Origin of the sequence: Streptomyces fulvoviolaceus, from assembly GCF_000718165.1 — a bacterium.
Classification (GTDB): Bacteria; Actinomycetota; Actinomycetes; order Streptomycetales; family Streptomycetaceae; genus Streptomyces; species Streptomyces fulvoviolaceus.
Genome location: NZ_JOEY01000013.1, coordinates 1 through 57,671 on the forward strand (window position 1 = coordinate 1; position 57,671 = coordinate 57,671).

Annotated in this window: 47 protein-coding genes, 2 tRNA genes and 1 pseudogene (1 of these 50 running past the window's edge); 40 read left to right on the forward strand and 10 right to left on the reverse strand. The window is 69.2% G+C overall.

The features are described 5' to 3' along the window. Positions 1–180: 180 nt before the first annotated feature. Positions 181–1,056, forward strand: a complete 876-nt coding sequence (locus tag IG08_RS54210; protein ID WP_052424708.1) for a hypothetical protein — start codon at positions 181–183, stop codon at positions 1,054–1,056. Between the two features lie 72 nt (positions 1,057–1,128). Here IG08_RS54210 and IG08_RS0115395 read toward each other — a convergent pair whose 3' ends face one another. Further along, the gene (locus IG08_RS0115395) at positions 1,129–2,598 is read right to left on the reverse strand and encodes an amino acid permease (RefSeq protein ID WP_043454360.1); all 1,470 of its coding nucleotides are present in this window, start codon (positions 2,596–2,598) and stop codon (positions 1,129–1,131) included. A gap of 206 nt (positions 2,599–2,804) precedes the next feature. On the opposite strand from IG08_RS0115395, the gene IG08_RS0115400 reads away from it, so the two are divergent. Further along, the gene (locus IG08_RS0115400) at positions 2,805–3,290 is read left to right on the forward strand and encodes a ribose-5-phosphate isomerase (protein ID WP_030601492.1); all 486 of its coding nucleotides are present in this window, start codon (positions 2,805–2,807) and stop codon (positions 3,288–3,290) included. 200 nt (positions 3,291–3,490) lie between these two features. After that, positions 3,491–4,300: an Fpg/Nei family DNA glycosylase gene (locus IG08_RS0115405; protein WP_030601494.1), complete on the forward strand. Its 810-nt coding sequence runs from the start codon at positions 3,491–3,493 to the stop codon at positions 4,298–4,300. A gap of 185 nt (positions 4,301–4,485) precedes the next feature. On the opposite strand, the gene IG08_RS0115410 is transcribed toward IG08_RS0115405, so the two are convergent. Then, positions 4,486–5,715: a GNAT family N-acetyltransferase gene (locus tag IG08_RS0115410; protein ID WP_030601497.1), complete on the reverse strand. Its 1,230-nt coding sequence runs from the start codon at positions 5,713–5,715 to the stop codon at positions 4,486–4,488. Positions 5,716–5,889: 174 nt separating this feature from the next. Between IG08_RS0115410 and IG08_RS0115415 the strand changes: the two genes are divergently transcribed. From IG08_RS0115415 to IG08_RS0115430, 4 genes are all read left to right on the forward strand, one after another. Further along, positions 5,890–7,071 carry a PP2C family protein-serine/threonine phosphatase gene (locus IG08_RS0115415; protein ID WP_030601499.1) on the forward strand — a complete coding sequence of 394 codons (1,182 nt, stop codon included), beginning with the start codon at positions 5,890–5,892 and terminating at the stop codon, positions 7,069–7,071. Positions 7,072–7,301: 230 nt separating this feature from the next. After that, positions 7,302–8,057, forward strand: coding sequence for an ABC transporter ATP-binding protein (locus tag IG08_RS0115420; protein ID WP_030601500.1), 756 nt, complete (start codon positions 7,302–7,304; stop codon positions 8,055–8,057). Further along, complete coding sequence (locus tag IG08_RS0115425; protein ID WP_030601502.1) at positions 8,057–10,483, forward strand: FtsX-like permease family protein; 2,427 nt, start codon at positions 8,057–8,059, stop codon at positions 10,481–10,483. The genes IG08_RS0115420 and IG08_RS0115425 overlap by 1 nt, the downstream gene beginning before the upstream one ends. Continuing rightward, positions 10,480–10,944: an HD domain-containing protein gene (locus IG08_RS0115430; RefSeq protein ID WP_030601504.1), complete on the forward strand. Its 465-nt coding sequence runs from the start codon at positions 10,480–10,482 to the stop codon at positions 10,942–10,944. The genes IG08_RS0115425 and IG08_RS0115430 overlap by 4 nt, the downstream gene beginning before the upstream one ends. 133 nt (positions 10,945–11,077) lie before the next feature. Here the strand turns inward: IG08_RS0115430 and IG08_RS0115435 are convergent, their stop codons facing one another. Further along, a complete protein-coding gene (locus IG08_RS0115435) occupies positions 11,078–12,154 on the reverse strand; it encodes an acyltransferase family protein (RefSeq protein WP_234342887.1) in 1,077 nt (358 codons plus the stop codon). 456 nt (positions 12,155–12,610) lie between these two features. Between IG08_RS0115435 and IG08_RS0115440 the strand changes: the two genes are divergently transcribed. Next, a complete protein-coding gene (locus IG08_RS0115440; protein WP_030601507.1) occupies positions 12,611–12,805 on the forward strand; it encodes a hypothetical protein in 195 nt (64 codons plus the stop codon). A 59-nt stretch (positions 12,806–12,864) separates the two neighbouring features. Here IG08_RS0115440 and IG08_RS0115445 read toward each other — a convergent pair. Beyond that, positions 12,865–12,938 (reverse strand) — tRNA-Gly (locus IG08_RS0115445). A 165-nt stretch (positions 12,939–13,103) separates the two neighbouring features. Here IG08_RS0115445 and IG08_RS0115450 point away from each other — a divergent pair. The 5 genes from IG08_RS0115450 (at position 13,104) to clpX (ending at position 17,956) form a co-directional block, all read left to right on the forward strand. Next, positions 13,104–13,180, forward strand: a tRNA-Pro gene (locus IG08_RS0115450). Between the two features lie 195 nt (positions 13,181–13,375). Next, positions 13,376–14,764, forward strand: coding sequence for a trigger factor (gene tig / locus IG08_RS0115455; protein WP_030601510.1), 1,389 nt, complete (start codon positions 13,376–13,378; stop codon positions 14,762–14,764). 384 nt (positions 14,765–15,148) lie between these two features. Then, entirely contained in the window at positions 15,149–15,754 is a 606-nt protein-coding gene (locus IG08_RS0115460) for an ATP-dependent Clp protease proteolytic subunit (RefSeq protein ID WP_030601513.1), read from the forward strand. Positions 15,755–15,804: 50 nt separating this feature from the next. Continuing rightward, on the forward strand, positions 15,805–16,485 hold the full coding sequence (locus IG08_RS0115465; protein WP_030601516.1) for an ATP-dependent Clp protease proteolytic subunit: 681 nt from the start codon (positions 15,805–15,807) through the stop codon (positions 16,483–16,485). A 184-nt stretch (positions 16,486–16,669) separates the two neighbouring features. Further along, positions 16,670–17,956, forward strand: a complete 1,287-nt coding sequence (gene clpX / locus IG08_RS0115470) for an ATP-dependent Clp protease ATP-binding subunit ClpX (RefSeq protein ID WP_030601519.1) — start codon at positions 16,670–16,672, stop codon at positions 17,954–17,956. A gap of 88 nt (positions 17,957–18,044) precedes the next feature. Here clpX and IG08_RS0115475 read toward each other — a convergent pair whose 3' ends face one another. Beyond that, entirely contained in the window at positions 18,045–19,043 is a 999-nt protein-coding gene (locus IG08_RS0115475) for a hypothetical protein (protein ID WP_030601520.1), read from the reverse strand. A 136-nt stretch (positions 19,044–19,179) separates the two neighbouring features. Between IG08_RS0115475 and IG08_RS0115480 the strand changes: the two genes are divergently transcribed. The 15 genes from IG08_RS0115480 (at position 19,180) to IG08_RS0115550 (ending at position 37,277) form a co-directional block, all read left to right on the forward strand. Next, on the forward strand, positions 19,180–21,804 hold the full coding sequence (locus tag IG08_RS0115480; RefSeq protein ID WP_030601523.1) for a valine--tRNA ligase: 2,625 nt from the start codon (positions 19,180–19,182) through the stop codon (positions 21,802–21,804). A 170-nt stretch (positions 21,805–21,974) separates the two neighbouring features. Beyond that, positions 21,975–23,459 (forward strand): bifunctional tetrahydrofolate synthase/dihydrofolate synthase, encoded by a 1,485-nt coding sequence (gene folC / locus IG08_RS0115485; RefSeq protein ID WP_030601526.1) that lies wholly within the window; start codon positions 21,975–21,977, stop codon positions 23,457–23,459. 6 nt (positions 23,460–23,465) lie between these two features. Then, positions 23,466–23,822 carry a DUF4233 domain-containing protein gene (locus IG08_RS0115490; RefSeq protein ID WP_030601530.1) on the forward strand — a complete coding sequence of 119 codons (357 nt, stop codon included), beginning with the start codon at positions 23,466–23,468 and terminating at the stop codon, positions 23,820–23,822. 147 nt (positions 23,823–23,969) lie between these two features. Beyond that, on the forward strand, positions 23,970–24,383 hold the full coding sequence (ndk, locus tag IG08_RS0115495; protein ID WP_030601533.1) for a nucleoside-diphosphate kinase: 414 nt from the start codon (positions 23,970–23,972) through the stop codon (positions 24,381–24,383). A gap of 278 nt (positions 24,384–24,661) precedes the next feature. Next, a complete protein-coding gene (locus IG08_RS0115500; protein WP_030601536.1) occupies positions 24,662–25,681 on the forward strand; it encodes a rod shape-determining protein in 1,020 nt (339 codons plus the stop codon). A 120-nt stretch (positions 25,682–25,801) separates the two neighbouring features. Continuing rightward, on the forward strand, positions 25,802–26,749 hold the full coding sequence (gene mreC / locus IG08_RS0115505) for a rod shape-determining protein MreC (protein ID WP_030601539.1): 948 nt from the start codon (positions 25,802–25,804) through the stop codon (positions 26,747–26,749). Positions 26,750–26,761: 12 nt separating this feature from the next. After that, positions 26,762–27,439, forward strand: coding sequence for a rod shape-determining protein MreD (gene mreD / locus IG08_RS0115510; protein WP_030601542.1), 678 nt, complete (start codon positions 26,762–26,764; stop codon positions 27,437–27,439). An 80-nt stretch (positions 27,440–27,519) separates the two neighbouring features. Then, positions 27,520–29,766 (forward strand): penicillin-binding protein 2, encoded by a 2,247-nt coding sequence (gene mrdA, locus IG08_RS0115515; protein WP_030601544.1) that lies wholly within the window; start codon positions 27,520–27,522, stop codon positions 29,764–29,766. Continuing rightward, the gene (gene rodA, locus IG08_RS0115520) at positions 29,763–30,962 is read left to right on the forward strand and encodes a rod shape-determining protein RodA (RefSeq protein WP_030601546.1); all 1,200 of its coding nucleotides are present in this window, start codon (positions 29,763–29,765) and stop codon (positions 30,960–30,962) included. The genes mrdA and rodA overlap by 4 nt, the downstream gene beginning before the upstream one ends. 81 nt (positions 30,963–31,043) lie before the next feature. Beyond that, on the forward strand, positions 31,044–32,543 hold the full coding sequence (locus IG08_RS0115525; RefSeq protein WP_030601549.1) for a CYTH and CHAD domain-containing protein: 1,500 nt from the start codon (positions 31,044–31,046) through the stop codon (positions 32,541–32,543). Positions 32,544–32,623: 80 nt separating this feature from the next. Beyond that, positions 32,624–34,591, forward strand: a complete 1,968-nt coding sequence (locus tag IG08_RS0115530; protein WP_030601552.1) for a TIGR03960 family B12-binding radical SAM protein — start codon at positions 32,624–32,626, stop codon at positions 34,589–34,591. 1 nt (position 34,592) lies between these two features. Next, positions 34,593–34,778 carry an ABC transporter permease gene (locus IG08_RS0115535; protein WP_030601555.1) on the forward strand — a complete coding sequence of 62 codons (186 nt, stop codon included), beginning with the start codon at positions 34,593–34,595 and terminating at the stop codon, positions 34,776–34,778. Between the two features lie 284 nt (positions 34,779–35,062). Further along, on the forward strand, positions 35,063–35,479 hold the full coding sequence (locus tag IG08_RS0115540; protein ID WP_030601558.1) for a hypothetical protein: 417 nt from the start codon (positions 35,063–35,065) through the stop codon (positions 35,477–35,479). 452 nt (positions 35,480–35,931) lie between these two features. Next, a complete protein-coding gene (locus tag IG08_RS0115545) occupies positions 35,932–36,492 on the forward strand; it encodes a hypothetical protein (protein ID WP_030601560.1) in 561 nt (186 codons plus the stop codon). Beyond that, positions 36,489–37,277 carry a hypothetical protein gene (locus tag IG08_RS0115550; RefSeq protein WP_030601563.1) on the forward strand — a complete coding sequence of 263 codons (789 nt, stop codon included), beginning with the start codon at positions 36,489–36,491 and terminating at the stop codon, positions 37,275–37,277. The genes IG08_RS0115545 and IG08_RS0115550 overlap by 4 nt, the downstream gene beginning before the upstream one ends. A gap of 175 nt (positions 37,278–37,452) precedes the next feature. On the opposite strand, the gene IG08_RS59015 is transcribed toward IG08_RS0115550, so the two are convergent. Continuing rightward, the gene (locus tag IG08_RS59015) at positions 37,453–38,208 is read right to left on the reverse strand and encodes an HNH endonuclease (protein WP_106980943.1); all 756 of its coding nucleotides are present in this window, start codon (positions 38,206–38,208) and stop codon (positions 37,453–37,455) included. Between the two features lie 173 nt (positions 38,209–38,381). Here IG08_RS59015 and IG08_RS54215 point away from each other — a divergent pair. From IG08_RS54215 to IG08_RS0115575, 4 genes and pseudogenes are all read left to right on the forward strand, one after another. Then, positions 38,382–38,828 (forward strand): annotated as a pseudogene (locus IG08_RS54215) (replication initiator). A 513-nt stretch (positions 38,829–39,341) separates the two neighbouring features. Further along, positions 39,342–39,524 (forward strand): hypothetical protein, encoded by a 183-nt coding sequence (locus IG08_RS0115565; protein ID WP_030601571.1) that lies wholly within the window; start codon positions 39,342–39,344, stop codon positions 39,522–39,524. Positions 39,525–39,797: 273 nt separating this feature from the next. Beyond that, positions 39,798–40,637: a hypothetical protein gene (locus IG08_RS0115570; protein WP_158812237.1), complete on the forward strand. Its 840-nt coding sequence runs from the start codon at positions 39,798–39,800 to the stop codon at positions 40,635–40,637. 218 nt (positions 40,638–40,855) lie between these two features. Further along, entirely contained in the window at positions 40,856–41,974 is a 1,119-nt protein-coding gene (locus IG08_RS0115575; RefSeq protein WP_106980947.1) for an IS630 family transposase, read from the forward strand. On the opposite strand, the gene IG08_RS0115580 is transcribed toward IG08_RS0115575, so the two are convergent. Further along, a complete protein-coding gene (locus IG08_RS0115580) occupies positions 41,971–43,590 on the reverse strand; it encodes a recombinase family protein (RefSeq protein WP_052424710.1) in 1,620 nt (539 codons plus the stop codon). The two genes, IG08_RS0115575 and IG08_RS0115580, sit on opposite strands and share 4 nt — an antisense overlap. 218 nt (positions 43,591–43,808) lie before the next feature. Between IG08_RS0115580 and IG08_RS0115585 the strand changes: the two genes are divergently transcribed. Further along, positions 43,809–44,351 carry a YcxB family protein gene (locus IG08_RS0115585; RefSeq protein WP_030601583.1) on the forward strand — a complete coding sequence of 181 codons (543 nt, stop codon included), beginning with the start codon at positions 43,809–43,811 and terminating at the stop codon, positions 44,349–44,351. A gap of 51 nt (positions 44,352–44,402) precedes the next feature. Here IG08_RS0115585 and IG08_RS0115590 read toward each other — a convergent pair whose 3' ends face one another. From IG08_RS0115590 to IG08_RS0115600, 3 genes are read right to left on the reverse strand one after another with little or no spacing between them, the layout of a single operon-like run. Further along, a complete protein-coding gene (locus IG08_RS0115590) occupies positions 44,403–44,987 on the reverse strand; it encodes a TerD family protein (RefSeq protein WP_030601587.1) in 585 nt (194 codons plus the stop codon). After that, positions 44,984–46,378: a M20 family metallopeptidase gene (locus tag IG08_RS0115595; RefSeq protein ID WP_030601591.1), complete on the reverse strand. Its 1,395-nt coding sequence runs from the start codon at positions 46,376–46,378 to the stop codon at positions 44,984–44,986. The genes IG08_RS0115590 and IG08_RS0115595 overlap by 4 nt, the downstream gene beginning before the upstream one ends. Next, positions 46,375–47,409 (reverse strand): Lrp/AsnC family transcriptional regulator, encoded by a 1,035-nt coding sequence (locus IG08_RS0115600; RefSeq protein WP_030601594.1) that lies wholly within the window; start codon positions 47,407–47,409, stop codon positions 46,375–46,377. Before IG08_RS0115600 ends, IG08_RS0115595 begins: the two co-directional genes overlap by 4 nt. A 113-nt stretch (positions 47,410–47,522) precedes the next feature. On the opposite strand from IG08_RS0115600, the gene IG08_RS0115605 reads away from it, so the two are divergent. From IG08_RS0115605 to IG08_RS0115635, 7 genes are all read left to right on the forward strand, one after another. Then, positions 47,523–49,061 carry an AbgT family transporter gene (locus IG08_RS0115605; protein ID WP_030601597.1) on the forward strand — a complete coding sequence of 513 codons (1,539 nt, stop codon included), beginning with the start codon at positions 47,523–47,525 and terminating at the stop codon, positions 49,059–49,061. Between the two features lie 65 nt (positions 49,062–49,126). Continuing rightward, a complete protein-coding gene (locus tag IG08_RS0115610) occupies positions 49,127–50,233 on the forward strand; it encodes a M20 family metallopeptidase (protein WP_052424717.1) in 1,107 nt (368 codons plus the stop codon). Between the two features lie 42 nt (positions 50,234–50,275). Beyond that, positions 50,276–50,803 (forward strand): GNAT family N-acetyltransferase, encoded by a 528-nt coding sequence (locus IG08_RS0115615; RefSeq protein ID WP_030601603.1) that lies wholly within the window; start codon positions 50,276–50,278, stop codon positions 50,801–50,803. A gap of 15 nt (positions 50,804–50,818) precedes the next feature. Next, positions 50,819–52,048, forward strand: coding sequence for a phage tail tape measure protein (locus IG08_RS0115620; RefSeq protein WP_030601606.1), 1,230 nt, complete (start codon positions 50,819–50,821; stop codon positions 52,046–52,048). Between the two features lie 48 nt (positions 52,049–52,096). Beyond that, positions 52,097–52,861, forward strand: a complete 765-nt coding sequence (locus tag IG08_RS0115625; protein WP_030601610.1) for a TIGR03936 family radical SAM-associated protein — start codon at positions 52,097–52,099, stop codon at positions 52,859–52,861. 263 nt (positions 52,862–53,124) lie between these two features. Beyond that, a complete protein-coding gene (locus tag IG08_RS0115630) occupies positions 53,125–56,973 on the forward strand; it encodes an Rne/Rng family ribonuclease (protein ID WP_030601612.1) in 3,849 nt (1,282 codons plus the stop codon). 170 nt (positions 56,974–57,143) lie between these two features. Then, on the forward strand, positions 57,144–57,671 hold the start of the coding sequence (locus tag IG08_RS0115635) for a glucose-1-phosphate thymidylyltransferase (protein ID WP_030601614.1). It continues 540 nt past the right edge of the window; only the first 528 of its 1,068 coding nucleotides appear in the window; its start codon is at positions 57,144–57,146; its stop codon lies beyond the right edge, outside the window.

Here is a 57,671-nt window from a genome sequence, read left to right on the forward strand (position 1 = left end):
AGCAGAAGACGGCATACGAGATAGGAGTCCGTCTCGTGGGCTCGGAGATGTGTATAAGAGACAGCCCCCTCACCGCCCCACCACTCGGAACCCTTCACCCCCCAACCCCCCAGCGCCTCCACCGAGGTCGTCTCCGAGGAGCGGTCGGAGGTCCGTTCCGAGACCCCGTCCGGAAACTCCGTGGGATCCGCTCCCGGGGCAGCCGCCCCTGCGGCAAGCAGTCCCACGGCCACCGCCCTCACCCGGGACGCCCCCACACGTGCCGCGTCCCAGGAGCCCGCCGCCACCCACCGGTCCGGGTCCGGATCCGGTGTCTCCCTGGTCCGGTCGGAGGCGGTCACCGAGCGCCGCCCCGGCCCCGTCCTCGGCCCCCATCCGCTCCGGGTGCCGCCGGGCGAGCTGCCCGGCCCCGCCGTCCCGGCGACTCCCCGACGCGGCCGACGCCGTACGGGCCTGATCGCCGCCACCGCCGTGGTCGCCGCCGGTGCCGTCGTCGCGATCGTCCTCACGACGATGTCCGGTCCGCCGGGCGACGACAAGGCGGGCTCCTCCCCGTCCGCCTCGTCGTCGCAGGGCGGGTCGGTCACCCCGAGCCCGTCGCCCACCGTCGAGGGCACGTCGAGGCCACGCACCCTCCCGCCGGGCGCGCACGAGGAAGCGGGCGGGTTCGGCTGGGCGACGCCCACGGGCTGGCGGCGGGACGTGAAGACGGGGGCGGAGGTGCACTACACGTCCCCCGACGGCAAACAGGAACTCGCGGCCAAGTCCTCCCTCGCCCGCGGCGACCTGATGGAGACCTGGAAGACCTCCGAGCAGAACGCCCACCAGGGCCGGGACTACCGCAAGATCCGGCTGGAGGAGACGGAGTTCCGCGGCAACCCCGCGGTCGTCTGGGAGTACACCTTCACGCTCGAGGGCGTCCCCTGGCACGCCCGGCTGCTGGGCTTCAACGCGAACGGGAAATCGTACCAGATCAACACGTGGTACCAGCCGGACATCGAGACGCAGGCCCTCAAGACCTACGACAAGGTCAGGGACAGCTTCACGGTGCTGTGAGCGGCAACAGAGCCGAAGGGGCCCCGCGGTGCACACCGCGGGGCCCCTCACGACGCTCGAAGGCGAGCGGGATCAGCTGGAGACCTTGCCCACCTGGTCGCCGGTCCCGGCGGCCTCGACGACGGACACCTTCTTGCCCTTGACGACGCTCTCCTTCACGAAGGCGACGACGATCACGACGGCCGCGACCAGCAGCGACAGCAGCACGGTCTCGCGCCCGTCGTGCTCGGTGTCGGTCAGCATGTAGCCGAGCACGAAGACGATCAGCGCGGCCGTCGCCCAGGTCAGATACGGGTACAGCCACATCTTCACCACGAGCTTCTCCGGCGCCTCGGCCTGGATGATCTTCCGCATCCGCAGCTGCGAGAAGCAGATGACCAGCCAGACGAACAGGGCGACCGCACCGGAGGAGTTGACGAGGAAGAGGAAGACCGAGTCCGGGAACTTGTAGTTGAAGAAGACGGCGACGAAGCCGAAGACGACCGAGGCGACGATCGCGGCCAGCGGCACACCACGACTCGTCGTCCGCGCGAAGGCCTTGGGCGCGTCCCCGCGCTGACCGAGAGAGAAGGCCATGCGGGAGGCCGTGTAGAGGCCGGAGTTGAGACAGGACAGCACGGACGTCAGCACGATGAAGTTCATGATCTGGCCGGCGTGCGCGATCCCGAGGGAGTCGAGGGCGGCGACGTAGGAGCCGTCGTCCTGGATGGACTGGGAGTCCCAGGGCAGCAGGGTGACGACGACGAAGATGGACCCGAGGTAGAAGACGCCGACACGCCAGATGATGCTGTTGGTCGACTTCGTGACGGCCCGCTGCGGGTCCTCCGACTCACCGGCGGCCAGGGTCGCGATCTCGCTGCCCATGAAGGAGAAGACGACGAGCAGGACACCGGTGAGGATGGCGCCGGGCCCGTTGGGCAGGAAGCCGCCGTGGTCGGTGAGGTTGGAGAGCCCCGCCTGGTCGGCGTCGACACCGGGCAGTACGCCGAACACGGCGAGCCCGCCGATGACGACGAACGCGCCGATCGCGACGACCTTGATCCCGGCGAACCAGAACTCGAACTCGCCGTAGGAGGCGACGGAGACCAGGTTGGTGGCGGTGAGCACGACCATCACGATGAGGGCCCACCCCCACTGCGGTACCTCGGGTATCCACCCTTCGAGGATCTTGGCTCCGGCGGTCGCCTCCACGGCGAGCACGACGACCCAGAAGAACCAGTACAGCCAGCCGATGGAGAACCCGGCCCAGCGCCCGAGCGCCCGGTCGGCGTGCGCGGAGAAGGATCCGGTGGTCGGATTGGCCACCGACATCTCGCCGAGCATCCGCATCACCAGCACCACGAGCGTGCCGACGAGGGCGTACGACAGGAGGATGCCGGGTCCCGCGGTGGCGATACCGGAGCTGGAGCCGACGAAGAGTCCGGCCCCGATGACACCGCCGATGGCGATCATCGAGAGGTGACGGTTCTTGAGTCCTGCGTGGAGACCGGTGTCGCCGGGGTCTGGGGATCTGGTCTCGGTCAGGGTCGGCTGCGAAGTCATGGGGGGAGTTCCTTTGCGCCGGGTGAGCGGGTCCGCCGTACGAGCGGCGTACGGATCGGTCCAGTGAATCTGAGGCAAAGGAATTCTTGAACCTTTGATTCCAGATCGTTACTTGAGGTTTTCCTGAGGTTTCGCGGTATTGCCGACTCATTTCCGGATCGGGCCCCCGCGCCGCCGCCCCGAAACAGTCGTGTCACACTCATCCCATGCGCGTGTATCTCGGCTCCGACCATGCGGGCTTCGAACTCAAGAACCACCTCGTCGACTGGCTCAGGGCGGCCGGCCACGACCCCGTGGACTGCGGTCCGCACATCTACGACGCCCAGGACGACTACCCCCCGTTCTGCCTCCGCGCCGCCGAGCGCACGGCGGCCGACCCCGACGCCCTCGGCATCGTGATCGGCGGCTCCGGCAACGGTGAGCAGATCGCGGCGAACAAGGTGAAGGGCGTGCGGGCGGCGCTGGCCTGGAGCGAGGAGACCGCGTCGCTCGGCCGGCAGCACAACGACGCCAACGTCATCGCCGTGGGCGCACGGATGCACAGCGAGGACGAGGCGACCAAGTTCGTCGAGACGTTCCTGGCGACGCCGTTCTCGGGCGACGAGCGCCACATCCGCCGCATCGAGATGCTGGCGGGCTACGAGACGACGGGCGACCTGCCGCCGATTCCGGCGCACCACCCGCAGCAGTGAAGTTCAGCCCCTCCGGCAAATCCAGCCCCTCCGGCAAACTCAGCCTCTCCGTCAAATTCAGCCCCTCCGGCGTTTGAGGAGCGGGGGTCCAGGGGGCGGAGCCCCCTGGGAGCGGGGTCGAAGGGGCGGCAGCCCCTGGGGATGGGAATGGGTAAGGGCGGCGGGGGCGACAAAGCCCCCACACACGAACAGGAGCACCCGTGCCTGAGGGGCACACGATCCACCGGCTGGCGCTGGACTACGCCGACCGCTTCTCCGGCACGACCCCCCGCGTCACCAGCCCCCAGGGCAAGTTCTCCGACGCCGCCGAACTCCTGACCGGCACCGAACTCATCCACACCGAGGCCCACGGCAAGCACCTGTTCCTGGGTTTCGCCGCGGAGACCTGGATCCACATCCACCTCGGCCTTTTCGGCAAGGTCAATTTCGGGCCGACCCCCGCACCCCCGCCCACGGACACGGTCCGCCTGCGCCTCGCGAACGACACCGCGTACGTGGACCTCCGCGGCCCGACGACCTGCTCGCTCATCACCCCCACCGAGAAGCACGCGATACACGACCGTCTCGGCCCCGACCCCCTCCGTGAGGACGCCGACCCGCGGACGGCGTACCAGCGGATCTCCCGCAGCCGTACGACGATCGCCGCCCTGCTCATGGACCAGAAGGTCATCGCGGGCGTCGGCAACGTCTACCGCGCCGAGGTCCTCTTCCGGCACGGCATCGACCCGTACCGGACGGGCAAGGGCATCACCCCACGGCAGTGGGACGCGATCTGGACGGACCTCGTGGACCTCATGCGCGAGGGCGTCAGGAACAACCGCATCGACACCGTCCGCCCCGAACACACCCCGGAGGCGATGGGCCGCCCGCCCCGCGTCGACGACCACGGCGGCGAGGTCTACGTCTACCGCAGGGCCAACCTGGCCTGCCACATCTGTGGCGGCGAGATCCGCACCGCCGACCTCGCCGCCCGCAACCTCTTCTGGTGTCCGACCTGCCAGAAGCCCTGAGCGGGCGCCAAGCGCTCCGCTGGGAGTGCCACGATGTGCCGTCGATCGTCCGCGCCGTCGTGGCCGGTCGCGCCCACGCGGCGGAGCCGCACACGGACCGCGCCCCTTCAGGTCGCTGCCGAACCGCACACGGACCGCGCCCCTTCAGGTCGCTGCCGAACCGCAGTGGACTCCGCCCGACCCGCTCAGAACCCGTGCGGCAGCCAAGGCGCGACGGCCGACCCGAACCCCACGGCCGCCTCGGCCAACGCCCCCTGCCGAACCTCCCGCACCAACCCGGCCGCCCCCAGTGCCGCCAGGCTCACCCCACCCAGGTACGCCGCCCCCAACTCCCGTACGGACAGGGCGAGATCGGCCGCGTCCGTCGTACGGTCGCAGGACGCCCCCTTCGCGTCCCCGGTCAGCCGCCAACGCCCCGCGTTCCAGGGGCAGAAGGCGTCCTCGACCTCGAACACGACGTCCACCGGCGCCTGATAGGTCCGCGCTTCCAGCGCACCCCCGACATCCACCAGCCGCAGGTGCAACGAGTCCCGCACCAGCAGCGAGCATCGCCGTACGTCCGACACCAGATGAAGCCACGGCTCGTCCAGCGGCCGCCGCCGCGCGTCGATCCTCGACGTGAGGTCGAGGTCGAACAGGAACCGCCACAGCGCGGCGTGCGCGGGCGCGTCCAGTGCCTCCAGGTCCGAGACCACCACCGTGCCCTTGGGGCCGGCGGCCTCCCAGTCCCCCTTGATCCGGAAGCGCACGAACCCGACGACCTCGCCGTCCCGCTCCGCCAGCACGCACTGCAGCGGCGAGGCGCCGTCCCGTTCGCTCTCCGGATCGAGCAGCCACAGCTGCTCCCAGCCGGGGATCCGGGCGACCATGCCCGGCCGCCGCGGCACCAGCTGTGCGTACACCGCCTCGCACGCGTCGAGCGCGTCGGCGGGCTTCGCGTAGCGCAGCCGTACGGCGTCGGTGCCGGGCGGCACGGTCAGTCGTACGCGCGTCGTGTCGATCTCGGCGTTGACGTGGTGGGTCGCGGCGCCGTACCCGAAGCGGCCGTAGATCACGGGCTCGGAGGCCGTGAGCACGGCCAGCGGCTCGCCCCAGGAGCGCACGTCGTCCAGCTGGCGCCGCATCATCCCGGTCAGCAGCCCGCGCCGCCGGTGCGTCGCGGCCACGCTGACCATGGTGACGCCCGCGGCGGGCACCGCGGCCCCGCCGGGCACGGTCAGCCGGAAGCTGAAGGCTCCGGCCGTCCCGACGCACCGGTCGCCGTCCCAGGCGCCGATGGAACGGTCCCGCTCGGTGAGCTCGCGCCACAGCGCCCGCTCCTCGGCCGACTCCGGAGCCCCGCCGAAGGCGCGGATCAGGTTGTCGTACCACTCGTCCCAGTTGTCCTGCCGCAGCACCCGCAGGGCGGTCACCATGTCAGAGGCCATGAACCATGCCTACCAGGGCATTGCGGGACGAGCGAGGGAATTTCGTCTTGGCGGCGGCGCAACGGCTTTCTGTGAAGTTCACTGTGAAGTTGAACCTCGGACGGGGGACAAGTGGGACCTCCCGTGCCAAGCAGCTGGTCCGATGGATAGGGTCCCGAACTAATGGCAGCAGGACGAGAGCGGCGCGCGGAAGCCGAGACGTTCACGGCCCGGTTGAAGATGCAGTGGCACCGGGTCCGCGTCGGCCTGCGCAGAAGCGCCGTCGACTACTTCCGTGGCGACGGCTCGGACTGGGTCGCGCTGGCCGGTCTGTTCGTGACCGTTCCGGTGATCGCGGCCATGACACTGGTCAACTCGGTGTGGATCTCACCGGCCGCGCTGGTCCTCCCGATCGTCGCCGGCGGCCTGGTCCTGCGCCCGGCGAGCCTGCTCGGCCTGTACGCGGCCGCGGCCACGGCGCTGATCGTGGAGTCGGTCGAGCTGGGGCCGTACACGGAGGGCCCGTCCCGGGTCACCCCGGGCGTGGTGCTCGTGGTCGCCGCCTGCGGTTTCGTCGGCCTGCTCATCGCCCAGTTCCGCAGCCGGGTCGGTGTGCCCTGGCGGCGCGGTGGCACGATGCTCTTCGACCTGCGCGAGCGCATCCGCGTCCAGAGCAAGCTGCCGCAGCTGCCGCAGGGCTGGCACCGGGAGATGGCGCTGCGGCCCGCGGGCGGCCAGTCGTTCTCCGGTGACTTCGTTGTCGCGGCCCGGACGAACGGCGGGCGCACGATGGAGGTCGTGCTCACGGACGTGTCGGGCAAGGGCATGGACGCGGGGTCGCGGGCGCTGCTGCTGTCGGGCGCGTTCGGCGGCCTGCTGGGCTCGCTGCCCCCGCACGCGTTCCTGACCGCCGCCAACGGCTATCTGCTCCGCCAGGACTGGGACGAGGGCTTCGCGACCTCGATCCACCTGGTCCTGGACCTGGACTCCGGGGACTACGAACTCTTCTCCGCGGGCCACCCGCCGGGCCTGCAGCTCAGTGCGGGCAGCGGCCGCTGGGAGGAGAAGGCAGCCGAGGGCCCGCTTCTCGGTGTGTACGACGGCGCCCAGTTCGACCCCGTGAAGGGATCGCTCCGCCCCGGCGACGTGTTGATGCTGTTCACAGACGGTCTGGTGGAGACCTCCGACCGCGACATAGTCGAAGGCATCGACCGCCTCACCGGCGAGGCCGACCGCTATGTCGCCGGCGGCTTCCACGGCGCCGCCTGGCACCTCATCGAGGCGGTCGCGAAGGACGTCAACGACGACAGGGCCCTGCTGCTGATCTGCCGGGAAGGACCGACGGCCCAGGCGATGCCCCGCTGACAGCCGCCACAGCTGCGGGCAGTCGTGCCGCTGGAGCGGCTCCCGACCCACAGTGAGCGGCACCCCGCCGGCGCGGGCGAGCGACACCCACCCCCGCCCAGACCGCCGCACCTGCCAAGCGACGGTGGTGGGGTTTTCCCCAGCCCGGATCCGCCAGCCGCCCTCATCGCCCACGCCCACCCCCGCTCCGTACGTTCGAGAGGACGACAAACGGACCGAAGGGACGAGCCATGCCGGCCGACTGGGCTGTAGAACTGCACGGAGTCACCCGGCGCTACGGCCGCGGCGGCTCGGCCGTCCACGCCCTGCGCGGCATCGACCTGACCCTCGCACCCGGCACCTTCACGGCGGTGATGGGCCCCTCCGGCTCCGGCAAGTCCACCTTCCTCCAGTGCGCGGCAGGCCTCGACCGCCCCACCGCCGGCAAGGTCCGCCTCGGCGGCACGGAGATCACCGGCATGCGCGAGAACAAGCTCACGGCGCTGCGCCGCACCCGCCTGGGCTTCGTCTTCCAGGCGTTCAACCTCCTGCCCTCCCTCACGGTCGAGCAGAACGTCGTCCTCCCGATGCGCCTGGCCGGCCACCGCCCCGACCGCCGCCGCGCCGCCGAGGCGCTCGCCGAGGTCGGCCTGACCGACAAGGCCCGCCGCCGCCCCGGCCAGCTCTCCGGCGGCCAGCAGCAGCGCGTCGCGATCGCCCGCGCCCTGGTCACCCGCCCCGACGTCGTCTTCGCGGACGAGCCGACCGGAGCCCTGGACACCACGACGGCCGCCGAGATCCTCGCCCTGCTCCGCCAGGCCGTCGACACCCAGGGCGCCACGGTCGTCATGGTCACCCACGACCCGTCGGCCGCCGCCTGGGCCGACCGCGTCCTGTTCCTGGCCGACGGCGAACTCGTCGACCACCTGGACCGCGCCCCCGCCGAGCGGATCGCCGCCCGCATGACCGCCCTCACGGCGCGGCCCTCCGTAGGAGCGGCAGCCTGATGTTCCTCCCCAACGGCCTCGCCCGGGCCGCCGTCCGTTTCCGTCCCGCCTCCTTCGTGGGCACGTTCGTCGCGCTCGCGATGGCCGCGCTCATCGTCGCGGCCTGCGGCATCCTCCTGGAGACGGGCCTACGGGCCACCGTCCCGCCCGACCGCTACGCCGCTGCCCCCGTCGTGGTCGCCGCCGACCAGAAGGCCCACTACGGCCACGGAGACGGCGCGGACAGCGAACCGGTCCCCGACCGCGCCCGCCTCGACGCCTCCCTGGTCACGAAGGCGGCCTCGGCCCCCGGCGCCCGCACCGCCGTCGCCGACATCACCTTCCCGGCGAAGGGCCCCCGCGGCCCCCTCACCGCCCACAACTGGTCTTCCACGGCCTTCACCGGCGACCCCCTCACCACCGGCCGCGCCCCCGGCCCCGGCGAAGTGGCCCTCGCCCAAGGCGCCGTCGGCGACCAGGTCACCCTGACCACTCCCGACGGCACGCGCGCGTACCGCGTCTCCGGCACCACCTCGGCACCGGACACCGTCTGGTTCACCGACCCCGAAGCCCTACGGCTCTCCGGTCATCCCGGCCGCATCGACGCCGTGGCCGTACTCCCCGAGCCCGGAGTCGCGACCGACACTCTCGCCGCCCAGGTCACCCACGTGGTCGGCAGGCAGGCCGAGGTCCACACCGGCGACGCCCGAGGAGCCGTGGAAGATCCCACCCTCGACGAGGCCAAGGAGGTCCTGACCGGCATCGGCGGGTCCTTCGGCGGTATCGCGGCCATGGTCGCCGTCTTCACCGCGGCCGGCACCGTCGCCCTCGCCGTCGGCCAACGCGCCCGCGAGTTCGCCCTGTTGCGTGCCGTCGGCGCCACCCCGCGGCAGATCCGCCGCACGATCGCCACCGAGACGCTCCTGATCGCCCCGCTCGCGGGCGCGATGGGCTGCCTGCCCGGCATCGCCCTGGCCGGCTGGTGGTTCGGGCAGCTGAGGGACAAGGGGGCGGTCCCGGAGAGCGTCGACCTGTCCGTCTCCTGGATCCCCCTCGTCTCCGCGGCCGGAGCCGTCCTGGTCACCGCCCTGCTCGCCGGCTACATGGCCGCCCACCGCAGCTCGCGCATCAAGCCGGGGCAGGCGCTCAGCGAGGCCTCCGTGGAGCGGCTGCGCTTCGGCTGGATCCGGACCCCGCTCGGCATCGCCGCCGCGGCCGGCGGCTTCGTCTGCGCGGCCCTGGCCGCCTCCCAGACCGGCGAGGACGCGGCCAACATCGCGCTCGGCGTCGTCATGCTGTTCATGCTGGCCGTGGCCCTGCTCGGCCCGCTGGTCGCCCGCCTGTGCGCCGCACTCTTCGGACTGCCGCTGCGGGGCGCCGGCGCCCCGGCCCTGCTCGCCGCCGCCAACTCCCGTACGAACGCCCGCCGTCTGGCCTCCGCGATCACCCCGATCGTCCTCGCCATGGCCTTCTCGTCCGTCCTGGTCTTCATGCACACCAGCGAGGACCGCGTCACCGAGAAGCAGCAGCACGCGGGCATCCTCGCCGACCACATCGTCACCGCCGACCCGGGCCTGGCCCCGGACGCCGTACGACGAGCCGAGCGCACCCCCGAAGTCACCGCCGCCGTCGGCCTGTTGAAGGCCGGGATCCTCGTGCCCGCCTCGGGCGGCGGGCTGCAGTCGGCCTCCGCGCAGGGCGTCACGGGTTCCGCCCGCGACCTGGCCGCCGTACAGGACCTGGACGTCGAGCAGGGCCGGCTGTCCCTGAAGCCGGGTGAGATCGCCGTGGACGCCTCCCTCGCCGACAACGCGCACCGGAAGCTCGGCGACCGCCTCCCGCTGCGCCTGCCCGACGGCACCAGGGCGGAACCGCGGATCGTGGCGACGTACGGTCGCGGCCTGGGCCTGTCCCAGGTGACGATGGCCCGCGCCGACCTCGCGCCCCACGTCACCTCGGCCTTCGACACGGAGGTGTGGACGAAGGGCGGGACGAAGACCTCCTTGGCACCCCTCGGCACCGTTCTCGACCGCGCCGACCACACCGCGGCCCAGTCCGTCGACCGCGAGCTCAACGCCTGGGCGAACACCGTGATGGCCGCCGTCCTCGGCGGGTTCGCGGCCGTCGCCGCCGTCAACACGCTGGTCATGACCGTTCTCGGCCGCCGCCGCGAGCTCGGCACGCTCCGCCTCATCGGCTCCACCCGCCGCCAGGTGCTGCGCATGGTCCGCTGGGAGGCACTCCTGGTCGCCCTCGCGGGCATCGTCCTCGGTACGGCGATCGCCCTGGCCACGCTCGTCCCGATGACGAAGGGGCTGACGGGGGAGGGGCCCTACATTCCGCCGCTGGTCTACTGCGCCTTCGCCGGCGCGATCGTCGTGCTCGGCCTGACGGCGGTCACCCTTCCGGCACGGGCGGCGCTCAAGGGCGACACACTGGACGAGTGACGCACACCTCTCAGCTGACCCTGGCCGAAGTAGAGGCCACCGCCCGAGCCGCCCACGCCGGCCAGACCGACAAGGCGGGACGGCCGTACGCCGAACACCTCCAGACGGTCGCGGAGGGCGTACGCGCGCGTGGCGGCGACGACGAACAGATCGCGGCGGCCTGGCTGCACGACGCCGTCGAGGACGACGCCCTCTCCGAGCGGTGGCTGGAGGAGGCCGCGCTGAGCCGCCGTACGAAGGACATCGTGCGCGCGGTCACCAAGCGGGCCGACGAGCCACCCAAGGCGTACGCCGGGCGCATCCTCGCCACCCCGGGCGCGCTGCTGGTGAAGGAGGCGGACCTGGCGCACAACGCCGACCCGGCGCGCCTCGCGGTCCTCGACGAGTTCACCCGCAGACGACTGACCGAGAAGTACGCACGGATGCGCGCGCTTCTCGGTCTCGTGGCCGATGAGGTCTGAGCGGTAGAGGCGAATCCGGTGCGGTACAGCGCCCCGTAGGGGCGCGGGGCTGTGTCAACATGCGGCTCCGCCGCGCGGGCGCGACCAGCCCCCACCGGCCCGCAGGTCAGTCACCGCGCACCCAGCGGAGCGCCTACGCGTTGACCTTCTCGCGCTGCTGGCTCGGCACCTTCGCGCCCTGCTCGCGCCCGCGGGCCACCTCCACGGCATCCGGCTTGAAGGCCCAGTTCATGTCCGGCTCCATCGCGAACCGGAAGGCGCGTCGCACCGGCGCGGTGCACAGCAGGGTGACGGCGACGGCCGCGAGGACGCTCACGAAGATCTCGCCGGTCGGCCGGTGCAGCCAGGCGTGGTCGAACCAGCCCGCGAAGCCGGCGCCCTTGATCAGGAAGCCGTGCAGCAGATAGCCGTACAGCGTGCCCGCGCCGAGGGTCGTGAACCACATCTGCCGGCCCGGCACCCAGGCGAAGAAGCAGGCGGTCAGCAGCAGCGAGCAGCCGAACATCGCCAGCACCATGACCGGCCCGGACCACCAGGGCGCGCCCAACTCCTGCGCGGCGTCCCGGTGGTAGAACCACTCCGTGTTCATGCGCGGCACCGCCCACCAGCCGACGGCCAGCGCGGCCGCGAACACCGGCACCGCCGCGATCCGCATCGAGCGCCGGCGCACCAGCCGGAAGTGCTCGGGCTTCATGCACAGGCCGAGCACGAAGTACGGCAGGAACTGGAGCACCCGCTGCAGGTCCAGGTCGTCGCCGATGTTCGGCGTCACGGACGCGAGCATGGCGATGCCGAGCGCGAGCGGCAGCGGCCACCGCACCAGCTTCCAGATCGGCGTGGTCAGCCGCCAGATGAACAGCGCGACGAGGAACCAGGTCAGGAACCACGGGTCCAGGAGGCTGATGTCCTGGCTCGGGGAGTGGTCGGCGAACCGCTTGAAGAGCGAGTACGCCGTCTCGAAGAGGACGTACGGCACGACGACGCCGGTGATCAGCCGCTTCAGGCGGTCGGCGCGCATGTCGAAGCTGCGCGAGAAGAAGCCGGAGATGATGATGAACGCCGGCATGTGGAACGAGTACACGACCGTGTACACGCCCTCCAGGACGCGGCTGTCGCCCTTGATGGGCTCCCAGGCGTGGGCGACCGCGACCAGGACGATGGCCAGGTACTTGGCGTTGTCGAAGAAGGCGTCGCGCGGCTTGTGGAACATCTGAGGCACCCTAGCCATGGCTGTGCGTATTCGTAAAACCGCCCAGGTCATTCCTGGTTAACCGCTTCGAATACCCCTGTTCGCCCACAGGTTGATGTCGCGCTCGATGTCGCAGTCGTCACGTATATGCGTCCTTCTTGTCGCGATTCATCCCGACTAAATGGTGCATAACGCCAGTCATTGGTGTGTCTGTGACTGTAATTCGAATTAGCTGCGAACGAGTTGTGTGGACACCGAAACGATCCGGCCGAATTACCTGTGTGGGTGTCCCGTCGAATTGCTGTGCGGGAGCCGGCCCCGGTCGACGCGCCCGCACGCGCGCGTACCGACATGGTCAAACGTTGGGTCACCGGCCGCATATGCGGGGTGCGTTGGTGGCACGATGGTTCTGGCGGGGGTGCGCGGGGTTGCATCCCCGGGCCGGGAGAGCGGACCGACCGTAGGGTGTGATCAGTTGTGGCCATTTCGCTGTCAGTGGTGCTGATGTTGGGGATCATCCTGGTGGTGTTGATGCGGGGAGGCTCCATCAAGGCCGGCCCCGCCGTGGTCGCCGTGCTCTTCGGCTTCTTCCTCGCCTCGACCGGCATGGCCGACGACATCCAACGATTCCTGGACTCGATAGCGGACACCATCAACTCGATCCAGTTCTAGCGCCCGAGTGCACAAAGACCTCCGGCCCGGTCCTCGGGAGGACCGGGCCGGAGGCCTGGTGGAGCGGGCGACGGGAATCGAACCCGCGTAGCTAGTTTGGAAGACTAGTGCTCTACCATTGAGCTACGCCCGCACAGCGCGCGCCGCAGGTCAGGTGACCGCGGCACAGAAGGCATCGTAGCGGGTCACCCCCCTTCACCGCACACCGCCTTCCGGGCCCGCACCGGCACTTGGGCGGGGCTCGCGAAATGCGGCAGCCCTGCTGCCTGGGGGCATGTACCCTACGTGTCGCACCAGACGGGGTGTGGCGCAGCTTGGTAGCGCGTCCGCTTTGGGAGCGGAAGGCCGTGGGTTCAAATCCCGCCACCCCGACCACCTGCGCGATCACCTCGCGCGACCGTACTCAGTGATCGCCTTTGGGGCGTGTCGCCGCTGCCGTTACTATGCAAGCTGCACGCCCGTGTGCCTCATCCACTGGATCTCCACTGGAAGTCCTCCGGGCGGCGAATCCGCCGGAGCCGCTCTGGCTCCGGCAGAAACCAAGAAGTCAGCCCCCAAGGAGACCGAACCGTGAAGAGCGCCGTGGAGACCCTGAACCCGACCCGGGTTCGGCTCAGCATCGAGGTGCCCTTCGAGGAGCTCAAGGACAGCCTCGACGCGGCGTACAAGAAGATCAACCAGCAGGTCACGGTGAAGGGCTTCCGGAAGGGCAAGATCCCGGCGCGCGTCATCGACCAGCGGTTCGGCCGCGGTGCGGTTCTGGAGGAGGCGGTCAACGACGCGCTTCCGAAGTTCTACACCGAGGCGGTCAACGAGGCCGAGATCGACGTCCTCGGCCAGCCCGAGGTCGACATCACGGAGCTGAAGGACGGCGAGACGCTGAACTTCACCGCCGAGGTCGACGTCCGCCCGGCCATCGAGATCCCGGACTACTCCGGCATCGAGGTCGAGGTCGACGCGGTCGAGGTCACCGAAGAGGACATCGACAAGTCGGTCGAGCAGCTCCGCGAGCGCTTCGCCTCGACCTCCCCGGTCGAGCGCGCCGCCGTGGACGGCGACGTCATCACCATCGACCTGGAGGCCAAGGTCGAGGGCGAGGTCCTCGAGGACGGCGTCGCCAGCGGCGTCTCCTACACCATCGGCTCCGGCGAGCTGCTGGACGGCATCGACGACGCCGTGAAGGGCCTGGAGGCCGGTGGCGAGGCCACCTTCACCTCCGAGCTCAAGGGCGGCTCGGCGGCCGGCAAGGAGGCCGAGGTCACCGTCAAGGTCACCCAGGTCGCCGCCCGCGAACTGCCCGAGCTGGACGACGAGTTCGCGCAGCTCGCCTCCGAGTTCGACACCCTCGACGAGCTCAAGGCCGACAGCCGCAAGCGCCTCGAGAACATGAAGCAGTACGACCAGGCCACGCAGGCCCAGGAGCGCGTCCTGGAGAAGCTGCTCGAGCTGGTCGAGGTCCCGGTCCCCGAGAAGCTGCTCGAGGACGAGATCAACACCCGTAAGCACAACCTCGAGCACCACCAGCTCGGCCAGATGGGCATCGACCTCGGGAAGTACCTGGAGATCCAGGGCAAGACCGAGGAAGAGTTCGTCGCCGAGACCAAGGACGCCGCGGTCAAGGGCATCAAGACGCAGTTCGTCCTGGACGAGCTCGTCAAGCGCGAGAAGCTGAACGTCAACCAGGAGGAGCTCACCGAGCACCTCATGCGGCGTGCGGCCTCCTCCGGCATGTCCCCCGACCAGTTCGCCCAGGCGGTCGTCGAGGGCGGCCAGGTTCCGCTCCTCGTCGGCGAGGTCGCCCGCGGCAAGGCCCTGGCCGTCGTGGTCGAGGCCGCCACGGTCAAGGACACCAACGGCGAGGTCATCGACCTGGACGACGACGAGGACGAGACGGCCGAGACCGTCGAGGCCACCTCCGAGGACGCCCCGGCCGAGGCCGAGGAGAAGACCGAGGGCTGAGCCCACGGCGCCTTGTAGGACGTAGGACGGGCCCCTGGGAACACTCTCCCGGGGGCTCGTCCCGTCGCAGGCCAGGGGCAGCCGACCCCAGGGGCGCGGGGCTGTATCGGTTTGCGGCTCCGCCGCGGGGCGCGAGCAACCACACGCACCCCGCAGCCGCCCACGCACGGTCCCAGCCACGGCGAGTAGGCAGCGGCCCGACCGTCGGAGGCACTACGCCCCCGGCGAACACCCCGCTTACCGGGATTCCCCGAGGGGACCAGCGCGTTAGGGTCCATGAGTACCAGGGCAGGGAAGTCCCGCAAACTGCCCAGCCCCCGGACGGGAAACGTGAGACGGCCCGGCGCCGTCGTAAGACGAGCAGGTGGATACGTGACGAATCTGATGCCTTCAGCCGCCGGCGAGCCTTCCATCGGTGGTGGCCTCGGCGACCAGGTCTACAACCGGCTGCTCAACGAGCGGATCATCTTCCTCGGCCAGCCGGTCGACGACGACATCGCGAACAAGATCACTGCACAGCTGCTGCTCCTTGCCGCCGACCCGGACAAGGACATTTACCTGTACATCAACAGCCCGGGCGGTTCGATCACGGCCGGCATGGCGATCTACGACACCATGCAGTACATCAAGAACGACGTGGTGACGATCGCCATGGGCCTCGCCGCTTCCATGGGTCAGTTCCTGCTCAGCGCGGGTACCCCCGGCAAGCGCTTCGCCCTTCCGAACGCCGAGATCCTGATCCACCAGCCGTCCGCCGGCCTCGCCGGCTCGGCCTCGGACATCAAGATCCACGCCGAGCGGCTGCTGCACACCAAGAAGCGCATGGCGGAGCTGACCTCCCAGCACACCGGTCAGTCGTTCGAGGAGATCACCCGCGCCTCCGACCGCGACCGCTGGTTCGACGCGGACGAGGCCAAGGAGTACGGCCTCATCGACGAGGTCATCACGACGGCCGCCAACATGCCGGGCGGCGGCGGCACCGGGGCCTGAGGCCCCCTGCAAGCCCCCAGCCGACCGCCTCAGCCTCTAGGAGACAGACAGTGAACGTCCACCCCGGCAGCGGCCTGTACGACCGCACGCGCGCCGAGTACACGGGTCCCTCCGCGGAGTCCCGCTACGTCATCCCGCGCTTCGTCGAGCGCACCTCGCAGGGTGTCCGCGAGTACGACCCGTACGCGAAGCTCTTCGAGGAGCGCGTGATCTTCCTCGGCGTCCAGATCGACGACGCCTCCGCCAACGACGTCATGGCACAGCTGCTGTGCCTGGAGTCGATGGACCCCGATCGGGACATCTCGGTCTACATCAACAGCCCCGGCGGCTCCTTCACGGCGCTGACTGCGATCTACGACACGATGCAGTTCGTGAAGCCCGACGTCCAGACGGTCTGCATGGGCCAGGCGGCCTCCGCCGCAGCCATCCTGCTGGCCGCCGGTACACCGGGCAAGCGCATGGCGCTGCCGAACGCCCGCGTGCTGATCCACCAGCCGTACAGCGAGACCGGCCGCGGCCAGGTCTCGGACCTCGAGATCGCGGCCAACGAGATCCTCCGGATGCGCGCGCAGCTGGAAGAGATGCTGGCCAAGCACTCGACCACGCCGATCGAGAAGATCCGCGAGGACATCGAGCGCGACAAGATCCTCACGGCCGAGGAAGCCCTCTCGTACGGCCTGATCGACCAGATCATCTCCACCCGCAAGATGAACAACGAATCCGTCCGCTGACGCGGAAGGCTGTATCGTCTGCCGCTCCTTGGCACGGCTCGGGACTGCGCACGACAAAGTGCACGTCAAAGTGAACCGTGCCAAGGGGGGCCCGAACGGGGGGCCCGGCAAGGTACCGTCGGACATAAGGCAGCACCAGGAGCCGCTGGACCTAGGCGTCTCCCAGGCGAAGGGGAAGCACACCGTGGCACGCATCGGTGACGGCGGCGATCTGCTCAAGTGCTCGTTCTGCGGCAAGAGCCAGAAGCAGGTCAAGAAGCTCATCGCAGGGCCCGGTGTCTACATCTGCGACGAGTGCATCGATCTCTGCAACGAGATCATCGAGGAAGAACTCGCGGAGACCAGTGAGGTCCGCTGGGAGGAACTCCCCAAGCCCCGCGAGATCTACGAGTTCCTCGAGGGCTATGTGGTGGGCCAGGAGCCGGCCAAGAAGGCCCTCTCCGTGGCGGTCTACAACCACTACAAGCGGGTCCAGGCCGGTGAGAACGGCGGCGCCCAAGGCCGCGAGGACGCCATCGAGTTGGCGAAGTCCAACATCCTCCTGCTGGGCCCCACGGGCTCCGGCAAGACGCTCCTCGCCCAGACCCTGGCCCGCATGCTGAACGTCCCGTTCGCGATCGCAGACGCAACGGCGCTCACCGAGGCGGGATATGTCGGCGAGGACGTCGAGAACATCCTGCTGAAGCTGATCCAGGCCGCGGACTACGACGTCAAGAAGGCCGAGACCGGGATCATCTACATCGATGAGATCGACAAGGTCGCGCGGAAGAGTGAAAACCCGTCGATCACACGCGATGTGAGCGGCGAGGGTGTGCAGCAGGCCCTGTTGAAGATCCTTGAGGGCACGACGGCCTCAGTGCCCCCGCAGGGCGGACGCAAGCACCCCCATCAGGAGTTCATCCAGATCGACACGACGAACGTCCTGTTCATCGTGGGCGGTGCCTTCGCGGGCCTGGAGAAGCTCATCGAGTCCCGGGCCGGCGCGAAGGGCATCGGCTTCGGCGCGACGATCCGCTCCAAGCGGGAGATCGAGGCCAAGGACCAGTTCGAGGACGTCATGCCCGAGGACCTGGTCAAGTTCGGGATGATCCCGGAGTTCATCGGCCGCCTCCCCGTCATCACGAGCGTGCACAACCTGGACCGGGAAGCCCTCCTCCAGATCCTCGTCGAGCCCCGCAACGCGCTCGTGAAGCAGTACCAGCGCCTCTTCGAACTCGACGGCGTGGAGCTGGACTTCGAGCGCGAGGCCCTCGAGGCCATCGCCGACCAGGCCATCCTCCGCCAGACCGGCGCCCGCGGCCTGCGCGCCATCATGGAGGAAGTCCTCCAGGGCGTCATGTACGAGATCCCGTCCCGCAAGGACGTGGCCCGCGTCGTCATCACGGCGGACGTCGTCCACTCCAACGTGAACCCGACCCTGATCCCGCGGGACGCACGGGGCCGGGGACCGGGCGAGCAGAAGACGGCGTAACCGCCGCACACACCCGCACGACAACGAAGGGGCCCCGGTCAACCGACCGGGGCCCCTTCGCAGTTGAGCCGTGTCGAGTCGTACGGCGTCAGCTCTTGACGCGGACCTCCGTGCGGAACTTGGCCGTCATCTCGGCCGCACTCGCCATGTCGGGGCTCTTGCCGGACATCGCGTCGGCCATGTCGATGTTGATGATGACGCCCAGCGTGCTGTGGTCGCCCCAGATGCACACCGGCATGCTGATCGAGCTCGGGCCGGACGACGAGGAGTCGCCGCTGTCGACCTTCATCTCCTGGCACTTGAGGACCGCGCCGTCGAGACCGGACGGCGTGTACGCCTTCGGGCTGCCGACGACCGTGCCCTCATCCGAGGAGGCACTCTTCTTCATCTCGGTGAACATGCCGTCGACGACCTTCTCGGGGTCCTCGATCTCACCGTTGACACCCATGAAGTTGATCATCTTCATGGCGAGGTAGTCGGTCTGGTCCCCGGACTGGTACGTGGCGCTGACGTCCTCGGCGTTCTTCACGCCGTGCTTCTCGGCGTCCTCGAGGTCGTCCTTGCTGAAGCCGTCGCCGGTTGCGCTGGCGGCCTTCTTGTAGTCCGTGAGGACGGTCGCCGGCGTCGTCAGCTTGTGCGCGCCGTCGTCGGGGATGTCGGAGCCGCTGCTGCTGCCGCTACCCCCGCCGATCACGAGGTACGCCCCGACGGCGATCGCGGCCACGACCGCCACCGCGCCGAGGATGATGCCGATCTTCTTGCCGTTGCCACCCGGCGCCGGCGGCTGCGGAACGCCGTACGGGTCCTGGCCGTAGGGCGGCTGTTGACCGTACGGGGCCTGCTGCTGGCCGTACGGAGGGGCCTGCGGAGGGACGCCGCCCTGCTGCGGGTAGCCGTAACCGGGCTGCGGCTGCTGGGCGGGCGGGGCCTGCTGGGGGTAGCCGTAGCCGGGCTGTGGGGCCTGCGGCGGCTGGCCGGGCTGGCCGGGCTGGGGAGCCTGCGGCTGCTGGCCGTAGGGTCCCGGCTGGCCGTACGGCCCGGGCTGCTGGGGCTGCCCGCCGTACGGGCCCGGCTGGTTGTAGCTCATTACTGGGTTCCCCTCCAGATGCTTATGTGTTCCCGACATCCTGGCGCAGGCACAGCGCTCGCATTGCATCGGGGGGCGCACCGTTACAGAAGAATCGCGTTTCGGGACTGGGTCGTGACGCCTCTAAACTGTGCGCGTGACCGAGAACGCTCAGCAGCAGCCATCAGCGCCCCACACCGAACTGCCGACCCAGTACGCGCCGGCCGAGGTAGAGGGGAAGCTGTACGAGCGCTGGGTAGAGCGCGGTTACTTCGCCGCCGACGCGAAGAGCGACAAGCCCGCGTACACCATCGTCATCCCGCCGCCGAACGTCACCGGCTCGCTCCACCTGGGCCACGCCTTCCAGCACACCCTCATGGACGCCCTCACCCGCCGCAAGCGCATGCAGGGCTACGAGGCGCTGTGGCTGCCCGGCATGGACCACGCCGGTATCGCCACCCAGAACGTCGTCGAGCGAGAGCTCGGCAAGGAGGGCAAGTCCCGCCACGACCTGGGCCGCGAGGAGTTCGTCGAGCGCGTCTGGCAGTGGAAGGAGGAGTACGGCGGCAGGATCCTCGGCCAGATGCGACGCCTCGGCGACGGCGTCGACTGGTCCCGTGAGCGCTTCACCATGGACGAGGGGCTCTCCCAGGCCGTCCAGACCATCTTCAAGAAGCTCTACGACGACGAGCTGATCTACCGCGCCGAGCGCATCATCAACTGGTGCCCGCGCTGTCTCACCGCGATCTCCGACATCGAGGTCGAGTACCAGGAGGACGACGGCGAGCTCGTCTCCATCAAGTACGGCGAGGGCGACGAGACGCTCGTCGTCGCCACCACCCGCGCCGAGACCATGCTCGGTGACACCGCCGTCGCCGTTCACCCCGACGACGAGCGCTACCAGCACCTCATCGGCAAGCGCATCAAGCTCCCGCTGACCGACCGCACCATCCCCGTCGTCGCCGACACCCACGTCGACCCCGAGTTCGGCACCGGCGCCGTCAAGGTGACCCCGGCCCACGACCCGAACGACTTCGAGATCGGCCGGCGTCACGACCTGGAGTCGCTGACCGTCATGGACGAGCGCGGTGTCATCACCGTGCACGGCCCCTTCGAGGGACTCGACCGTTTCGAGGCGCGTTCGGCGATCGTCGCCGCCCTGCGCGCCGAGGGCCGGATCGTCGCCGAGAAGCGCCCCTACGTCCACTCCGTGGGCCACTGCTCGCGTTGCAAGACGACCCTCGAACCCCGCCTGTCCATGCAGTGGTGGGTCAAGGTCGGCCCGCTGGCCCAGGCCGCCGGTGACGCCGTCCGCGACGGCCGCGTCGCGATCCACCCCGCCGACATGTCGAAGCGCTACTTCGACTGGGTCGACAACATGCACGACTGGTGCATCTCGCGGCAGTTGTGGTGGGGCCACCGCATCCCGGTCTGGTACGGCCCGGAGGGCGAGGTCGTCTGCGTCGGCCCCGACGAGGAGCCGCCGAGCGGTGAGGGCTGGACCCAGGACCCGGACGTCCTGGACACCTGGTTCTCCTCCGGCCTGTGGCCCTTCTCGACCCTCGGCTGGCCCGAACAGACCCCGGATCTCGAGAAGTTCTACTCGACCGACGTCCTGCTCACCGGCCACGACATCATCTTCTTCTGGGTCGCCCGGATGATGATGTTCGGCCTCTACGCCATGGACGGCGAGGTCCCCTTCAAGACCATCGCCCTGACCGGCCTGGTCCGCGACCAGTTCGGCAAGAAGATGTCCAAGTCCTCGGGCACGGCGGTGGATCCGCTGGACTGGATGAACGAGTACGGCTCCGACGCCGTCCGCTTCACCCTGGCCAAGGGCGCCAACCCCGGTGTCGACGTGCCGATCGGCGAGGACTGGGTCCAGGCGTCCCGGAACTTCGCCAACAAGATCTGGAACGCGACCCGCTTCGCGCTGATGAACGGCGCGACGGTCGAGGGCCCGCTGCCGGAGCCGGCGGAGATGTCGGCCACCGACCGCTGGATCCTCTCCCGTCTCAACAAGACCGTCGCCGAAGTCGACGCGTTCTACGAGGACTTCCAGTTCGCGAAGGTCTCCGACTCGCTGTACCACTTCGCGTGGGACGAGGTCTTCGACTGGTACGTCGAGCTGTCCAAGACGACGTTCATGGCGGGCGGCGAGGGCGCCAAGATCTCCGGACGGGTCCTCGGCGAGGTCCTGGACGTGACCCTGCGCCTGCTCCACCCGATCGTCCCGTTCGTGACGGAGACCCTCTGGACCACCCTCACGGGCGGCGAGTCGGTCGTCATCGCGAACTGGCCCACGGACAGCGGCTTCCGTGACGAGGCCGCCGAGCGGGAGATCGAGACCCTCCAGTCGGTGATCACCGAGGTCCGCCGCTTCCGCGCCGACCAGGGCCTGCAGCCGGGCCAGCGCGTCCCGGCCCGCCTGACCCTGGACGGCACGGCCCTGGCACCTCACGAGGCGGCCATCCGCCAGCTGCTGCGTCTGCAGCCGGAGGGCGAGGCCTTCTCGGCCACGGCGACCCTGCCGGTCGCGGGGGCCACGGTCGCCCTCGACCTCTCCGGCACGATCGACGTCGCCGCGGAGCGCAAGCGCCTCGCGAAGGACCTCGCGGCCGCGGAGAAGGAGAAGGCCCAGGCCAACGCCAAGCTCGGCAACGAGGCGTTCCTGGCGAAGGCTCCCGACCACGTGGTCGAGAAGATCCGCACACGCCTGACGAAGGCGGACGAGGACATCGCCCGCATCAAGACGCAGCTGGACCGCTTGCCGCAGGCGTAAGAGTCCGTACGGCGCGAAGGGCCCCGGAGTCCTCTGGACTCCGGGGCCCTTCGCGCCCTTGGGGGCGCGGGGAACTGCGCGACCAGCCACAACGCACCCGCACCGGCCTTACAGGACCAGCCACCCCACTCCGTAGGCACTCTGTCAGTCCCCCTCCGTAGACTGACCCCGTGAGTGAAAGCGACCCCTTCGACGACATCGTCGCCAACGAGACCGACCGAGACCCCGATCTCGCGGTGATCGAGGCCGGCAGCCGAACCCTGCGCACCCAGGGCGGCCAGCCGCAGGCCGACGTGCCCGGTCGCCCCGCCGACCCCGAGATCGACAAGGCCTTGCGCGAGGTCGAGGCCGAGCTCGCCTCCCGCTGGGGCGAGACCAAGCTGGAGCCGTCGGTCAGCCGTATCGCCGCGCTGATGGACGTCCTGGGCGATCCGCAGCGGTCGTACCCCTCGATCCACATCACGGGAACCAACGGCAAGACCTCCACCGCCCGCATGATCGAGGCCCTCCTCGGCGCCTTCGAACTGCGCACGGGCCGCTACACCTCCCCCCACGTCCAGTCGATCACCGAGCGGATCAGCCTCGACGGGGCGCCGATCGACGCCGAGCGGTTCGTCGAGACGTACAACGACATCAAGCCGTACGTCGAGATGGTCGACGCGCAGCAGGAGTACCGGCTGTCCTTCTTCGAGGTGCTGACGGGCATGGCGTACGCCGCCTTCGCGGACGCGCCCGTCGACGTCGCCGTCGTCGAGGTGGGCATGGGCGGCTCCTGGGACGCCACCAACGTCATCGACGGTGACGTCGCCGTCGTCACTCCCATCGACCTCGACCACACCGACCGGCTCGGCGAGACGCCCGGCGAGATCGCCGTGGAGAAGGCCGGGATCATCAAGCAGGACGCGACCGTCATCCTGGCCCAGCAGCCGGTGGACGCGGCGCAGGTGATGCTGAGGAAGGCCGTCGAGGTCGACGCGACCGTGGCCCGGGAGGGACTGGAGTTCGGGGTCGTGGCGCGGCAGATCGCCGTCGGCGGGCAGGTGTTGACCCTGCGCGGGCTCGGCGGGGAGTACGAAGAGGTGTACCTCCCGCTGCACGGCCCTTACCAGGCGCACAACGCCGCCGTGGCGCTCGCCGCCGTGGAGGCGTTCTTCGGCGTCGGCGCCCAGCGTCCGGACCGGCTCGACATCGACACGATCCGCAAGGCCTTCGCCTCCGTCACCGCCCCGGGCCGGCTGGAAGTCGTACGGCGGTCCCCGACCGTCGTGCTGGACGCGGCCCACAACCCGGCGGGCGCCCGCGCCACCGCCGAGGCGATCGGAGAGGCCTTCGAGTTCAGCCGCCTGATCGGCGTGGTGGGCGCGAGCGGCGACAAGAACGTACGGGGGCTGCTGGAAGCCTTCGAGCCGGTCTTCGCCGAGGTCGTGATCACCCAGAACTCCAGCCACCGGGCCATGGACGCGGACGAGCTCGCCGCGATCGCCGTCGAGGTGTTCGGCGAGGACCGCGTGCAGGTCGAGCCGCGGCTGCCCGACGCGCTGGAGGAGGCGATCACGCTGGCCGAGGAGGACGGCGAGTTCGCGGGCGGCGGCGTGCTCGTCACCGGTTCCGTCATCACCGTCGGCGAGGCCCGACTGCTGCTGGGGAGGGGCTGACCACCCGTGCGTACGCTCTGTGCTTCGACCCTGATCGGTGAGGTCTTCCTCATCGGCTTCGCCGGACTGGTCGCCATGAAGGACCCCGACCTGTCCATGACGACGGTGTGGACGGTCAGCGGCATCGCGATGTTCCTGTGCCTGGCGCTGTGCGGGGTCGTGACCCGGCCCGGCGGCATCGCGCTCGGCTGGGCCCTCCAGATCGCCCTCATCGTCTCCGGCTTCGTCATCCCCACCATGTTCTTCATGGGCGCGCTCTTCGCGGCGCTGTGGTGGGCATCCGTGCACTACGGAAGAAAGATCGACGAGGCCAAGGCCCGTTTTGCGGCGCAGGCAGGCGAAACCAGCCCGTCCGGCGTTTGAGGACGAGGCCCCTTCAGGGCCGACAGCGGGGGTCTGGGGGGCGGCAGCCCCCAGGGGCGCCCACCTGCGGAACCTGACACTGCGTAACCGGTGCCCAGGCACGCCCTGTAGCCTCGTGCCACCGCACCCGTGGACAAGGAGTACCTCGTGACCCAGCGCACGCTCGTCCTGCTCAAGCCCGACGCAGTCGCTCGTGGCCTGACCGGCGAGATCATCAGCCGTATCGAGCGCAAGGCCGGCTGGCAGATCACCGCGCTGGAGCTGCGCACCCTGGACCAGGACACGCTGGAGCAGCACTACGGCGAGCACAAGGGCAAGCCCTTCTACGAGCCGCTGGTGGAGTTCATGGCCTCCGGTCCGGTCGTCGCGCTGATCGTCGAGGGCGAGCGGGTCATCGAGGGTGTCCGCGCGCTGGCCGGTCCGACCGACCCGATCGCCGCCGCCCCGGGCTCCATCCGCGGTGACTTCGGCGTGATCGTCCGCGAGAACCTCATCCACGCCTCCGACTCCGAGGAGTCCGCCGAGCGCGAGGTGAAGATCTTCTTCCCGGGCCGCGCGTAGGGCCTGTCCGGCGCACGCCGCAGCAGAAGCCGGAGTCTGGGGCGATGTCCCCAGACTTTTTGGCATATGCGTGCCGATCGAGGGAACGAGCACCCCCGAACGCCCCTCTCCAGGAGCGAACACACTCAGCATCTGCTGACAATGGCGGAGACCCTTACGCAGTGTCCGTGCGGGCGCGTCTACGATGGAAGCCTTCACGTCACAGCACCCACCTCCGCCGACCTGACAAGCCCTCAAAAGCTCCCAGGAAGGCCAGACACATCCTGATGGGGAACTCAATGTCGTTCATCGGCCGTGACATGGCTGTCGACCTCGGGACCGCCAACACGCTGGTGTACGTCAGGGGTCGCGGGATCGTACTCAACGAGCCGTCCGTCGTCGCGATCAACACCAACACCGGTGGCATCCTCGCGGTCGGCGCCGAAGCCAAGAAGATGATCGGGCGCACGCCCGGCAACATCGTTGCCGTACGTCCGCTGAAGGACGGCGTGATCGCCGACTTCGAGATCACCGAGCGGATGCTCCGCTACTTCATCCTGAAGATCCACAAGCGGCGGTATCTCGCGAGGCCGCGCGTCGTCGTGTGTGTCCCCTCGGGCATCACCGGCGTCGAGCGCCGCGCCGTCATCGAGGCGTCGTCCCAGGCCGGCGCCCGTCAGGTGCACATCATCGAGGAGCCCATGGCGGCCGCCATCGGCTCCGGCCTGCCGGTCCACGAGGCCACGGGCAACATGGTGGTGGACATCGGCGGCGGCACCACGGAGGTCGCGGTCATCTCCCTCGGCGGCATCGTCACCGCCCAGTCCATCCGCGTCGCGGGCGACGAACTGGACAGCTCGATCATCCAGCACATCAAGAAGGAGTACTCCCTTCTGCTGGGTGAGCGGACGGCAGAACAGATCAAGATCACGATCGGTTCGGCGTACGACCTCGACGCTGACGAACACACCGAAATCCGTGGCCGGGACCTCGTCTCCGGGCTGCCCAAGACCGTCGTCATCTCGGCCGCCGAAGTGCGCAAGGCGATCGAGGAACCGGTCAATGCCATCGTCGACGCCGTGAAGACCACCCTCGACAAGTGCCCGCCCGAGCTCTCCGGCGACATCATGGACCGCGGAATCGTTCTGACAGGTGGCGGCGCCCTGCTCCGCGGCCTCGACGAGCGGCTGCGCCGTGAGACCGGCATGCCGATCCACATCGCCGAGGATCCGCTGGACAGCGTGGCGCTCGGCTCCGGCAAGTGCGTCGAGGAGTTCGAGGCGCTCCAGCAGGTGCTGGACGCCCAGCCCCGCAGATGACATAACTCTTCGATTCCGCCGTACGAGATGATCTCTTCTCGTGCGGCGGATCGTTGATATGTAGGCATAAGCTCGCCCAAACACCTGCACATTCCTATGAGGAAGGCACGGCCGCCGCACGTGAGGGACACACGAGAGAGCCGGCTGCTCCTGGTGCTGCTGATCGCTGTCGCGTTCGCACTGATCACGGTGGACATCCGCGGCGGGGAGGACTCACCGGTCGACGGTGCCCGCCAGGCCGCAGCCACGGTGTTCGGCCCGATCGAGGACGGGGTGTCGGCCGCGGTCGACCCGGTCGGCAACGCCGTATCGGCCATCCGTGACTCCGGCGAGCGGCACGACCGGCTCGCCGAGCTGGAGAAGGAGAACGCGGCCCTCAAGGCGAAGCTCGGCAGCGACGACCGCAAGTCCAGCCGCCTCAAACAGCTCGACAAGATGCTGAAGATCGCGGGCGAGGGCCAGTACGGCATCAAGGGCGCGGAGGTCATCGCCATAGGGGCGGCCCAGGGCTTCTCCTGGACCATCACGATCGACGTCGGCGCCGACGACGGCATCAAGCGCGACATGACCGTCCTCAACGGCGACGGACTCGTCGGCCGCGTGACGACCGTCGGGCCGAACACCGCCACCGTCCTCCTCGCCAACGACCCCGACTTCACCGTCGGCACCCGCATGGAGGCCAGCGACGAGCTCGGCTTCGCCTCCGGGCAGGGCGACCGCCCGCTGCGCGTCGAACTCCTCAACGGCAAGGCCGAGATCAAGAAGGGCGACCGTCTGGTCACCTTCGGCTCGCAGGCCGACAAGCCCTTCGTGCCCGGCGTGCCGGTCGGCGTGGTCTCCCGCGTCGACCCCTCCGGCGGCGACCTGACCCGCATCCTCTACGTCACGCCGTACGTCAGCTTCACCAAGCTCGACGTCATCGGCGTCGTCGTCCAGGCCCCGAAGAAGGACCCGCGCGACACCGTGCTGCCCGCCAAGCCCAAGCCGACCCCCACGCCGACCGTGACGGTCACCGTCACCCCGTCCGCGAACGCGCCGGTCGACGGCGAGATCCAGCAAGAGCAGTAGGAGCTGTCCCCCATGCGTGTCAACCGGATCCTGCTCTCCTCCGCCCTGGTCGTCGTCGCCCTGGTGCTCCAGGTGAGCGTCCTCGCCCGCCTCCACCTCCCGGGCGCCGTCCCCGACCTGCTGCTGCTCACCGTGCTGGGCCTCGCCCTGGTCTACGGCCATGTCGGCGGCGCCCTCGTCGGGTTCGGCGCGGGCCTGCTGGCCGACCTCGCCCCGCCCGCCGACCACGCGGCCGGCCGGTACGCCCTCGTGCTGTGCGTCATCGGCTACCTCGCCGGCCTCGCCAAACCGGAGACCGGCAGACTCAAGTCGGCCACCGGCCCCATGGTCGTCGTGGTCGCCGCCGCCGTCGGCACCACCCTGCTCTACGCCGGGGTCGGCGCCCTCGTCGGCGACACCGCCGCCCGCCATGTCGGCCTCGGCAGCCTCCTGTTCACGGCCGCCCTGTACGACCTGCTGCTCGCCCCGTTCGTCGTCCCCGGGATCATGGCGCTGGCCCGGCGCGCGGAGAACGACCCGCTGGCCGAGACGAACTCCGCGGCCAAGTCGGCGGACATCTCCTCGGGCTGGCTCTCCTCGGGCACCGGCCTCAAGATCGGCGGTCAGCGGGGCGGTCTCGGCGGCCTGAAGACCAAGGCCCGGACCCGTACCGCGCGCGTGGGTCGCATCAAGGGGGTCAAGCGGCTGTGAGTACGCGGGAGTTGGCGGGCCGCGTTCACAGGTTCGCCGTATATGACACGTACACACACTGAGAGGGGGCGGCAGCCGCAGTGACCAACATCCCCGAGACCGGACGGACCCCACGGGTCCAGATCCGGCTCATCGTGATCCAGATCCTCGTCCTGTCCCTCCTCGGCACCCTCGGCGGGCGCCTCTGGTATCTCCAGATCCGTGAGGGCGACGAGTACGCCGCGGAGGCATCCGGCAACCACGTCCAGCAGGTCGTCGAGCCCGCAGTACGCGGCTCGATCCTCGACGCGCGCGGTGTGCCGCTGGCCGACAACGAGACCCGGCTCGTGGTCTCCGCCTCCCGCACCGACCTGCTCAAGATGAAGGACGACGGCAAGGCCGTCCTCATCAAGCTGGCCAAGGTCCTCGGCATGAAGCCCGCGGAGGTCATGCGGAAGGTCCGGCTGTGCGACGCCGAGACGCCGCAGCCCTGCTGGAACGGCTCGCCCTACCAGCCGATCCCCATCACCGACGAGGCCACCGCCAAGCAGGCCCTGCAGATCCGCGAGCGCGCCGAGGACTTCCCCGGCATCACCGCCGAGCCCGAGGCGGTCCGCCGCTACGCCGCCCCCGGCCAGGCCAACACCGCCCAGGTCCTCGGCTACCTCTCGCCCGTCACCGACGACGAGATCACCAAGGCCCAGGACACCGACTCGCCCTACCTGCGCTCCGACCAGGTCGGCCGCTCGGGCCTGGAGCGCGAGTACGACAAGGAGCTGCGTGGCAAGGCCGGCGTCACCCGCTACGAGGTCGACAACCTCGGCCGCGTCATCGGCCAGGCCGAGGCCGACGAGGCCCAGCCCGGCTCCAACCTCGTCACCAGCATCGACTCCCGCGTCCAGCGGGTCGCCGAGTACGAGCTGAACGAGGCGATGAAGGAAGCCCGCAAGCAGTACGACGACAACACCGGCGAGAACTACAAGGCCGACTCCGGCGCGGTCGTCGTCATGGAGGCCAAGACCGGCCGCGTCGTCGCCATGGCGTCCAACCCGACCTACGACCCGAACGCCTGGGTCGGCGGAATCTCCGCCAAGGACTACACCAAGCTCACCGGCAAGAACTCCAACTACCCGCTGCTCAACAGGGCCATACAGGGTCAGGCCGCGCCCGGCTCGATCTTCAAGGTGGTCTCCACGGCCGCCGCGGTCGAGGCCGGCTACGACTTCGACGGCCGCTACGACTGCTCCAGTTCGTACTCGGTCGGCGGCCAGGTCTTCAAGAACTTCGAGTCGCAGGGCTACGGCCCGATCAACCTCGGCCGGGCCCTGGAGGTCTCCTGCGACACCGTCTTCTACCGCCTCGCGCACAGCGAGTGGAAGAGGGACGGCGGCATCGACCCCAAGGGCAAGACCAACGACTACTTCTACAAGGCCGCCCACCAGTTCGGCCTCGGCGCGACCACCGGCATCGACCTGCCCAACGAGGTCACCGGCCGCATCCCCGACCGCCAGTGGAAGCAGAACTACTGGAAGGCGAACAAGGACGCCTGGTGCAAGACCGGCAAGAAGGACGGCTCGTACGTCGAGAAGATCGCGTACGAGAACTGCCTCGAAGGCAACAAGATGCGCGCCGGTGACGAGATCAACTACTCCATCGGCCAGGGTGACACCCTCGTCACCCCGATCCAGATGGCCACGATCTACGCGGCGATCTCCAACGGCGGCACCCTGTACGACCCGACGGTCGGAAAGGCCGTCCTCAGCGCCGACGGCAAGCAGGTCTCGGAGATCAAGCCCCAGTCGCACGGCAAGCTGCCCGTGAGCGGCCGGACCCTGGCCGAGATGGACGAGGCCCTCGCCGGCGTCGCCACCCGCGGTACCGCCGCCTGGCGGTTCGGGGGCTGGCCGCAGGACAAGATCCCGATGCACGCCAAGACCGGTACCGCCGAGGTCTACGGCAAGCAGACGACGTCCTGGTTCGCCACGTACACCAAGGACTACGCGATCGTCATGACGATCTCCCAGGGTGGTACGGGCTCCGGCGCCTCCGGCCCTGCCGTCCGCAACATCTACGACGCCCTCTACGGCGTCTCGGACGACGGCACGATCAACAAGAAGAACGCGCTGCTGTCCACCCCGCAGAAGAGCCTGCCGACGGTCCGCACGGACGGGACGATCAAGTCCCCGAAGGTCGTCAAGGACCCGGCCAAGGACCAGCGGGCCACCCAGGAGGGCGCGGCCGAGCCGGACGAGACCCAGCAGGCGGCCACCGTGAACACGCCGACGACAGGGAACCGGAACACCCGCCGACGGCCGCGCAGAAGGGGAAGCCGGAGGATGCTCACATGACCGGCGCCAACAGCTTCCAGGTCTCCGGGTACGGGCCCGCGCGGGCGGGCTGGACCCGCCTGCTCGCCCGTGACTCCCTCGCCCGCCGGCTGGACTGGCCGATACTGTTCTCGGCCCTCGCCCTGTCGATGATCGGCTCGATCCTCGTCTTCTCGGCGACCCGCAACCGCACCGAGATCAACCAGGGCGACCAGTACTACTTCCTGATCCGGCACCTCATGAACACCGGCATCGGGTTCTGCCTGATGATCGGCGTGGTCTGGCTCGGCCACCGCAACCTGCGCACGGCCGTCCCGCTCCTCTACGGCGCCTCGGTCTTCCTGATCCTGATGGTGCTGACCCCGCTGGGCTCGACGGTCAACGGCGCCCACTCCTGGATCGTGCTCGGCGGCGGCTTCTCGCTCCAGCCCTCGGAGTTCGTGAAGATCACGATCATCCTGGGCATGGCGATGCTGCTGGCGGCGCGGGTCGACGCGGGCGACAAGCCCTACCCCGACCACCGGACCGTGCTGCAGGCGCTGGGTCTGGCCGCCGTACCGATGCTGATCGTGCTGCTCATGCCCGACCTCGGGTCGGTCATGGTCATGGTCATCATCGTGCTCGGCGTGCTGCTCGCCTCGGGCGCCACCAACCGCTGGGTGTTCGGGCTGCTCGGCGCGGGCACCGCCGGCGCGATCGCCGTGTGGCAGCTGCACATCCTGGACGAGTACCAGATCGCCCGCTTCGCCGCCTTCGCCAACCCCAGCCTCGACCCGGCCGGCGTCGGCTACAACACCAACCAGGCCCGCATCGCGATCGGTTCGGGCGGACTGACGGGCTCGGGCCTCTTCCACGGCTCGCAGACCACCGGCCAGTTCGTGCCCGAGCAGCAGACCGACTTCGTCTTCACGGTGGCGGGGGAGGAGCTGGGCTTCGTCGGCGCGGGCCTGATCATCGTGCTCCTCGGCGTGGTGCTGTGGCGCGCCTGCCGCATCGCCCGCGACTCGACCGAGCTGTACGGCACGATCGTCGCCGCCGGGATCGTCGCCTGGCTGGCCTTCCAGACCTTCGAGAACATCGGCATGACCCTCGGGATCATGCCGGTCACCGGTCTGCCGCTGCCGTTCGTGTCGTACGGCGGCTCGTCGATGTTCTCCGTATGGGTGGCGGTGGGGTTGTTGCAGTCGATCAGAGTGCAGCGGCCGATGTCCGCCTAGATGTTGTTCACCTCAGGTTTCCCCGGGATTCGTCCCGGGTGGGGCCTGCCGTCCCGCCCGGACACCAACTAGATTCAGGTCATGGCGGACACAAAGCGCGAGATCGAGCGTAAGTACGAGTCCGACGAGAGCGGGCTGCCCGACCTCACCGGCGTCGCCGGGGTCACGGCTGTCATCGACAAGGGTGTCGCACACCTGGACGCCACCTACTACGACACCCGCGACGAGCGCCTCGCCGCGTCCTCGATCACCCTGCGCCGCCGCACCGGCGGCTCCGACGCCGGCTGGCACCTGAAGTTCCCCGTCGCCCCCGGCGTACGGGACGAGATCCAGGCGCCCCTCTCCGACACCGTCCCGCGCACCCTCTCCGGCCTCCTCCGCTCCCGCGTCCGCGACGCCGAGCTGGTCCCCGTGGTCCGGCTCCGCTCCGACCGGGACGTACGTCACCTCGTCGACGCCGAGGGCGGGCTGCTCGCCGAGGCCAGCGTCGACGCCGTACACGCCGAACGGCTCACCGACGGCGGCGGCACAGCCCAGTGGACCGAGATCGAGGTCGAGCTCGCCGACGGCGGCGATGTGGCCTTCCTCGACAAGGTGGAGAAGCGGTTGCGCAAGGCGGGGGTGCGGCCCTCGGGGTCGGCCTCGAAGCTGGCGCGGGCGCTCGCGGAGACGGGCCCCAAGCGGAAGAAGCGCAAGCCCGCGCCGGACCCGGTGACCGCCGGCGACCACGTCCTCGCCTACGTCCGCGCCCAGCGGGACGCGATCGTCGAGCTCGACCCGGCCGTCCGGCGGGACGTGTACGACTCCGTGCACCGCATGCGCGTCGCCACCCGCCGGATGCGCAGCGCCTTCCGCTCGTACGGCAAGGTTCTCGACCGCACCGTCACCGACCCGATCGGCGAGGAGCTGAAGTGGCTCGCCGGCGAGCTCGGCGTCGACCGCGATCAGGAGGTCCTCACCGAGCGCCTGGCCGCCGCCCTCGACGAGCTGCCCCGCGCCCTGCTCCTCGGCCCGGTCCGCACCCGACTGCGCACCTGGTCGCACGCCCGGCGCGGAGGATCACGCCGCCGCCTCATCGCCGTACTCGACGGAAAGCGGTACCTGGAGCTGCTCGGCACGCTCGACGCCCTCGTCGCCGATCCGCCGCTGCTGGAGGGGGCCGGCGGGAAGCCGGAGAAGGTGGTCGCGAAGGCCGTACGCAAGGACTTCTCAAAGGTGTCCGCGCTGGTCGAGCAGGCGGTGGAGCTGCCGCCCGGGCACGACCGCGACTTCGCGCTGCACGAGGCGCGCAAGAAGGCCAAGCGGACCCGATACGCGGCCGAGGCCGCGAGCCCCGCGCTCGGGGACCCGGCGACCGGCCTGGTCAAGTCGATGAAGGCCCTGCAGAGCCTGCTCGGCGACCACCAGGACAGCGTGATGGTCCGCGAGGCCCTGCGGGAGCTCGCCCAGCAGGCGCACGGGGCGGGGGAGAGCGCCTTCACCTACGGGCTGCTGTACGGGCGTGAGGAGCAGCGGGCGGCGGCGGTGGAGGCCGAGGTGCCGGGCTTCTGGGCGGGGGCCAAGGGCGGGCCGGACTTCTGAGCGTGCGGAGGGCCGTCGCGATCGCGTTACGCTAGATGGCCATCCCTGTCAGTTCAGTCCAGCCCACGAAGGTGCGCGAGATGCCTGCCGAAGTCGCTGCGGCCGCGGAGTCCGTGTTCCCGCAGCTCGAAGCTCTGCTCCCGCATGTGCAGAAGCCGATCCAGTACGTCGGCGGAGAGCTCAACTCCACCGTCAAGCCGTGGGAGTCGTGCGACGTCCGCTGGGCGCTCATGTACCCGGACGCGTACGAGGTCGGGCTGCCCAACCAGGGCGTCATGATCCTCTACGAGGTCCTCAACGAGCAGGAGGGCGTCCTCGCCGAGCGCACCTACAGCGTGTGGCCGGACCTGGAGGCGCTGATGCGGGAGCACGGCGTCCCGCAGTTCACGGTGGACAGCCACCGGCCGGTGCGCGGCTTCGACGTGTTCGGGCTGTCGTTCTCGACCGAGCTCGGCTACACGAACATGCTGACGGCGCTGGACCTGGCGGGCATCCCGCTGGAGTCGAAGGACCGTGGGCTGGACGACCCGATCGTGCTGGCCGGCGGGCACGCCGCCTTCAACCCCGAGCCCATCGCGGACTTCATCGACGCGGCGATCATCGGCGACGGCGAGCAGGCCGTGCTCGACATGACGCGGATCATCCGCGAGTGGAAGGCCGAGGGACAGCCCGGCGGCCGCGAGGAGGTCCTGTTCCGCCTCGCGAAGACGGGCTCGGTGTACATCCCGGCGTTCTACGACGTGGAGTACCTCCCCGACGGCCGTATCGCCCGTGTCGTACCGAACAAGTCGGGTGTCCCGTGGCGGGTGTCGAAGCACACCGTCATGGACCTGGACGAGTGGCCGTACCCCAAGCAGCCCCTCGTCCCCCTGGCCGAGACGGTCCACGAGCGCATGTCGGTCGAGATCTTCCGCGGCTGCACCCGCGGCTGCCGCTTCTGCCAGGCGGGCATGATCACCCGCCCGGTGCGCGAGCGCTCGATCACGGGCATCGGCGAGATGGTGGAGAAGGGCCTGAAGGCGACGGGCTTCGAGGAGGTGGGCCTCCTGTCCCTGTCCTCGGCGGACCACTCGGAGATCGGCGACATCGCGAAGGGCCTGGCGGACCGGTACGAGGAGGACAAGATCGGTCTCTCCCTCCCCTCCACCCGCGTCGACGCCTTCAACGTGGACCTGGCCAACGAGCTGACGCGCAACGGCCGTCGCTCGGGCCTGACCTTCGCCCCCGAGGGCGGCTCGGAGCGCATGCGCAAGGTCATCAACAAGATGGTGTCCGAGGAGGACCTCATCCGGACGGTGTCGACGGCGTACGGCAACGGCTGGCGTCAGGTGAAGCTGTACTTCATGTGCGGCCTGCCGACCGAGACCGACGAGGACGTCCTCCAGATCGCGGACATGGCGATGAACGTGATCGCCGAGGGCCGCAAGGCCTCGGGCCAGAACGACATCCGCTGCACGGTCTCGATCGGTGGCTTCGTCCCCAAGCCCCACACTCCGTTCCAGTGGGCGCCCCAGCTCTCCGCCGAGGAGACGGACGCCCGCCTCACGAAGCTCCGCGACAAGATCCGCGGCGACAAGAAGTACGGCCGCTCGATCGGCTTCCGCTACCACGACGGCAAGCCCGGCATCGTCGAGGGCCTGCTGTCGCGGGGCGACCGCCGCATCGGCGCCGTCATCCGCGCGGTCTACGAGGACGGCGGCCGCTTCGACGGCTGGCGCGAGCACTTCTCCTACGACCGCTGGATGCAGTGCGCCGACAAGACGCTGCCCGCCTTCGGCGTGGACGTCGACTGGTACACGACGCGCGAGAAGACGTACGAGGAGGTCCTCCCCTGGGACCACCTCGACTCCGGCCTCGACAAGGACTGGCTCTGGGAGGACTGGCAGGACGCCCTCGACGAGACGGAGGTCGAGGACTGCCGGTGGACGCCTTGCTTCGACTGCGGGGTGTGTCCGCAGATGGACACGGCTATACAAATCGGGCCGACCGGGAAGAAGCTGCTGCCTCTTACGGTCAAGAAGTCTGAGACCAGCGGACACGCTCACTGACGTGAGCGAGGCGTTGCGTCGCATCGTGGAGGCCCTGGGGGACGGCGGCGAGGAAGAAGCAGCTACCGTCCTCATCACGCTCGGTGCCCAGCGCGGGCGACAGGTGATCGTTCGGGAGACGCCGAGGACGCCCCTGCCGCCGCCTGGGGGCTCGGCGATCGTTCACTCCGAGGTGGAGTGGATCTGAGGCGCTGGTCGCCCAGGGTGAGAGGGCCGTACGGCTGTCGCCTGAGTGGCGCTCTCAGCTCGCGGTAGGTCTCCCTGCTTCCTAGCGTGGCGATATTCGCTACGAAGGAGGTGGGCATGCCAGCGAGCGAGCCGCCAGCAGGCGGATCTCCGGCGAGTGGTCCGCGGTGGGGGAGCCGGGGAGATGCTCCTCCTCCCGGGCAGTGGGCATCTCCTCCTGGGCCGCCGCAGAAGCAGCGGCGGGGGCGTGGCTGTCTCTGGGGATGCGCCGGCGCCTTGGCCGCGGTGGTCGTCATCGTCGTGGTCGTGCTGGTGATCGCCCTCGGGGACGGCGATGAGAGCACCACACCTGCGCCCAGCACGACCACCGCCGGTAACACGACGCAAGAGACGGGGCAGGAACCCCAGGGCAACAGCGAACGAGCGGATCTCGTCAACTTCCGGCTGGACGACCGATCAGAGGCTGGTCTCACCAACATCTGGATCGCTTGGACGATCAAGAACAGCAGCAGCGACAAGTCCGACTACTCATGGGACTGGGAGGTGGTCGACGCCAACGGCACCCGCTTGGAGAACGGAACTCAACTGGAGACCGACGTGCAGCCCGGCCAGACCGCCCGAGGCGAGTACCCCACGACGCTCAAGAGTGCGAAGGGCGTCAAACTCAACATCACCAGCTTCAATCGCACTGCCAGCTACTGACGGCTTGCGGCAGTTGTTGTTGGTCATTCCGCAGATGGGCATGGCCATGAAAATCGGTACGACGGGCAAGAAGCTGCTGCCGCTTACGGTGAAGAGCGCGGCGTCGGCACCGGCTTCGAGTTGGCATGTGCGCTGAGGTGAGCGAGGTGCTTGATCGGGTGGTTGAGGCTTCGCGTTCTCGGTTGCCGGTCCCATCGGCCTTCTCCCGGACGCCGCTGCCGGGCCTAGGGAGTTGCTCGCAGATCGTCTCCCCAGTGGAGTGGGCCTGAGGACTGGTTCCAAGCTTGTGCACAGTCGTGCACTCTTTGAGCTCCTCCCTTATCTGCTAGGGGCTCAAAGGGTGTGTGAGTTCGTTGTGCTGATGTCGTGGAGCCCTTTAAAGCTGACTGTGTTGCTCGTTGTGACTCTTCGAATCTATTCCCTTACGTAGACGTGCATCCTATGATCGTCACATGGTGGTGGGGGCGGGCGAATGCACGGATGAAGTAGCAGAAAAGATCTTGAGCGCGACCGTGAATGCGCAGCTCAACGCCCCGATCAGGTGGAAGTCCAAGAGTATTCGCAAGGACGGGCGGCCGTCGCAGCTTGAGGGCAATGTGCCAGTTCGCAGCGACTTGCCGGATCGCTTTGATCTTCTGTTCCGGATCAAGGTGGACCTCGTCTGGGAGTACACACTCATCCTGCGACATCTGCCCAGCGGCACGAACGTGCGGCGGCTTGACGTGCGGGGCACTCACCGTGACCGAGTGGGCGAGGACTACATATGTCGTACCCACAAGCACCGCTGGAGCGAGGCTCGCGGCAACAAGGACGTATACGCGCCCACGGACATACGCCATGACCCGACGGTCCCTGTGGACACGTCGCTTGCTTTCTTGGATGAGGAGTACCGTCGGGTCTTGCTTGACTTCATGAGCGAGTGCAACATCGCGATCGGTACCGGGTACACCTGGTATAGCCCGCCGGTACCGCCCGACACGCTACCGCTAGAGGGACTGGAGGAGTACCCATGATCAGGGACGACCTACTGCCCTCCTCTGTCCGTGACCAGCTCCCTGGATGGACGGTTGCCCCTGGCGGGAAGCCTGGAACAGTCGCGCTCACCGGGGGCCTCTTCTTCAGCGACGGTGATGGGGTCACCGTGCTTCTCCGCGTATCCGGTCAGGAAGTTCTTGCCAGCGACGCCGGTGTCGCGGCCATGCGATTGCTGGACGCCGGTGTGGACCTTGGGGGAGGGCGCGCAGCTAAGGCTTGGGCAGAGATCCTCGACGGCTACCACCTGAAAGAAATCCACGGACGAATCACTGGTCGCCGCTCGATCCGTTGCGCCGGTGCCCTGGTAGCTGACGTTGCTGGCGCAGCGCTGACCACGGATAGCCTGAGGTGGCTCGCTCAGGGTGGGCGAGAGAGCACCTTGGAGCGGTCGCTATACGCCTTCCTCAGCTCTGCCCACCTCGAGTACCAAAAGCGCCCATCGGTGCGCCTCCCGCGAGGCGGTGAGGTGCGTCCAACGGCTCGGGTGAACGCTCCGAAGCGTGAGGTATTGGTTCAGGCCGCCAGTAGCAAGCAAGCAGCCGAGCACGCTCTCGTCCTGGTGCAGCAGCTTGCTCGCGCTCGCTACTCTCGGGATCAACGATTTGTGCTGCTCGACGGCAATGTTGATCAATGGAGTCCGGATCAGTTGGATCTCCTGGCAGACAACGCCTCGGTCGGCTTCGCGTCGGATATGCGCATGGTCGATGCCTTCTTGAAGGAAGGGAAGAACCCGCCCCGGCTCTGGGTGCAGACAACTGACTGAGGCGCCTGTACCCACTTGCCCGCAGCCTTCCATGTGTGGCTGAAAGACTGCCCGCTCGTAGGCGCTGGCTCCTACGAGCGCCTCAGACTCCGAGGTGGAGCGAACGTCGCCACGACAGCTGACCCTTCCTGAGACGTTCCTGGGAAAGGGGTCACGGCCCTGCGTCAGGCTGCAGTCACAGCGACCGACGAGCGTTAGCCGCGCCCGATCGGTCTCCGGCACCTGCCCCGGTACCTCCGCCTTCGTGCTGCTCAGCGTTCTCCGTGAGGTATTGCCGCACGATCTTCCCGAGCAACTCCCCTAGATGGACCCGCTCTCGGTATGCGGCTCGCTGGAACGCTTGGTACTGCTCAGCGCTGAGCATGGCGTGCACCGATCGAGCGTCAGGGTGCATGTGACCGCAGCAGATTAGGCGTAGACAGATGTCGGCCTTGGTTTCGCGGACCTTTGGCGTACGCCACGGATAATGGGCATAGCCCTTCAGCTCCTCTCGGCAGCGGCCGAGCGCCTCGAACATCTCTGCCTTGCGTCTGTGCCTCTCCAGTCCGTAGTGGTGCCGGAACCAGTCGCGACGGTCAGGGTCGGCTATCTCGCGCTGGGTGCGCTCCACCCGCCTGGTGATGCCGGCGTAGACCCCGGGCCTCATAGCTCGTTTCGCGAATCCGACAGCGGGATAGCGGTGATGCAGGTCCATGTCTCGAACCCATTCCTTCGCGCTGCGACCGTTCTTCCAACGGTTGCAGTCCATGCACGACGGAACGAAGTTCCACCAGACGTCTGCGCCTTGGTCGGCGATGGGTCTCTCGTGCTCCAGTGTCTCGGCACGCGATCGCCCGCAGTGCACGCAAAGTCCACGGTGAGCCGTCAAGATCATCAGCCACAACCAGGTCGGTTGCTTGCTGCGATCACCCAGGCGGACCATCCTCGTCATGCTGCCTCCTCATGGTGGACGTTGGCGTCGGGTCCCACCATGGCCACGCAGAGAAGCTACAGACTGAGAACCGAGCCTCGTACCGGCCAGCGTCGCGCGGCACAGTAGCGAAGTACAGCAACCACACAAACCGACCTCGTCCAGCGGCGTCCTGCCGAGACATCGATGACGCCGTGGCCGCGTATGTGGCCAAGTACGTCACGAAGGGTGCGAGCGAGATGGGCGCCGGCCTCGACCACCCGATCAGCTCGTGGGACGACGTCGAATCGGCGCCTGTGAGCGAGCATGTCCGCGCCCTTATGCATACCTGCTGGCGTCTCGGCGCTCTTCCCGAGTACGCGCACCTCCGCCTACGGGCCTGAGCCCACACCCTTGGCTACCGGGGCCACGTACTCACGAAGTCGCGTGCCTACTCGACGACGTACGCGGCACTCCGCGCCGAACGCGCCCATCACATGGGCCATGCTGAGGTTCCCGACGCCGTCATCGACCGGAGTTGGCGTTACGTCGGCTCCGGCCACACGCCCGGAGCTGCACTCATCGCGGCCGGAGTCGCCGATGGCCTGGCGGAGTCTCGGAGACTGGCTACCGAGGCGCCGCAAGAGGGGGAGTGGTGCTGATAACCGCTCCGGCCGAACGTGAACCCCGTGCTGGGGGGCGCTACCCCAGACGTCCCACGACGGGACTGCGAGCCTGATCGATAGCGAGATCGTGATCATCGACGACGACGGGACAGAAGAACCGTTCGAGCCCGGATTGTGGTTCTCGAGCGCCAAGAAGCCGCCAGCCCGGGGTCCTTGGGAACGCGGCTGCGCTTGATAGGTCTCGAACTGTGGATTGTCCCGACCCCCTCTCGTAGAGTGAGATGGCGCGCCACTTCGTGGCGACAACGGGCATGGGAATTCGTTGTCGCCTGGATTTGGCGTGACAGACCGACGCCTGGGCGGTGGCTCTGCTCGGCGTCGCTTGCCCGCATCCACACGCACACCGAAGCACCTCAACGAAGACCCCCGTGTCACGGGGCGCAACCGGCGGGCACTGCGTTTGCCAGGCGCCCGCCTGCCTTCGTTGAGGCCTTGCTCGTTGGCGAAGTCTCTCGGAAGCGGCGGCTGACACCGTCCTCGGGAGGCGGCATGTGGGCCGTACTGGAGCAAGTGGCCGTGGCTGCTCCGCAGATCTTTCTCCATGTCGTCGGCCTATTGGTCGTGATGATCCTTCTGTCGCTAGTCGTCAGTCTTCACAAAGCCGAGGCGGCAGGGCGTCCGGAGATCATCAGAGCTCTTGCGGAACTGATGGCGTTCTGGAAGAAGCGATGAACGGTGATGGGGATTCTTGAAATCGGCTCTGGCCGCAGTTGCGTGAAGGCCAAGACGGGCTGGCGATCTGGGGCTCAAACATGTGAGGTAGCCCGCACTGTTTGACTTGATCTTGGGTCTTATCTCGGTAGCCGCGTTCCAGGGACAGGCGGTTCAGGGTGTGAGCCGTCTGCGGACGGGGGAGTCTGAGTTGGCACTTCAGGCGTTGCCATCTGAGGCCGATGGACGGGCGGTCTGAGCCTGTGCTGATCGGCGAGGAGACGGGGGCCGTGGATGAGTGTTGCGGGTAGTACACCGTTTCCATATCTTGCGGGCCTGACGGTGCCCTTGTCCGGCGCCATTGGGCTCACTGTGGTGCTGACGTCCGCATACCGAGGCTCCGATGATTGGCTCATCTGGAGCTGTGCCGCCGTTGCACTGGCCGCCGCGAGTGGGGCTGCTTTCGTTCATGGCCTGCGGCGCTGGACAGAACTCGCCGGGCTTGGTGGCGTACCGGTGCAGGTTGTGGCCTGGCGCCTGGCCCTGCTGTATGCAGTCAGCGGCATGGTGCTGATCGTGGTGCTGCGCGGGGACCTTGTCGGCGCCTGGCGAGCACTTGTGCTGATCGTGCTTGCCGTACTCGGACTTGCCCCCGGAGCGGCCACCATTGTGGGTGTCGGCCATGTGGCACGCATTCGGGCCGACACTGCCCACGCCTCGCCCGGTCTCCAACTCGGAACCTTGATCGCTGCGGGTCGGCTGCTGCAGTCGCTGCTAACCGTCATGGGCGGGATCGTTGCCCTGCTGGTGATCGCTGAGGCCACCAGCCAGCGCATGACCGAGCAGACGAGCATCGAGACCACTTTGGTCTTCGGAGCCAGCAACTCCGCCCTCGTCGCGATCGTGTACACACCCGTGGCGGCGAAACTTCGTCAGCGCGGTCGTGAACTGGTTGATCTATGCCACCCGTTGGGGACCCTCGCCCCCGATGAACTGGCCGAAGCTTTGGACAAGCGTTCTCGGCTGGAGACGTCTTTGGGCGTCGACCGCACGGCCTTCAGCGATATTCAGACCAACCTGGTCGTCGTCGGCCCGCTGCTGGCAGGTGCAGCGTCCGTCTTCCTGTCCCGGTAGTGCTGCAACAGGCCGGAGCCGGTCACGGCTGGGTGAGGATGCGGGTCCAGAGGAGTTCGAACGAGGCTCGGTCGTACATAGCTCGCTGGCTCGTTCCCCTCGCTGACCTGGAGATTCACGGAACTGCGGCCAGAGCCGTTTTCAAAGAGCCCCATCAACGGCACCGCCGACAACTCACTAGTGTCCTGCGCCAGTAGTTGCTCGTTAGTTGGTGTGTGATTTCTGCTGCTGGTGCGTCAGTTCCTCGTCGGGGCCCGAAGTTGGAGCCGTTGCTGCTGTCCGCTGAGGAGCGGGCGGTGTTGGAGCGGTGGACGCGTCGGGCGACATCGGCCCAGGCCCTGGCCTTGCGGGCGCGGATTGTGCTGGTGTGTGCGGGGCCTGAGGTGCCGCCGATTGTCGCGGTCGCCCGGGATCTTGGGGTGACCGCGGACACCGTCCGCAAGTGGCGGCGGCGTTTCCTCGCCGAACGGCTGGACGGTCTGGCCGACGAGCCCAGGCCGGGCCGGCCGCCCACCATCAGTGTCGATCAGGTTGAGGCGGTCGTGGTCACGACCTTGGAGGAGATCCCGAAGAACGCCACCCACTGGTCGCGGAAATCGATGGCCGAGCACAGTGGTCTGTCGAAGTCCACCGTGGGCCGGATCTGGCGGCAGTTCCAGCTCAAGCCGCATCTGGCGGACACTTTCAAGCTGTCGACGGACCCGTTGTTCATCGAGAAGGTCTACGACGTCGTCGGCCTGTATTTCAACCCGCCCGAGGGCGCGGTGGTGCTCTCGGTGGACGAGAAGTCGCAGATCCAGGCCCTGGACCGGTCCCAGCCGGTGCTGCCGATAATGCCGGGCATGCCCGAGCGGCGCACCCACGACTACGTGCGCAACGGCCTGACCACCTTGTTCGCCGCGTTCGACGTCGCCACCGGCGAAGTCATCACGGCCCTGCACCGACGCCACCGGGCCGTGGAGTTCAAGAAGTTCCTGATCCGCATCGACAAGGAGGTGCCCGCGTACCTGCAGGTCCACCTGATCGTGGACAACTACGGCACCCACAAAACACCGGCGATCAGGGCCTGGCTGGCCAAACACCCGCGGTTCGAGCTGCACTTCGCCCCGACCGGCTCGTCCTGGATCAACCAGGTCGAGCGGTGGTTCGGCTACCTCGCCCACCAGATGATCCGCCGCGGCGCACACAAGAACATCCAGGCCCTTGAAGCCGACATTCGGGCCTGGGTCAAGCATTGGAACGAGGGCCCTAAGCCGTTCATCTGGACCAAGACAGCCGAAGAGACCTTCGACTCCCTCGCCCGCTTCTGCCGACGGATCTCCGACGCAGGACACTAGAAGACCTCGGCGAAGTCGTCTTCCTTGAGGACTAGGCGGTCCCGGACGTCCTTGGGGATCATGAGCTTCATGTGGATACGGGGAGCGCGCATCCCCGGTACCTTCGTCCTCTTGATCTTGCACTTCACGCCGATCCGAAGCAGATCGGCAGCCATTGCCTCCATGCCGCCTTCCTCCCAGCGCTCGCGGAACGACTTGCCGTTGTGTACGGCCACCCATCGGTCCTGAGTGGACTCGGGGTCCATCGCTTCCAGTTGCTTGATCAGGTCGTCCAACGTCCTGTCCGCCTGCTCCTTGGTGAACCGGGTCTTCGTGAAGCGCCCTCCCGGCTCAAGCCCGGTCATGTAGTAGCTGATGGATTGTTCGAGACGCTGCTGTTCCTTGCGGGCCTCAGCGCCCTGCCGATACTCGCGTGTCATGACCGGCTCGTCCCCGAGCACTCTCAGCACGTCTTCGACGAGCTTGCTGTAGATCTCGTAGGGGTTCGGGGCGCCGTGACCTCCGGCCTTGCACTTGCCGCACCGGAGGTACATGTAGGAGCGGTCCTTGACGCGGTTCTTCTGCACCGTCATGTGTGAGCCGCAGTCGTCGCAGATCAGGACTCCGAGGAACTGCGTGGCTCCCTGCGGGCTTCGGGTGGGCTGGTTCTTCCCGCGTCGGTCCAACGCGTCTTGCAGACTCTTGAACTCGTCCTCACTGAAGATCGGGTCCGCCACTCGGATGGGCTTGGCATCGGCGCCCAGCACGATCTTCGAGCGGCGTACGCCCCCGGTCTTGTCCTCTTCTACCCGGTAGCCCATGAGCGCCGGGTTCCTGAGCCTGCGGAGCATCGTCGCTGTTGTCAGCCCTGGCCCGCAGAGTCCGGCGCGGACGAGGACCTTGGCCATGCGACGAGCGGAAGCGGGCTTGGCCCTGAGCGCGGCGTTGCGGCACCAGCGCAGTGCCCTGTACGCGTCCTGATCGATGACGAGGACGACTCTGCTGGCCTCGTCATTCGCTGTTTCGTAGCCGTACGTCGGCTTACCTACGAGCCAGTCACTCTGGGTCTTTGTGTAGCCCCAAAGGCTCGCGACGCGCGTGCTCGTGTTGGCTGCCTCGATCTCGGCGATGCCACCGATGATCGTGACCATGATCTTTCCAGCCGTAGTGGTCAGATCGATGGAGTCGTTCTTGGAGACGAGGTTCTTCCCGTACTTCAGGCACCAGTCGATCATGGTGCTGAGGTCGGAGAGGCGTCGTACGAAGCGGTCCAGCTTCCAGAAGAGCAGGACGTCGAACTCCGGCACCCTGTTGTTGAGCCAGTCCCCAAGTTCCTTCCGCTTCCACGGCGGGACCTTGGTCGCCGAGACGTTGAGGTCGCTGGCGACTCCGATGACTCGATAGCCCCGCTCCCTGGCGAGTATGCGTAGATCAAGTTCTTGGCGCACAGGCGACGTCGTGTCGTCGGTGAGAACGGACAGCCGCACGGACAACAGGGCTCGGGGAGCGTCGTCCGGTAACAGTGCCTCCGCCTTCTTAAGATCTTTCAACAGGGCAAGATCCGCCTCCGTCCACTGGGCCTCAACGGTGTACTGCTTCTGCTCTGCTGCGGCTCGCGTCCTGGTTCGTTTGGCCATGTCGAGCAACGTAGCGCGGATTTAGGCGAGTTGGTATATGGCCGCAGATGGACACGTCCATCCAGATCGGCCCGACCGGCAAGAAGTTGCTGCCCCTGACGGTGAAGCAAGCGGCGGGGAGTGGGCACAGCCACTGAGGTAAGAAGTGGGTTCGAGGAAGGGGAGATCGGCGGGATCGATCTCCCCTTCCGGGCATTGCGGGACCTAGGATCCGCGCCATGCACAAGGGTGGGGATTCCATACAGTCGGCCGGACGGGACACGGAGATCGTGTTCGTCTATGAGCCGACGCCGGCCGACTACGAGGCCGCGTTGCGCCGTTACGTCTACGGGACCTGGCCGGGGCGGCGGGGTGTACTCATCCCGGCGGCGCTGATCACGGTGCTCGTGCTGGCCTTCGCGGAGGTCAGGGGCTTCTCGCCCGCGGTCGTGGCTCTTCTGGTCGTCGCCGCCGTGGTCACCGCGGTCGTGACCACCGTCAGGACGCTGACCCGGGTCGCCCGGGAGCAGGTCGGGGACATGGAGGAGTACGGGACCTGCCGGACGGTGGTCGGCGAGGAGGGCCTGACGACCACGGGTGGGGACCAGGCCAGCACCATCGACTGGCAGGCGTTCCCCTGGTACGTCGAGACCGACGAGCTGTTCGCCCTCACGACCGTGAAGACCAGGATCTTCTTCGTGGTTCCCAAGCGTGGAGCCCAGGATCCGGCCGATGTGGACGCGCTGCGGGCCGTACTGGATCGGAACCTTCGTCGGTTGTAGGCCGGGCGGTTCCCGCCGGTGTTTCGGGCCGGCGGGAACCGTGGTCGCGCTCTACTTGCTCGCGGCGAAGCGCATCAGGGCGAGTTCGTCGCCCTGCTTGATCTTGCCGGTCGTGTTGATGACCTCGAGCTTCCAGCTGGCGCCGGTGCGCACGGCCTTGGCGACGGCGCAGCCGTTGTCCGTGGTGAGCATGGAGGGCCAGATGTCGGCGACCTGCTGGGTGCTGCTGCCGGTCGCGTCGTAGACCTTGAAACTGATGTTGCGCGCCTTCTGGAAGGAGCTGCCCTTCTTGTAGGCGGCGGCGACGAACACGATCGACGTGATGTGCGGCGGGATCTTGTCGAACTGGACGGTGACCGTCTCGTCGTCGCCCTCCCCGTGCCCGGTCTGGTTGTCGCCGCTGTGCAGCAGGGAGCCGTTGCCGATGGGGTCGGGGGAGTCCAGGCCCGCCAGGCGCACCGGGTCCGCGTCGTGCATCGCGATGGCGATCAGGTCGAGGTCGGTGCCGGTCTTGTGGCGGAGCTTGCCGATCAGTCCGCCGCTGCTGCCGGCGGTGGGGTCCCAGGAGACCCCTATCGAGAGGTGGGTCACGCCGTCCAGGTCCGCGGGACCGTCTTCCTTCGTAAGCGTAATCATGGGCACATATTGCCCGGGTCTTCTCCCAAGTCCCAGAACAGGCCCGCCATGACTGCCAGGGACTCCCTGGCCACCGTCCCCAACATGTGCTCGTCCGGGGCGTGTTGGGCGCAGGACGGGTGGGAGTGGGGGACCCAGATCGTGGGCAGGCCGAGGATCTCCGCGAAGGCGTCGTTGGGCAGGGTGCCGCCGAGGTTGGGGAGGATCGCCGGGATCTTGCCGGTGGTGCGGTGGAGGGAGGCCTTCGCCCAGTGGACCCAGGGGGAGCCGGGGTCGAGGCGCGTTGCCGGGACCGCCTGGAGGACCTCGACCTCGACCATGGGGAGGGCGTGGGCGTCGAGGTGGGCCCGGACGATCGATTCCAGGTTCTGCCAGTCCGTGCCCACCACGAAGCGGAGCTGTACGTCCGCGTGTGCCGTGCCGGGGATCGCGCCGACCGGTTTGGCAGGGTCACCGGCGGACAGGGCGAGGACCTCCAGGGTGTTCCAGGCGAAGACGCGTTCCGCGGGGGTGAGGCCCGGCTCGCCCCAGTCCGTGTCGACCGTGGGGTCGGCCTCGCCGCCGCCGACCGTCAGGTCCGCGAGGGCTGCCCGCACCGGCTCGGGGATCGCGGGCGGTCGTAGGCCTTCGACGAGGATGCGGCCCTGGGCGTCGACCAGGGTGGACAGTGCCGCGGCGAGCACCGTGGCCGGGTTGCGCAGCGCGCCGCCCCAGTTGCCCGAGTGGTGGGCGCCGGCGCGCAGGGGCACGCGGAGGCGGAAGTTGGCGGCGCCGCGGGAGCCGAGGAAGAGCGTGGGGCGGTCGGCGGCGAGGCGGGGGCCGTCGGAGGCGATGAGGACGTCTGCCGTCAGGTCGTCCTTCATACGGCGGCAGAACTCGTGCAGGCCGGGGGAGCCCGACTCCTCGCCCGTCTCCATGAGCAGCTTGAGGTTGAAGCCGAGCCTGCCGCCTCGGGCCGCCAACACCTGTTCCAGGGCTGCCAGGTTGACCGTGTGCTGGCCCTTGTTGTCCGCCGTGCCGCGGCCGTAGAGGCGGTCGCCCTCGACGACCAGGTCCCAGGGGGACAGGCCCGCGCGCCAGCGGCCGTCCTGGCCGGGGACGACGTCTGCGTGGCCGTAGACCAGGACGGTGGGCAGATCGTCCGCCTCGTGGCGGTGGGCGAGGAGGAAGGGGCCCGCGTCCGGGACCGGGTTGTCGAGGATGCGGACCGTCGCTCCCAAGCGGCTTGTCGCCGGGGCGAGTTCGTCCTCCAGGTAGGCGCGCAGGCGGGTCGTGTCCGCGGGCGGCCGGCTCTCCGTCGGCATCGCGACCCGGCGGCGCAGGTCGGTGAGGAAGGTGCCGGAGTCGTAGTAGGCGGTTGCCCGGTCGATCGCCGTTTCGCGTGTCGTCATGCGGTGTCGTCCCCGTTCTCCGGCTTGTCGTGTGCGGCCAGGCGGCCGTCCTCGCGGTCCAGCCAGTGCCGTCGTAGCGCGTCCAGCAGGACGGAGACGTCGAAGGACGTCACTCCCGGCAGGTCGGCCAGGTCCCGGGTGAGGAACTCGGCGAGGCCCTCTTCGTCGCGGAAGACGCCGTGGTGGATCACGCAGGACGTGCCCGCGGTGGTGACCACGTACCGGGCGGAGGGGTGTCGGGCGAGCGTGCGGGCCACCTCGCCCATCGCGCTGGGGGAGACCGTCAGGGTGATCGCGACCTCCAGGGCGTAGCCGAGCAGGCCGGGTTCGATCTCCACCCGGGGGCGGACCAGGCCGCGCTGGAGGAGGGACTGGGTGATGCGGTAGGCGGTGGACTGGCCGATGCCGAGCTCGCGGGAGACCTGGGCGGCGGTGATCCGGCCGTCGGCGGCGAGCAGGCGGAGGGTGCGGAGTTCGTCGTCGGTGAGCGTGCCGTGGCGGGCCGGGGTGTCCACCGCCTCGTCCTGGGCCGCGTGTTCCGTGAGGCGTCGTACCTGGTCCTCGGACAGGCGGGGCAGGCGCCAGGAGTCGGACTTGGTGGTGGCCGAGAGGACGAGTTCGGAGCGGGCGGAGCGGACGCCGGGGGTGGCGGGGATGGTGCGGGTCAGCAGCTCGGTGGTCCGGTCGCGGCGGGCCGGCTGGACGGAGCAGTAGACGTCCGACTGCCCGGCGGTGACGGCGACATGGCTCGTCCCGGGCAGGTCGGCGAGGCGGCGGGCCACCTCGGTCGCCCGGCCGGGTTCCGCGGTCACCCAGACCTGCCACGGGTGGCCCTCGCCGGACACCGACCAGGCGAGCTGGCCGATCACCCGCAGCAGCCGCTCGGACTCCAGCCGGGCCAGCCTGCGTCCCGCGGTGCTCGCCGAGACGCCCAGCACCTCCGCCAGCAGGCTCAGCGGGGCCCGCGGGGCGTGCTGGAGCGCGGCGACGAGGTCGAGGTCTTCGTCGTCCAGAGCGTCCAGAGCTTTCATGTCGTACATCCACTCATGGAACGAATCCTTCAAGCAGCGACTTCATCTGAATGATATGAGCGCAACAAGCATTTTACTTGCATGATGTCGTCTCGTGGGCCGTCAATGGGGAGGTGACCGCCACCACGGAACGTCCCGCGAAACCGATCTCCGGACTGCTCGCTGTCCTCGTCCGCATCGAGCGGGCGGGCAACAAACTGCCGCACCCCTTCTGGCTGTTCGGGGTGCTCAGCGTCGTCCTCGCGCTCGCCAGCTGGGCGTTGTCCGCCGCGGGCGCCTCCGCACTCAACCCCGCCACCGACAAGACCGTGACCGTCCACAGCCTCGTCTCCGGCGAGGGACTGCGGATGATGATCAGCGACGCGGTCACCAACTACGCCACGTTCCCGCCGCTCGGCACGATCCTCGTCGTCATGCTGGGCGTGGCCGTCGCCGACCGGTCCGGGCTGCTGCCGGCGATGCTGCGGGCCGCCGTCGCCCGGGTCCCGGCCCGCTGGCTGACGTTCACGCTCGCCTTCAGCGCGATGGTCGCGCACGTCGCCTCCGACGCCGCGTACGTCGTGCTGGTGCCGCTCGGCGCGATGGCGTTCAGGGCCGTGGGGCGCAGCCCGATGCTGGGCGCCGTGGTGGCGTTCGTGTCGGTGTCCGCCGGGTACGACGCGAGTCCGCTGGTCACGCCGACGGACGCGGTGCTCTCCGGGCTCACCACGGCCGCCGCGCAGACCGTCGACCCGGGGTACGTGGTCACCCCGCTGTCCAACTACTTCTTCTCCCTCGGCTCCTCGCTGGTGCTGGCCGTCGTCGTCACCGTCGTCACCGAGAAGGTCATCGCGCGGCGGGTGGCGGCGATGCCGGAGGAGGACGACGCCACAGAAGCCGTCGAGGAGCTGACCCTGCGCGACGACGAGCGGCGCGGGCTGCGACACGCGGGTCTCGCTCTCCTCCTCTACGCCGGCCTGATCGTGGCGGCGATGATCCCGAGCGGGTCCCCGCTGCGGGGCGAGGGCGGCAGCATCGTGCAGTCGCCCGTGCTCACCGGCATCGCGGTCGTCCTGTCCGTGGCGTTCCTGATCGTCGGCGCGGTCTACGGCCGCACCGTCGGCACCGTGCGCACCGGCCGCGACATCCCCGACCACATGGCGAAGGGGCTGCGCGAGATGGCACCGATCCTGGTGCTGTTCTTCGCGATCTCGCAGTTCCTGGCGTACTTCAAGTGGACGGGCGTCGGCGAGGTCATGGCGATCCGCGGCGCCGACCTGCTCAAGTCGGCGGGCATCACCGGGCCGGTGGCCTTCCTCGGCGTCCTGGCGGTGTGCACCTGTATCAACCTGCTGGTCACCAGCGGCTCCGCCCAATGGGCCCTGGTGGGACCGGTGTTCGTGCCGATGTTCATGCTCCTCGACATCTCGCCGGAGGTGACCCAGGCGGTCTACCGCATCGCCGACTCCTGCACCAACGCGATGACCCCGATGAGCGCCTACTTCGTCATGACCCTGGGCGTGATCCAGCGCTACCGCCGCTCGGCCGGCATCGGCACCCTGCTGTCCCTGACCCTGCCGCTGTGCCTGACCATGCTGGTCGCCTGGACGCTGTTCTTCTACGCCTGGTGGGCGCTGGGCATCCCGCTCGGGCCCGGGGTGCCCGTCCGTTGACCGACCTGTCCGTGAGGAGAGCCGTGCACCGCATCGAGTCCCTGGCCCGAACCGCCCTGCCCGAGATGACCGACGACCTGCGCACCCTGGTCGAACTCGAAACCCCCAGTAACGACAAGGAGTTGCTGACCGCCGGCCTCGCCGCCATCGAGGCGTGGACCCGCCGACGGCTCGGCCCGCCCGACGAGCGGCGGCACCACGACGGCGGCCCGCACGGCGACATGCTGGAACTGCTGTACCGCGGCACCGCACCCGCGACGGTCCTGGTGCTGTGCCACTACGACACGGTGTGGCCGGCCGGCACCCTCGCCGACTGGCCCTTCCAGGTCACCGAGGACGGCCGGGCGAGCGGCCCGGGCGCGTTCGACATGAAGTGCGGCCTGGTGCAGGCCGTATGGGCACTGCGGCTGCTGCGCGAACTGGACCTGCCGCGCCCGGCCGTACGACTGTTCCTGAACGGCGACGAGGAGATCGGCAGCCCCGTCTCCCGGCCGCACGTCGAGCGGCTGAGCGAGGACGCGGCGGCCACGCTGGTGTGCGAGGCGGCGGCCGGTCCCGAGGGGGCGCTGAAGACCTCCCGCAAGGGCGGCGGCATCTTCGAGCTGACCGTGGACGGGGTGGAGGCCCACGCCGGCCTCGAACCGGAGCGGGGCGCGAGCGCGGTCCACGCCCTCGCGGAACTCGTCACGCAGGTCGTCGCGTCGGCCGACCCGGCACTCGGCACCACGGTCAACGTCGGCGTGATCAGCGGCGGTACGGGACGCAACGTCGTGGCCGGACAGGCCCGCTGCGGCATCGACGTACGCATCGCCGTGCCCGCCGAGACGGCCCGCATCGACGCGGCGTTCGCGGCCCTACGGCCCTCCGACCCCCGTGTGACCGTCACGCTCACCGGGGGTTGGGCACGCCCTCCCATGGTGCCCAACCCGGCCTCCTCGCGACTCTTCAAGGAAGCCCTGACGATCGCCGCCGACCTCGGTTGGACCGCCCGCGAGACCGCCGTCGGCGGAGCGAGCGACGGCAACTTCGTCGCCGCGCTCGGCCGACCGGTCCTCGACGGGCTCGGCGCGGTGGGGGACGGCGCCCACGCCCGCCACGAACACGTCCTGCCGGCCCACATGCCTTCGCGTACGGCGCTGATCGCGGGGTTGTTGGCGGGGTGCGCCGGTTAAATCCGGTGGCCGGGCGGCTCGCGGCTTCGTCATCATGGGGCGATGCCCCGTCTGACCTCGCCCGATGTCCGGTTCCACGACTCCTTCCTCGACGCGGTGAAGGAGTTCGCCGCCACGACCCTGGACCCGGCCACGCTGCTCGCCCAGGAGATCGAGCAGTACGGCGAGACATGGCGGGAACCGACGGAGTTCGCGGCGTACGTGGCCATGCTGCGGGCGGAGACGGAACGGCCGCGCAGGCCGGACTGGGTGCCGATGACGACCCTCTGGTACGTGGCGGACGACACGTACCTCGGCAGATTCGCGATACGGCACCGACTCACTCCCTTCCTGCTGGAGCGCGGCGGCCACATCGGGTACGACGTCCGTCCCGGCGCCCGTCGACGGGGTCACGCCACGGCCATGCTCCGGGACGCTCTGCCCGAGTGCCGGGAACGGGGCCTGGACCGGGTCCTGGTCACCTGCGACACCACCAACACCGGTTCCCGCAAGGTGATCGAGGCCAATGGCGGAGAATTCGAGGACGAGCGCGGCGGAAAGCTGCGGTTCTGGATCCGGACAGGGAACTGAGGCGTCTACGTCGGTATGGACCTGGAGAAGCGGCCCGCCGCGCAGCCCGCACAGCCTGTACAGCCCGCGCGGCAGACGCCCGAGGGATGTCTGACCGTCGCGATTCGCATCCCTGTACGGATCGTCGTGCTCGTGCTGGTCCTGCCGGTACGCATGGTGTGGGACGCGCTCGTCGTGGCCGGACGGTTCCTGAGGGACACGGTGCTGCGGCCGGTGGGGAGGGCGCTGGAGTGGGCCTTGGAGTGGATCGGGCGCGCGCTGTTCGTCTGGCCCTGGGTCGCCCTGTGGCGGTACGTCGTCGTGCCCGTCGGCAAGGCTCTGGGGTGGCTCGGGAACGTCCTCGTCGTCGTCCCTCTGGTGTGGCTGTACCGGTACGTCCTGACGCCCGTCGGGCACGCCCTCGTATGGGTCGCGCGGGGCATCGGGGCCTCACTCGCCTGGGTGTACGCGCGCGTGCTGACGCCGATCGGGCACGGACTCGCGTGGGTCGTGTGGGGCGTCGGGGCCGCGCTGGCCTGGGTGTACGCGCGCGTGCTGACGCCGATCGGGCACGGACTCATGTGGCTCCTGAAGGGAATCGGCGCCGTGCTCACCGCGCTCGGTCTCGGGGTGTTCGCCGCCGTGGCCTGGCTGGTGCGGTATCTGGTCGTCGTGCCCGCCCGATGGGTCTACGAGTGGATCCTCACGCCCGTCGGACGAGCGATCGCCTGGTGCGCGAACGGTCTCGTGTGGCTCGCGAGCACGATCGTCACCGGCATCGGGATCGCCCTCTACTGGATCACCCGGATCCTGTTCGTCCTGCCCGCCATCGCTCTGTGGCGCTGGGTCCTCGCCCCCGTCGGCCGTGTCCTCGCCGTCATCGGCCGCGAGGTCTGGGCCGCCCTCGGACACGCCTGGCGGATCGCCGGACACATCTCGCTCGCCGTCGGACGGTTCCTCGCGACCCTCTTCCGGTGGATCTTCGTGGAGCCGGTGCGCTGGGTGTACCGCACCCTGCTGACCCCGGCCGGACACGTGATCCTTGACCTGGTCCTACGGCCCGCAGCCCAGGCCGCGCGCAGTGTGGGCCGGGCCACCCGGGCGGCCCTGGCCTCCGCCCGCGAGTCCGTACGGCAGGCGCGGGCCGACTTCCGGCGGATGCTCTTCGGCGAGCCGAGGGAGCCGGTCGCCGTCGACGGGCGGGAACCGTTGGGTCCCGAGACACGTACTCTTGGTAGTAGTACGACCGCTCTCACGAAGGACTGAACGACACTGGGCAAGCGACAGCCCGAAGGCCCGCCGCCCGCACCCGCGGTGCAGCGCATTCGACTGCGCTACACCAAGCGCGGCCGCCTCCGGTTCACCAGCCACCGTGACTTCCAGCGCGCCTTCGAGCGTGCGCTGCGCCGTGCCGAGGTGCCGATGGCGTACTCGGCGGGGTTCACGCCGCATCCGAAGGTGTCGTACGCCAATGCCGCAGCCACCGGCACGGGCAGTGAGGCGGAGTACCTGGAGATCGCACTCACCGCCGCGCGCGACCCGGAGAAGCTCCGGCTTCTCCTCGACGAGTCGATGCCCACCGGGCTCGACATCGTCGACGCGGTCGAGGCCCGGACCTCGGGGCTCGCCGACCGGCTCACCGCTTCCGTCTGGGAGCTGCGGCTGGTAGGCGTGGACCCGGCGGAGGCCGAAAGCGCGGTCGCGGCCTTCAACTCCGCGGAGGCGGTCGAGGTCCAGCGCATGACCAAGAACGGCGTCCGTACCTTCGACGCCCGCCCCGCAGTCGTACAACTTGAGACGCACAGTGAACCGGCTGATAGGCCGACCGACCAGCCCTGTGCGATACTGCGGCTGGTTGTTCGGCACGTGACGCCTGCCGTACGACCCGACGACGTCCTGTCCGGTCTCCGCGCCGTGGCCGACCTGGCGCCGCCGGTCCCCGCAGCGGTGACCAGGCTGGCGCAGGGGCTGCTCGATGAAGAGACCGGCACGGTGACCGACCCGCTCGCGCCCGACCGCGAGGCAGCGGAGGCCTTTTCTTCGGCCGACCCGACTGCCGCCGCGAAGGCGCCGGCGTAAGGAAGGTCCCGCGAAGGGACGCACGTCGAAAGCGCCGCCCTCGTACTCGGGAGCCACCTGGGTCGGGCAGCGCACCGACCACAAGACTTTCGCCAGGCCGTACGCATTCGGCGTACGGAACCGGTGAGACAGGACACAGAGAGCTCCCGTGCGGCGCCCGCGCCCCGGACGGCGGCACCGCGCAACGCGCGAGCCGCGGACGTCACCGGCATTCCCGCCGGACCAGGTGCGGCGCCCGGGAGCCTGACGGGAGAAAAGCCCGCATGCTCGAGCCGACCGAACCCACCGAGGGTTCCGAACTCAACACCCCCAGCGACACCCTGCCGCCGCGTCGTCGGCGCCGTGCCGCCTCCCGACCGGCGGGCCCGCCGGTCGCCGCCTCCGAGGTCCCCACGGAGACCGTCGCCCCGGCCATACCGGCCGCGGAGTCCGACGATCTCGTGCCGGACGAGGACGAGAAGATCGACGAGACCGTCGAGAGCGCTGAGAGCACTGAGGTGGTCGAGGCCGCCGAGGCCACTGTCGCCGAAGAGCCCGCGCCCGCCGTTCGTACGCGACGCCGTGCCACCCGCCGGGCCTCCGCACCCGCCGGGGCTCCCGCTGCCGCCGAGGTCGCCGAGACCGTCGTGGCCGTGGCCGCTGCCGATGAGGCCGCCGAACAGGACAGCCCCGCCGTCGCCGAGACCGAGGACGCCGCTCCGCGTCGTTCGCGTCGGCGTGCCACCCGCCAGGTGACCGCGCCCGAGGCCGCCGAGACCGTCGTGCCCGAGGCCGAGGAGTCCGAAGAGCCCGCAGCCCGCCCGCGTCGGCGTGCCACGCGCCGGGTCTCCACGCCCGCCGGGGCGCCGCAGGCGGACGAGGCCACCGAGACGGCCGACACCGCCGCTGAGGCGCTGGCCGTCGCCGAGGCCGAGGACGGCGCTCCGCGCCGTGGCCGTCGACGTGCCACCCACCGGGTGACCGCGCCCGAGTCGGCCGAGGAGGCCGTGGTGACGAGTACTCCCGAGCCCGAGCCCGAGGCCGCCGCCGTAGAGGCCCCCGAGGCCCCCGAGGCCCCGGAGGAGACCGAGGACACCGGCCCGCGTCGGCGTCGCCGGGTCGCCCGCAAGGCCGCCACCGGTTTCGCCGCGCCCGCGCAGCCGGCCGCCGCCGAGGACGACGAGGCCGCGCGCCGCCCGGCGCGCCCCGCCGTCGCCGTGTTCCAGGCGCCCGTCTTCACCGAGCCGCAGTTCCAGACGCCGCAGCGCGCCGCCGCCGAGGCCGCCGCGGTGGCGGAGGAAGAGCCGGCCGGGCCCGTCGAGGTGGCCGCGCCGGTCGAGGAGCTTCCCGAGGAGCAGACCGGAGGGCGACGCCGGCGTCGCCGCCGGGGTGCCGGCGACGAGGCGGAGGTCCAGGAGGCCGCCGCCGAGACCGCCGTAGAGGCGGAGGAGGAGCCGGAGGACTCCGGCGAGGGCGACGAGAGCGAGGAGCCCGGTTCGCGTCGGCGCCGTCGTCGGGGCGGCCGTCGCCGTCGCCGTGGCGAGTCCGCCGAGGCGGGCGGTGAGGACGAGTCGGAGGAGTCCGAGGAGTACGCCGAGCAGGCTGCCCAGGACACCGAGGACACCGCCGATCGGGCGGAAGAAGACGATGAGGACGCTGCGGAGGCGGACGACCGTTCCGGGTCCAGCAGCAGCCGGCGCCGTCGGCGTCGTCGCCGGCGTGCCGGTGACACCGCCACCGACGGCGAGCCCACGGACGGCGACCCCGAGCGGACCGTCGTCAAGGTGCGCGAGCCGCGCAAGGCCTCCGAGCCGTCCGACGAGGTGCAGTCCATCAAGGGCTCGACCCGTCTGGAGGCGAAGAAGCAGCGCCGCCGGGAAGGCCGTGAGCAGGGGCGCCGGCGCGTCCCGATCATCACCGAGGCCGAGTTCCTGGCCCGCCGCGAGGCCGTCGAGCGTGTGATGGTCGTCCGGCAGAGCGGCGAGCGTACGCAGATCGGCGTCCTGGAGGACGGCGTGCTCGTCGAGCACTACGTCAACAAGGAGCAGGCCACCTCGTACGTCGGCAACGTCTACCTGGGCAAGGTCCAGAACGTGCTGCCGTCGATGGAGGCCGCCTTCATCGACATCGGCAAGGGCCGCAACGCGGTGCTGTACGCCGGTGAGGTCAACTTCGAGGCGCTGGGCATGGCCAACGGCCCGCGCCGTATCGAGGCCGCCCTCAAGTCCGGTCAGCCCGTGCTCGTCCAGGTGACGAAGGACCCGATCGGGCACAAGGGCGCGCGTCTGACCAGCCAGGTCTCCCTCCCGGGCCGCTACCTCGTGTACGTCCCCGAGGGCTCGATGACCGGCATCAGCCGCAAGCTGCCCGACACCGAGCGGGCCCGGCTGAAGACCATCCTCAAGAAGATCGTCCCCGAGGACGCGGGCGTCATCGTGCGCACCGCCGCCGAGGGCGCGAGCGAGGATGAGCTGCGCCGCGACGTCGAGCGACTGCAGGCGCAGTGGGAGGACATCCAGAAGAAGGCCAAGAGCGGCGGCGGCTCGAACGCCCCGTCGCTGCTGTACGGCGAGCCGGACATGACCGTCCGTGTCGTCCGCGACATCTTCAACGAGGACTTCACCAAGGTCATCGTGAGCGGTGACGAGGCGTGGGAGACCATCCACGGCTACGTCGCGCACGTCGCGCCCGACCTGGCCGACCGGCTGTCGAAGTGGACCTCCGAGGTCGACGTCTTCGCCACGTACCGGATCGACGAGCAGCTCGCCAAGGCGCTGGACCGCAAGGTCTGGCTGCCCAGCGGCGGTTCGCTGGTGATCGACCGGACCGAGGCGATGGTCGTCGTCGACGTCAACACCGGCAAGTTCACCGGTCAGGGCGGCAACCTCGAGGAGACGGTCACCAGGAACAACCTGGAGGCGGCCGAGGAGATCGTGCGTCAGCTGCGGCTGCGCGACCTCGGCGGCATCATCGTCATCGACTTCATCGACATGGTCCTCGAGTCCAACCGGGACCTGGTGCTGCGGCGCCTCCTGGAGTGCCTGGGCCGGGACCGTACGAAGCACCAGGTCGCGGAAGTGACCTCGCTGGGGCTCGTCCAGATGACCCGTAAGCGGGTCGGGCAGGGTCTGCTGGAGTCCTTCTCCGAGACCTGTGTCCACTGCAACGGCCGTGGCGTCATCGTGCACATGGAGCAGCCGACCTCCGTAGGAGGCGGCGGCAAGCGCAAGAAGCGCGGGCGCGGCGGTGACGGGCACACTCACGAGCACGAGGCGGTCGCGGGCGTAGAGGCTCCGGAAGAGGAGACCGAGGCGGAGGTTGCCGCCGAGGTCGCCGAGCCGGTCGCGCTCACCGAGCCCGACTTCGCGGCCGACGAGGAGCTGTACAGCAGCGTCGCCGAGGCGGAGGCCGCGGCTTCGCGTGGTCGTTCGCGGCGCCGGACGAGCCGTCGGGCTTCGGCTCCGGCGGGTGCGCCGAGGCGCGAGCAGGCGGCTGCTACGGCCGTGCAGGAGGCCGAGCGTCCGGTGCAGCCGGAGCCGGCAGCCGAGGCGCAGGCCGAGCCGGTCGCGGTCGAGGACCCGGTGGTCGAGGCCCCGGTGGTCGAGGCCCCGGCCCAGGTCGAGACCGCCGCTCCGGTCGCCGAGGAGGCCGCGCCCAAGGGCCGTACCCGTCGTCGTGCGACCCGCAAGGTGTCGGCGCCGGCCGGTTCGCCCGCCGGTGCGGAGGCCGCCGTCGTGACGGTCGCCGAGACCGCGCCGGTGACGGAGGCCGCCGTAGAGGCTCCCGAGGCGCCTGCCGAGAGCGCCGCTCCGGCCGCCCCGGCCCGTCCGCGGCGCCGTGCCGTGCGCAAGGAGACCGCGCCCACCGCCTCCGAGGAGACGGCCGTCATGGTCGTCCCGGCCACGGAGACGGAGGCCCCGGCCGCCGAGGCGGCCGAGGAAGCGGCTCCGGCCAAGAAGACGGCCCGTAAGACGGCCAAGAAGGCCACGGCGAAGAAGGCCGCCACCAAGAAGACGGCGGCCAAGAAGACGGTCGCGAAGAAGGCGACCGCCAAGAAGGCGGCACCGAAGAAGAAGACGGTGGCTGCGGAGCAGACGCTGCCTTCGGTCTCCGCTTCCGCCGACGAGAGCTGACGCCTCTCCGGACGAAGCAAGTGAGTGATCCACCCCCGGTCGGCCGGGGGTGGATCACTTTTTTCCGTCCTGGCCACAACCCAACAGGGCCGAGAGTCGTCATACGAGTGTCGGATGTGCGAACAGTTGGGGTTTCATCCCCATAAGAGACAAGTTTTGGGGCGCAACAGGTGAAGGCTCTCGTGCTCTCAGGGGGAGCGGGCACCCGCCTCCGCCCGATCACCCACACCTCGGCCAAACAGCTGGTGCCGGTCGCCAACAAACCCGTGCTCTTCTACGGCCTGGAGGCGATCGCCGAAGCCGGGATCACCGAGGTCGGCATCGTCGTCGGCGACACCGCGGACGAGATCCGCGAGGCGGTGGGGGACGGTTCCCGGTTCGGGATCGAGGTCACCTACATCCCGCAGGAAGCGCCGCTGGGCCTCGCCCACGCCGTGCTCATCTCCCAGAACTTCCTCGGGGACGACGACTTCGTCATGTACCTCGGCGACAACTTCATCGTCGGTGGCATCACCGGTCTGGTGGAGGAGTTCCGCGCCGAGCGGCCCGAAGCGCAGATCCTGCTGACCAAGGTCCCCAACCCCACCTCCTTCGGCGTCGCCGAACTCGACGGCGAGGGCCGGGTGGTGGGCCTGGAGGAGAAGCCGAAGCAGCCCAAGAGCGATCTGGCGCTCGTCGGCGTCTATCTGTTCACCCCG

Coding starts and splice junctions, on each gene's coding strand:
- IG08_RS0115395 (WP_043454360.1), bottom strand. CDS start 2,598: ATGACTTCGCAGCCGACCCTGACCGAGACCAGATCCCCAGACCCCGGC.
- IG08_RS0115400 (WP_030601492.1), top strand. CDS start 2,805: ATGCGCGTGTATCTCGGCTCCGACCATGCGGGCTTCGAACTCAAGAAC.
- IG08_RS0115410 (WP_030601497.1), bottom strand. CDS start 5,715: ATGGTGACCGCCCTGCGGGTGCTGCGGCAGGACAACTGGGACGAGTGG.
- IG08_RS0115415 (WP_030601499.1), top strand. CDS start 5,890: ATGGCAGCAGGACGAGAGCGGCGCGCGGAAGCCGAGACGTTCACGGCC.
- IG08_RS0115420 (WP_030601500.1), top strand. CDS start 7,302: ATGCCGGCCGACTGGGCTGTAGAACTGCACGGAGTCACCCGGCGCTAC.
- IG08_RS0115425 (WP_030601502.1), top strand. CDS start 8,057: ATGTTCCTCCCCAACGGCCTCGCCCGGGCCGCCGTCCGTTTCCGTCCC.
- IG08_RS0115435 (WP_234342887.1), bottom strand. CDS start 12,154: ATGTTCCACAAGCCGCGCGACGCCTTCTTCGACAACGCCAAGTACCTG.
- IG08_RS0115460 (WP_030601513.1), top strand. CDS start 15,149: ATGCCTTCAGCCGCCGGCGAGCCTTCCATCGGTGGTGGCCTCGGCGAC.
- IG08_RS0115475 (WP_030601520.1), bottom strand. CDS start 19,043: ATGAGCTACAACCAGCCGGGCCCGTACGGCGGGCAGCCCCAGCAGCCC.
- IG08_RS0115500 (WP_030601536.1), top strand. CDS start 24,662: ATGTCGTTCATCGGCCGTGACATGGCTGTCGACCTCGGGACCGCCAAC.
- mreD (WP_030601542.1), top strand. CDS start 26,762: ATGCGTGTCAACCGGATCCTGCTCTCCTCCGCCCTGGTCGTCGTCGCC.
- rodA (WP_030601546.1), top strand. CDS start 29,763: ATGACCGGCGCCAACAGCTTCCAGGTCTCCGGGTACGGGCCCGCGCGG.
- IG08_RS0115525 (WP_030601549.1), top strand. CDS start 31,044: ATGGCGGACACAAAGCGCGAGATCGAGCGTAAGTACGAGTCCGACGAG.
- IG08_RS0115530 (WP_030601552.1), top strand. CDS start 32,624: ATGCCTGCCGAAGTCGCTGCGGCCGCGGAGTCCGTGTTCCCGCAGCTC.
- IG08_RS0115545 (WP_030601560.1), top strand. CDS start 35,932: ATGGTGGTGGGGGCGGGCGAATGCACGGATGAAGTAGCAGAAAAGATC.
- IG08_RS0115550 (WP_030601563.1), top strand. CDS start 36,489: ATGATCAGGGACGACCTACTGCCCTCCTCTGTCCGTGACCAGCTCCCT.
- IG08_RS59015 (WP_106980943.1), bottom strand. CDS start 38,208: ATGACGAGGATGGTCCGCCTGGGTGATCGCAGCAAGCAACCGACCTGG.
- IG08_RS0115565 (WP_030601571.1), top strand. CDS start 39,342: ATGTGGGCCGTACTGGAGCAAGTGGCCGTGGCTGCTCCGCAGATCTTT.
- IG08_RS0115570 (WP_158812237.1), top strand. CDS start 39,798: ATGAGTGTTGCGGGTAGTACACCGTTTCCATATCTTGCGGGCCTGACG.
- IG08_RS0115580 (WP_052424710.1), bottom strand. CDS start 43,590: ATGGCCAAACGAACCAGGACGCGAGCCGCAGCAGAGCAGAAGCAGTAC.
- IG08_RS0115585 (WP_030601583.1), top strand. CDS start 43,809: ATGCACAAGGGTGGGGATTCCATACAGTCGGCCGGACGGGACACGGAG.
- IG08_RS0115590 (WP_030601587.1), bottom strand. CDS start 44,987: ATGATTACGCTTACGAAGGAAGACGGTCCCGCGGACCTGGACGGCGTG.
- IG08_RS0115595 (WP_030601591.1), bottom strand. CDS start 46,378: ATGACGACACGCGAAACGGCGATCGACCGGGCAACCGCCTACTACGAC.
- IG08_RS0115600 (WP_030601594.1), bottom strand. CDS start 47,409: ATGAAAGCTCTGGACGCTCTGGACGACGAAGACCTCGACCTCGTCGCC.
- IG08_RS0115610 (WP_052424717.1), top strand. CDS start 49,127: ATGACCGACGACCTGCGCACCCTGGTCGAACTCGAAACCCCCAGTAAC.
- IG08_RS0115615 (WP_030601603.1), top strand. CDS start 50,276: ATGCCCCGTCTGACCTCGCCCGATGTCCGGTTCCACGACTCCTTCCTC.
- IG08_RS0115620 (WP_030601606.1), top strand. CDS start 50,819: ATGGACCTGGAGAAGCGGCCCGCCGCGCAGCCCGCACAGCCTGTACAG.
- IG08_RS0115630 (WP_030601612.1), top strand. CDS start 53,125: ATGCTCGAGCCGACCGAACCCACCGAGGGTTCCGAACTCAACACCCCC.